The sequence below is a fragment of the Rhizobium hidalgonense genome (assembly GCF_002914525.1).
Lineage (GTDB): Bacteria > Pseudomonadota > Alphaproteobacteria > Rhizobiales > Rhizobiaceae > Rhizobium > Rhizobium hidalgonense.
The window spans coordinates 170,096-225,173 of the sequence record NZ_LODW01000127.1 but is presented as its reverse complement, the minus strand read 5'-3'; the positions used below and the strand labels follow the sequence as shown (position 1 = coordinate 225,173).

The window sequence follows — 55,078 nt, the reverse complement described above, 5'->3', positions numbered from 1 at the left end:
GGCGTATCCCGGGTGGCGGATGACGACATAGGGGCCGGTGTCGATCACCTTATGGTCGCGATCGGTTTGGATGCGCACCGTCGGCTCGAAGTGCCGGTTGACGGACTGCGCCCAAGTCAGGCCGAGATAACCTGATGTCATCAGGAGATAGCCGAGAAGGACGACCCAATCGGGCTGCGGCGCCCAAAGGAACCGCCCGTCATCCAAGGCGCCGACCGGAAGAATGGCCGCAAAGAGAATGATCGTCAGTGTCGCCACCACGGCGTCCCAGGCCTTGGTGCCTTTCTGGTATCGGCTGCGCGCCGCAAACAGTTCCGGGTTCACGCGCCAGATCCAGATCATCGCGACAAATGTCAGCGCAAGAAAGAGGCCGAGAAACATCCAGCCGCGCGGCCAATCGAGCCGGCCGGCTGGCCAGAAGAGCGCGGCAAACATCAGGGCTATGGTTATCGCAAGCGATCCGAGCGATGGCGCTGCGGCTGCGAATATCTGACCGGGACGGATGTCCTGCCGTGTCATGACCGCCGCTCCTTTCTCCTCGGGATATGCGCCCACTTCAAGGTCGGGCGATCAGCTCTCGCCCCGAAGCTGGGCTTCGATCGCCGCCTTGTCGATGACCGACCAGACCTCGACGATCTTTCCACCGCGAAATTCGTAGATGACGTTCTCGGCGAAGGAAAGGCGTCGGCCGTTCACGTCGAGCCCGAGGAACTTTCCCTTCGGCGCGCAGTCGAAGCCGAGCCGGCACGCAACGTAAGGCGGATCGGCAACCAACGTCACCACATTGAAATAGAGATCGGGAATCTCATCGAAATCCCGCTCCAGCATTTCGACGTAACCCGACACCCCGAGTCGCCGGCCGTTATGCACCGCGCCCTCATCGACGAACTGCCCGAGTTTCGGCCAGTCCTGCCTGTTCAGGCAGGCGATGTAGCCGCGATAGAGGTCCGAGAGTTCAGTCTTGGTCACGCGACTGCTCCTGTTTGTCGGCAGTTTCTGTGAGAAAGGTAGGGTCGCGGGTTGATTTGGTTACGGCAGTTCCGCTGTCACCATCCACATCGCCGTATGAGACACGAGCCGCCAGCCCGGTCCTTCGACGGTCATGCGCGGAAAGAGATTTGAGACGGTGCCTCAGTTCTTCCCCTCGTTGATGCAGGGTTGAGGTGCCGGTTGCTCCCTCTTCTCCCCACGCGCAACCCGATGGCAACCCAACGAATGAAAGCTGCGTCGGATTGCAACAACGCCCCTCGTATACCGCGTTCGAGTTACCGGAGACTGCGGTGGCGGTTACCTTACATCGTTGAAAAACCGCCCTACTCGGCCGCTTCGAGAAACTGGCTGTTTCGTGAGGAAGCGGCAAGAGCCTGAACCCTGGCTTCCGTCTTGGCGATCAGCTGATAGAATTCGTCCTGCGCTTCGACATCCAGTTGAATGACGGCATTGACGTCGTCGGGCGTATCGCAAACGCAGGCGACGGCCGAAATGGGACAGATGCCGCCGGGGTAACGCTTGCCGGTTCCGCTATAGGCGCGACGGCCCCAACGCTCGGAATAGACCGTTTCTTCCCGCTCGAGATGCAGGATCGTTCCCTTGCAGGCAGCCACAATGGCCGCCTTGCCGTAGGCGAACCAATGATAGTTCAGCCTTCGGAGAATATATTTGCCGGTGATATCTTCGCCAGCCAGTTCGGCAGGGTTTTCAATCATTCTGATCATGAAGGCTTCCCTCAACGTTTGCAGAATATCCTTCATCTCTCTTGACGCGGCAAGTCAAAAAACGCTGCTTTTGGAGACACTTAGTCACAAAGTGTTTCCGATTCTTACATCAGGCACGCATCAAGCACGGTGTTGAGCACGCAATTCTACGTCGAATTTACCGCTATCTGCACTCGAATTTGGCGTTGTTCGCGTTGGAGTCTGAGCGACGGCCCGCCTCAGGAGAACTCACCTGCGCGGGGACCGGCAAGCGTCACGCGCCAGCCCGTGCGCGATCGAAAATCCTGAGTGGCCAGGAACGTATAGCCCGTGGTGCGCCATGGCTTCACCACACTGGTCAGATTATCGAGCACATAATCGCCGCCATCCGTCCGGGCGACGAGAACGACATGGTTTTGATCATGCGGTCCAATGACCACCGAAAGGGCCAGTCGGTTCGATGGAAAACCAGCCTCGATCAGGTCCTTCATCTTCTGGAGAGCGTAGTCCTCACAGTCGCCACGGCCGGCAACCGGCAGAGACCAAACATCCCTGCTTCCGGATGACGGACGATCTTCTGCAGGAATGATGCGTCCGTTGACGGCACGATTGATCTTTTGAAGAAGCGCTATTCCTGCAGCGTCGTTCCGCTGTTGCGCCGCCATCCTGCCGCACAGCCACTTGTACTTGGCGCAGGCTGCGCCGAACCCCACAGGTGCGCCGATGCTTCTGGTCACAGGCAGAGATGATCCGGCAACGGCCTGAAAAGGCAGAAGAATGGCTAAAATAGCAGCAAGAGAAAAGAGACGCCTCATAGCCGATTCCCTTATTTATCCCGCAACAATAGCAGAGTCGGGATAAAAATTTATTAAAATTTTATACTTGAGAATTTAACCTTATTATATAGCCGATACAGATTAACCATTGTTTATTCTTTCCGTTAATTCATCGTTAGTATAAGAATTCCTCCCATTAACATTCGGTTAACCTTTTGGGAGACGTATGAAATGATCAGCAGAGCATCGAAATTCGGCCTTGCCATTGCTTCCCTCCTGGCAAGCAGCAGCTTGGCAACGGCAGCTCCGGCAGTTGTTAATTGCAACAGCGCAGTTCGCGGCACACTCGAATACAGGCTGTGCATGCCGACAAGAGCAATTCAGACCGATAACAAATTCAGTTCCAACGATAGCGATCACGGCAGCCAAAACGTTGGCGGCGGCAAGAAGACATCCAACACCGGCTCGGTCGCCAGCAATGGGAACGATGGCAATGACGGGAGTGGCAATAGCGACAGCGGGGGCAACGGCGACGGCGGTGTTCAAGGCGACGACACCGGCGGAAAAGATCAAGACCCCGGCAAGGATGGCCACCACGGAAAAGACCACCACGGCGGCAAGGATCACGATCATCACGGCCGCGGCAAGGATGGAAAAGATCGCGACCACGGCAAAGATGGCAAGGGCCACCACGGCAAGGACGATCACGGCGGCAAGGACCGCGACGATCACGGCGGCAAGGATGGAAAAGACCGCGACCACGGCAAGGATGGCAAGGGCAAGGGCGACAAGGGTGGCCCTGGCAAGAACGACAATGACGGTTCCGGCAAGAGCGACAATGGCGGCTCCGGCAAGAGCGACAATGGCGGCTCCGGCAAGAGCGACAATGGCGGCTCCGGCAAGAGCGACAATGGCGGTTCCGGCAAGAGCGACAATGGCGGTTCCGGCAAGAGCGACAATGGCGGTTCCGGCAAGAGCGACAATGGCGGCTCCGGCAAGAGCGACAATGGCGGCTCCGGCAAGAGCGACAATGGCGGCTCAGGCAAGAGCGACAATGGCGGCTCAGGCAAGAGCGACAATGGCGGCTCCGGCAAGAGCGACAATGGCGGTTCCGGCAAGACCGACAATGACGGTTCCGACAAGAACGACAACAGCGGTTCCGGCAAGGGCGACAAAGGCGGCCCCGGCAAGGGCTGACCTAACGCCGGCCCGGACTAAACTCAACCGGCGAAAGAATGCAAAAGATGAGGCCGGTCTTCCCGGCCTCATCTTTTGTCACGTTTGAGTTTCCGTCGGCTCCACCACTTTCAGGAAGATAAGCGAAAGATTCTCGCTTTCATGGGAGCCATTCACCCGCTCGGACGCGCGCTGGTTGGATTCCGGCCCGCGGGCTTTACGCCGCACAAGCCTCGCACAATCCGCGGATCTCGATCGTCGTCTTCTCCGGCTTGAACTTCTGCCCGCGCACCCAGCCCATCAACCGGTGATCGACCTCGTGGTCGTGGAATTCCATCACCTGGCCGCAGCTTTCGCAGATGGCGAAGGCGACGATGCCGTGGCTGTGGCAGTCATCGCCCGGATGGGCGCAGGCGACGAAGGAATTGATACTTTCGAGCCGGTGGACGACGCCATATTCGAGCAGCTTTTCCAGCGCCCGGTAGACCTGCAGCGGGGCGCGAAAACCGTGGTCGCGCAGCTTGTCGAGAATGGTATAGGCGCTAAGCGGCCCTTCGGCCTTTTCGAGCACGTCGAAGACCAGCGACTGGTTCTTGGTAAGTTGCGGTGTCGTCATGAGCCTTGTCCTTGCATGACTGCGCGGTGCCGCCTGAGGGGAAGCAGGCTGAGAATGAAGAGGATCAGCGCCGCGACCACGATCGAGGGACCGGAGGGAGTGTCGTAGGTGAGCGAGCCGAACAGCCCGCCGACGACGGCGGCTGCGCCGATGACCGAGGCGAGGACCGCCATGATCTCCGGCGTCGCCGAAAAGCGCCTGGCCGCAGCCGCCGGAATGATCAGCAGCGAGGTGATCAGCATGATGCCGACGATCTTCATGGCAATGGCAATGACGACGGCCATCAAAAGCATGAAGAACAGTCGCGCCCGCTCCGGCCTCAGACCCTCGGCCTCGGCAAGCTCGGCATTGACGGTGGAAGCCAGCAGCGGCCGCCAGAGCCAGGCCATTGCCGCGAGCACGAACAGCCCACCACCCCAGATCAGCGCGATGTCGGTCGAGGAAACCGCTAGGATGTCGCCGAACAGGAAGGCGATGAGATCGATCCGCACCCAACTCATGAAGGCGACCATGACGAGGCCGATCGCCAGCGTGGCATGCGAAAGGATGCCGAGCAGCGCATCGGCCGACAGCGCCTGACGTTTCTGCAGGAAGAGCAGCAGCACCGATACGAGGGCTGCGACGGCAAAGACGGCAATCGTCAGATTGAGTTCGAAGAGCAGCGAAAGCGCGACGCCGAGCAGCGCCGAATGGGCAATCGTATCGCCGAAATAGGCCATGCGCCGCCAGATGATGAAGCAGCCGAGCGGCCCCGTCGTCAGCGCCAGCCCGACGCCGGCGAGGATGGCGCGCACGAAGAAATCGTCAAGCATGACGGCCCTCCCCACTGTGGGAATGAGCATGCGAGTGCTCATGGCCATGGTGATCGTCATGATCATGAGCGTGCGTATGACCTTCATGCGCGTGCTCATGACCAGCATGAGCGTGCTCATGACCATGAGCGTGATGCCCGTCGTCGGGATGGCAATGATCGGTCACGGTGCCGTCGGCATGCTGCACGCGCCCATCCGGCAGGTGTGTATGGTCATGGTGATGGCTGTAGACGGCGAGCGTCTGCGCCGCCCGGCTGCCGAACAGGCGCACATATTCCGGGCTGCGGCTGACGGCTTCCGGCGTGCCGCGGCAGCAGACATGGCCGTTGAGGCAGATGACCGTGTCGGTCTCGGCCATGACGACGTGGAGATCGTGCGAGATCAGCAGGATGCCGCAGCCGCTGGCGTTGCGGATCGACTTGATCAGATCATAGAGCGCGATCTCGCCGGAGAAATCGACACCCTGTACCGGCTCGTCGAGCACGAGCAGATCAGGTTTGCGGGCAATGGCGCGCGCCATCAGGGCCCGCTGGAATTCGCCGCCGGAGAGATGCTGCACCTCGGCGTCAAGCATATGGTCGATACCGGCGGCTTCGAGTGCCGCACGCATGTCACGTTCCGGCAGGGGGCCGGTCAGCGTCATCAGCCGCCGCACTGAAAGCGGCAGCGTCCAGTCGATCGCAAGCTTCTGCGGGACATAGCCGACCTTCAGGCCGGCGAGACGCTCCACCCTGCCCTCATTCGGCTTCAGTACACCGATCGCCGCCTTGGCGCTGGTCGACTTGCCGGAGCCGTTCGGCCCGATCAGCGTGACGATCTCGCCGCGCGAGACGGAAAATTCCACGCCGCGCACAAGCCAGCGGCCGCTTCTGAGAACGCCGACATTTTCGAGCGAAACCAGCGGTTCGCCCTTCGTATTTGCGGGAGAGAACATCAAATTTTCCGACAGCGCTGTTGCATCCTGCTATTGCACACGTTATAGCATAACGCAATTGATGTAATAACATAACATCTGCAATTCAAGCGGAGCATTCGATGAAACGCACCCTGGGCCCAGCCCTGAAGATCCTGGCCTTTAGAATTCCGGTCGCCCTCACTCTCCCGGCGCTGGCGGTCCCCGCCTTGCTCTTTGCCGGCACCATGCGGGCGGCCGACACGCCGGTCGTCGTCACCTCGATCAAGCCGATCCATTCGCTGGTTGCGGCGATCATGCAGGGTGTGGGTGAACCCGAACTGATCGTCGACGGCGCCGCCTCCCCGCATACCTACAGCCTCAAGCCGTCGAATGCGCGCGCGCTGCAGGAAGCCAAGGTGATCTTCTGGACCGGGCCCGGTCTCGAGGCTTTCCTGCAAAAGCCGCTGCAAGCGCTGGGCTCGAACGCCAGCATCGCCGAACTCGACAATGCCCCCGGCCTCGTCAAACTGCCCTTCCGCGAAGGCGGCGCCTTCGAGCCGCATGAGGATGGTGATGAGCACCATGGCGCTTCCGCCGAAGGTGCGGATCACGACCATGCCGCCGACACCGGGCATGATGATGACCACGGACAGGACGGTGACCATGGCCATGGCGCCTTCGACACGCATCTCTGGCTCGACCCGATGAATGCCAAGGCCATGGCTGCCGTGATCACCACAACGCTGGTCGCCGCCGATCCCGCCAATGCGCTGACCTACCAGGCGAATGCCAAGGCGCTTGATGATAAGCTGACGGCGCTGGACAAGGAAATTGCCGCCACCGTCGCTCCCGTCAAGGACAAGCCCTTCATCGTCTTCCACGACGCCTACCAGTATTTCGAGCACCGCTACGGCATCCGCGTCGCCGGTTCGATCACCGTCAGCCCGGAAACCATTCCCGGTGCCGAGCGCGTTTCGGAAATCCACCGCAAGGTCGGCGAACTCGGCGCCACCTGCGTCTTTGCCGAACCGCAATTCGAGCCGCGCCTCGTCAATGTCGTTATCGAGGGCACGAACGCCAGATCCGGCGTGCTCGACCCCGAAGCGGCAACGCTGAAGGCCGGTCCCGATCTCTATTTCACCCTCATGCGCGGCATCGCCGAGAGCATGAAGGATTGCCTCTCCAACGCATGATTGTCATGCGGCGCTTCGGGGAGAGCTGAGGCGGAAAGAGGCGGATGACCCCGTTCCGCCTTTTTTTCGGCCACAACATTGTAATGATATAACATTAAATGTGCGAGGTTTCATGGACAACAGACTTCCGGTCACGGTGCTCTCCGGCTTTCTCGGTGCCGGCAAGACGACGCTGCTCAATCATGTGCTCGGCAACCGCGAAGGCATGCGCGTCGCCGTCATCGTCAACGATATGAGCGAGGTGAATATCGATGCCGCCCTCGTGCGCGATGGCGGCGCCAATCTCTCTCGCACCGAGGAGCAACTGGTCGAGATGACCAATGGCTGCATCTGCTGCACGCTGCGCGACGACCTCTTGAAGGAGGTGCGCGATCTCGCCACCCAGGGCAGGTTCGACTATCTGCTGATCGAATCCACCGGCATCGCCGAGCCGCTGCCGGTCGCCACCACCTTCGAATTCCGCGACGAGAACGGACAGAGCCTTTCCGACGTTGCAAGGCTCGATACGATGGTGACCGTCGTCGACGCCGCCAATCTGCTCGCCGACTACGCCTCGGCCGATTTCCTCGCCGACCGCGGCGAAACGGCAGGCGAAGGCGATACCAGAACCATCGTCGACCTGCTGGTCGAGCAGATCGAATTCGCCGATGTCGTGGTGCTGAACAAGATCGGCACGGCAAGCAAGACGGAACGCGACGCAGCGCGGAAAATCATCACCGGCCTCAACCCGGGTGCGAGGCTGATCGAGGCGGATTTCGGCAAGGTGGCGCTCAAAGAGGTGCTCGGCACCGGCCGCTTCGATATCGACAGGGCCGAGACACATCCGCTCTGGTACAAGGAATTGCACGGCTTCCGCGACCATGTGCCGGAAACCGAGGAATACGGCATCCGCTCCTTCGTCTATCGCGAGAAACGGCCCTTCCATCCGGCGAAGCTGCAGGCTTTCCTCGATAGGACTTGGCCGGGCGTGGTGCGCGCCAAAGGCTTCTTCTGGCTGGCAACGCGCCCGCACCATGTCGGCGAAGTCAGCCAGGCCGGCGCGATCGTGCGCACCGGCACGATGGGTCTCTGGTGGGCGGCCGTACCCCGTGAACAATGGCCCGACGAACCGGGCTTCATGCGCGCCATCGGCCCTTATCTCGACCCCATCTGGGGCGACCGCCGCCAGGAAATCGTCTTCATCGGCGCCGACCCGATGGACGAGGCCTGGATCAGGAGAGAACTCGACGCCTGCCTCATCGAGACCGAGGTCTTCGCGCCCGAGCGCTGGCGCAACCTGCCCGACCCCTTCGCCAGCTGGAGCCGCCAGGCGGCATGAAGGCGACGGCAATCAAACCCTACCGCTGCGTCTGCACGGAGTGTGACCCGTTGCCGCCGATCGAGGGGCTTCATCCGTCGACGCATGAGACTGCGGATGAGACGGCGCGGAAGATAAGGGGATTGCTCGGCATCATCGCCGAACGGGTGATGCCAGGCAGGCAGGGGTGACGGGAACGGCTGGAGGATGAGCGAAAGGCATGAACGAACTGGCGCAGACGAGAGACGTCTCATCAGCGAGCACGCCTGGTTTTGGGCAAGTCACCGGCCTCTCCTTCCTTCGGCGTCGGCGTGCATGGCACCCCCCTCTGGCCTGCCGGCCATCTCCCCCACAAGGGTGGAGATCGGCTGGGCGTGAGGGCTTCCCCAAACAACTAAAACATGGCGATTGTCGATACCAGTAGAGAGAAGAGCGATGGTCAAGCCTCCTGCCGATCTCCACCCTTGTGGGGGAGATGCCCGGCAGGGCAGAGGGGGGTGTCACACGGCACGCCCTTTCCTCCCTTCGTCTCAAAACCGAAAAGGGCGGCCTCAGCCGCCCTCATCCTTGCACCGATCAGCGCCCGGCACTGATGCTGGAGATCACACCGCTGGTGACGCCGATCAGCAGGTAGTCGTTGTCTGCCCGAACCCAGCGATAGCCGCGCGGCGGCGGTGCCAGACGGTAGCGGCGGTAGTCGTTGACGTCGTGGAACCGGCGGCGCTCGCTGGCGTTGACGCGGTATCCCTTCTTCCAATGCGGCCGGACGACCGTCTTCTGAACGACCACCTTCTTGTGCACGACGACGGGCGGACGGCGATAATCGTCGGCGCTGGCCTGGGAGACAACCATCGGCGAGAGAAGGAAGGAGGCTGAAAGAAGAGCTGCAAAAATCTTTTTCATTTGGGGTTCCTCAGTGTTGGGCACAGGAACAAACTAGGGCTGAAAAGATGAACCGAAACTGAAACTTAAATTAAACTTTCGTAATGGAATCCGCGGCGTTGAGGCCAGACTCTCGTATTTTAGATGCAGCTTACGCATCTTGACGACGGCGGCTTTGGCCAAGTCGGCGCGTCGTCCTGCAGATCGGATTCGATTTTCGGAAGGAATGAGCGCAGATTCAAAATCATCAAGCGTCTTGCCCGCATCCCATCCTGGCTTTAGCGCGTTCGAACGTCGCGAAGGGCCGTTCGAGACAAAGCAAAAGATGATGGAGGAAACCATGCCTGGCATCAGCATGCGCTACATCGTCGACGACGTCGACGCGGCGCTGGAATTTTACACGAGGCATCTCGGCTTCTCGGTCGCGCTTCACCCCGCCCCCACCTTTGCCATCCTGACCAGGGACGGTTTTCGTCTGCTCGTCAGCGGCATGGTGGGGCCGGGCGGCGCGTCCCAGGCAATGCCCGACGGGCGAACGCCGGAGCCCGGCGGATGGAATCGCATCCAGATCGAAGTCGCGGACCTGGAAGCGGAGGTCGCAAAACTGCGTCAGGCCGGCGCGCGTTTTCGCAATGAAATCGTCCAGGGCATCGGCGGCAAGCAGATCCTGCTCGAAGACCCGGCCGGAAACCCGATCGAACTCTTCGAAGCGCCGAAGAGATGATTGCTGAGGCGCGCGCATGATCCTGACCTGGCGGGCCGGCACCCGGCATCCCAAGGGAAGAATGGCCGCCCCGCCTTGCTACCTCTGCCCGAGCGTGTAGTTTCGGACTCGGATCAATTCAGAGGTAGGGAAAACATGTCCGAATCCGCGGGCGGGGTCTTCGACTATGTCGGGATACTCGCCGTGCTTCTTCTTGTCGCCGCCAACGGCTTCTTCGTCGCCGCGGAATTCGCGCTGGTGTCGGTCAGGCGCAGCCGTGTCACCGAACTTGCCGCAGCAGGCCGCATGAATGCCTCCGCCCTCCAGCGCGCCGTCGACAATCTCGACGCCAACCTCGCCGCCACCCAGCTTGGCATCACCATCTCGTCGCTGGCGCTCGGCTGGGTCGGCGAGCCGGCGCTTGCCCACCTGATCGAGCCTCTGCTGTCCTGGCTGCCCGGGCAATGGGCGGCAACAGGCGCGCATACCGTCGCCATCGTCATTGCCTTCGTCATCATCACGGCTCTCCACATCGTGCTTGGCGAACTGGCGCCGAAAAGCCTGGCGCTTCAGCGCAGCGAAGCCACCTCGCTTGCCGTGGTACGTCCGCTGGGGCTCTTTCTGGTGCTGTTCAAGCCGGCAATTTATACCCTGAACGGCATGGGCAATTTCGTGCTGCGCGCCGTCGGTCTCCGCGCCGGAACCGGGGAATCGTCCTTCCATTCGCCGCAGGAGCTCAAGCTGCTGGTTGCCGAAAGCCAGGAAGCCGGGCTTCTCAACCAGGTGCAGCAGCAGCTCGTCGAGCGGGTCTTCAACATCGGCGACAGGCCGATCTCCGACATCATGACCCCGCGTCTCGATATCGAATGGTTCGATGCCGACGACAGCGAGGCCGAGATCCTGAAGACCATCCGTGAATGCAGCCACGAACAATTGCTGGTTGCCCGCGGCTCGATCGACGAACCGATCGGCATGGTATTGAAGAAGGACCTTCTCGACCAGGTTCTCGACGGCGGCAAGGTCCGGCCGATGGAGGTGATCAAGCAGCCGCTGGTGCTGCACGAGGGCACCTCGGTCGTGCGCGTGCTCGACAGTTTCAAGGCCTCGCCCGTGCGGCTTGCCATCGTCATCGATGAATATGGCAGCCTTGAGGGTATCGTCACCCAGACCGACCTGCTCGAAGCCATCGCCGGCGACCTGCCGGGATCCAACGAAGAGCCTGATATCGTCGTGCGGGAAGACGGATCGCTCTTGATCGATGCGATGATGCCGGCCTTCGACGCCTTCGAAAGGCTGGGCCTGCGCGATCGTCCGGATGCCGATTTTCATACGCTTGCGGGCTTCGCGCTGCATCAGCTCCAGCACATCCCCGAAGCCGGCGAAACCTTCGTCTTCGATAGCTGGCGCTTCGAAGTGCTCGATATGGACGGCATGCGCATTGACAAGATGCTGGCGACGCGCATCCCTGCGGACGGGGCGGAAGCCTAAAGCGCGTCGCGATCTTTCAGATTCGGTCTTTGCGCTTTAGCTCTTGTTTTTACGCATGTCGTTACCGCAAAGCGCGACATGCTTTAGCCTACCGCCAGCGTCCAGAGCATTCCCGATATCGCACAGGCAAGCAAGGTGGTGATGACCGACGTCTTGAACCGGAAGATCGCGATTGCCGCGGCGGCAGACAGCGCCATTGCCGCCGGCACGGCCGATTGCAGCACGGGGATATCGAGCCGCAAGCCTCCGAGGCTGACGCTCGCGACCTCGGCAAACAGCGTATGCAGGCCGAACCAGATGGCGAGGTTGAGAATGACCCCGACCACCGCCGCCGTGATCGCCGACATTGCGCCTGCGAGCGCGACATTGCCGCGCAATTTTTCGATGAACGGCGCGCCGAGAAATATCCAGAGGAAACAGGGTACGAAGGTCACCCAAGTCGTCAGCATCGCCGCGAGCGTGGCGGCCAGCATCGGGTTCAGCGCTCCCGGATCGCGATAGGCGCCCATGAAGCCGACGAACTGCACGACCATGATCAGTGGCCCCGGCGTCGTCTCCGCCATGCCGAGGCCGTCGAGCATCTCGCCGGGTTTCAGCCAGCCGAAATGCTGCACGGCCTGCTGCGCGACGTAGGCCAGCACCGCATAGGCCCCACCGAAGGTCACGACCGCCATCTTGCTGAAGAACAGACCGATCTCGGTAAGGACGTTGCCCGGCCCAAAGGCGAGATAGAGCGCCGCGACTGGCACGATCCAGAGGGCGAGCAGCACCGCCGACATGCGCAGTGACCAGGCAAGGTTAGGACGCGCGTGCGCTGGGATGCCCTCGCCGAGCGCCGACTCGGCATCGGAGAGCACCGGGCCGCTTCCGGCCTTGTGGCCGCCGCCCGCCTGGAAGGCGGCAAGCCCGAGCCTGCCGCCGAGGAAACCCGCGATGCCGGCGGCAAGCACGATCAGCGGGAACGGCACGTGCAGAAAGAAAATGGCGATGAAGGCCGCGGCCGCGATGCCGACCATCACCCGATTTTTCAACGCCCGGCCGCCGATGCGGATCACCGCCTGCACGACGACGGCAAGCACCGCTGCCTTCAGCCCGAAGAACAGGCCGGCAACGATGCCGACATTGCCGTAGGCCGCGTAGATATAGCTGAGGCCGAGGATCGACAGAAAGCCCGGCAGCACGAACAGAATGCCGGCCACGAGGCCGCCCAGCGTGCGATGCATCAGCCAGCCGATATAAATCGCCAGCTGCTGCGCCTCCGGCCCAGGAAGCAGCATGCAGTAATTCAGCGCATGCAGGAAACGGTGCTCACCGATCCATCGCTTCTCGTCGACGACGATCCGGTGCATGACGGCGATCTGGCCGGCCGGGCCGCCGAAGCTCAAGGCCGCGACGCGCAGCCACACCCTGAAGGCATCGGCGAACGCGACACCGTGATGCCCCTCGCCCGCGTCCTTCTCCGCCGTCTCGCCGGCAGGCGTACTGCCTGTCATCTCTGCCATCTCACGCCCCTTTCTTCGGCGAGGGCCAGTTGTGGGTTTCCTCGGTCGCATCACGGCACCAGCGGTAAAAGGCGTCGTAGAGAAGCATCCCAGCCTCGAGCTGCTCCAGATCGTCGGAATACATTCTGGACAGGCCGAGCGAAGCGGCAAGCAGGCCTGATGCTTCGGGTGCGAGATCGAGCCTTGCGGTGTCGGCCGCCCGGACGATCCTTGCGAGGTGCAGCAGCGGCGCCGATGCCAGGCCGAACTCCTCGATCATCACGTCGAAGGTGCAAAGCTCGCCGCGATGGCTCCAGAACACGCCTTCTATATCGAAGGGCACGGCCTCGAAGCGGTCGCCGACCGCAAGAACCTCGGAGGTCGGCACGAACAGAAAGACGGCATCCGGATCGACGAAGCGCCGGATCAGCCAGGGACAGGCAATGCGGTCGATCTTCGGCCGCGACCGCGTTACCCAGACGGTGCGTCCTTGTGCGTCTCGGCGCGGCAGCTTTGCTTCGGGCACCGCCAGCCCGCCGGCGATCCATGCTTCGAAGCCGCCTTCGAGGCTTTCCGCGTCGATCCCGGCATGTCTGAGATAAGCGGCGACGCCGTGGCTGAGCTTGGCACCCCTCTGGCAGACCACCACGACGGCATCCGCATCGATGCTATCAGCCCAGGATGTAACGTCGGCATGGGTGCGCCGGATCGAGCCCGGCACAAGGCGCGGATCGAGCGCGAAATCCTCCTCCGTGCGGACGTCGACGATGGCAGGCGCACCGGGCGTTCCGATGAGTCGGTTGAGCTTGTCGGGAGAAATTTCGAGAAATGACGGCATGACGCGTCCTCCGTTGATCGGGTTACTGGACGCGATTCTTCAGCATGGCGCCTCGTGGGGTGATCGCAACCCCATACAGAAGCATTGGCAAACGGACCCCGCCCTGTCAAGCACGCGCTTCAGCTGTGGCCCTGCGATCGCGCGGCACGTCGAGGGGCGGAGCCTCGAAGGGGCAGCGCAGCCTTGCTCATTGCAGCCCTCCCGCCAAAGGCTCCTCGAACTGCCAAAACGCTGCTTGCGCGCACCGCCCTCACGCTAAAATTCCTGCCAATACAGGCGCTTCAGTCCCGACATGGAACAAAAAGCCCACTTCGGCATTCTTCTGTCACCGAAAGAGGAGAAAGTACCATGACGTACGACCCCAATAATGCCAACGACCCCAACCGCCCGCTGAACCCAAATCTGGATCTGCGCACCACGCCGAGCCCGCGCACCAATAATACCTGGGTTGTCTGGGTCGCTGCATTGGCCGTGATCGCTGTCGCTGCATTCGCCTATTCGCAGTGGAGCACCCCCGGCACATCTCCGGATACGACAGCCTCCACGACTCAATCCGAGCCTGCGCCGGTCAAGCCGATCGCCCCGACCGACAACAGCGCAACGCCCGCACCGGCACCGGCACCCGCACCAGCCACTCCGCCGGCCGCCCCTGCCCAGCAGTAACCCTGCTCGGCGCATAGAAGCTGGAAGCATCCCTGGCGTGCCGTATCCGACACGCCAGGGATGGTCCACGCTTTTGATGGCCATGATCCGGAAACGACCCCGCTTTCGGGGCTATGTGCCGGCACGGGGGCATCTTTTGCCAGCAGCCCTTGAACCTCGTCGAACAAGACTTACATTTCAGTTATCGAGCTTGTCTCCGACGGCTGACCACGGATGTACTGGCAGCCGTCGTCGAGATAAATCGAGGAAGGTCGGTGCGAATGTCGCCCGGCCTTTTTTGTTGTCCTTCATCGCCCAACCGACTCGGCCTTCGCAGACTCGACGAATTCGCCAAGATTTGGCTCAGAGACTTATTTGGGAATCCTGTTATAGAAGGATTGCGAATCGTAGACGCACTCATAGTCGAGCAGGCAGAGCTTGCCGTCGCCGTCCTTGATCCTCGCGGTGTCGTATTTATCGCCCAGACTGCATCTCGCCGGCGGATAGCGGAAACTGCGGCCACCGAAACCCATGCGCACGAAGACCTTCTTGTCCTGGCGGATGATCTGCGCAAGCTCCCCGCAGCTATGATCCCTGGCATTAACCTCCACCGCCTCGGCAGCAAGGCCTGTGGAGGGAAGCAACAGCGCGACGGCCCGAACAAGGTTTTTCATGGAAACTCCTGAACATCAGAGGATGGAGATAGAGCACACGCGTCGATGCCGCCAGCGCCAACGCCTTGAATAATAGCCTTTAACCGCCCGGACAAAATTTGTCGCGCAATCGATCGTGCCAGCGCACATCCCGATCCGTCAAGTTGCTTCGCCTATCCTACGGGCCATGAAACCGACCTTTGGACGCAAGCGCCCCGCATTACCCCGAAAGAAAGCGGATCGAGGCCGCTCCGGCGCCTCAGAATGATGCGCCTTATGACTGGCACAGGATTGGCCGATACGCCAGAAACGGCGCCCTTTCCCTTCTGATCGCCACAAGGCTTGCCGTTGCGGCCATACATTTCGCCGCCCTCGACACACTCTTTCTCGGACTACGCATCGCCCATGGCGGCGATGGCGGCCATGGTGATTTTCATCCTTGGAGCCCTCTGGCTCCTCGGCGTGAAGCCGACCGACCGCGACTGAGGCGCCAATCCTGCCGTTCGACTATCAAGGGAAGTTATAGGACGAGGCGGGGTCGAGGACGCAGGCATAGTCGAGAATGCACTGCTTTCCCTCGGCATCGCGAAAACTGGTCGTGGTGCGTTTGTCGCCCAGGCTGCACTGGGCCGGCGGATAACGGAAGCTGCGGCCGCCGAAGCCGACGCGGACAAACACCTTTTTGCTCTGGCGAATGATCTGCGCAATCTCGCCGCAGCTATGATCGCTTGCTTTGACGTTGATCACGCCGGCGGCAAAGGCCGGCACCGGCAGAGACAGGGCGATCGCAAAAATGACGCTTCTCATGGACCCCTCCCGACATGCAAGACGAAGATAGGGCGCGCGTATCGAGGCGGCCACACTTGCGTACAAATCGGACTATCTCGCCCGCTTCCGCGAAAATTTCCGACAGGCCGGAAAACCCGGCCTGAATTCGAAAACATCAATCTTTTCAAGAGATTTGGTGGGTGATGTAGGGCTCGAACCTACGACCCGCTGATTAAGAGTCAGCTGCTCTACCAACTGAGCTAATCACCCGTTCGCGCTTGGCTGCGCGGTGTGACGGGGCGTATAAACAGGATCGGCAGGCTTGTCCAGCGCATCGGCGAAATTTCTTTGGTTAATCGCGAAGATTTTTCGGCATGGCTGAAATGCTGGGCACAATCCGGCAAACCGGAATCGAGTTTCGGAAAGGATTATGCGCAGATTCAAAGCGATAGAGTGCCGCGCGTCCCCTCGGACGGACGGCATCTCTTATAAAATCAAAGATCGAGCGTGCCGCTCGCCAGCCGCACCGCCTGGCCGCCGATCCGCGCATTGGAGATCGTCCCGCCGTCGACATCGATATGCAGATGGATGAAGGATGGCCGGCCCATCTCGACGCCTTGCTCGATCATGATCGGGTGATGCCCGTCCGTCAGCCGGTCGAAATGGTGGATCGCGCCGGAGAGTGCCGCCGCCGCCGAACCGGTGGCCGGATCTTCGACGATACCCATGGCGCTTGCGAACATGCGCGCATGGAACTTGGCGACGTGGTTGACACCGCCGCGGCAATAGACATAGGCCGAAGCAAGCGCACCCTCGACGAAGGGCACGATCTTTTCCCAGAGCTGCGGATCGAATTCCACCCGCTGCGCGGCTCCGACATCGTGCACCGGAATGAGCAGGAAGGGAACGCCGGCGCTCCAGACCGACGGCACGTGATTTTCGAAGCCGATCTCTGTTACCTTCAGCGACAGCGCGTCGGCCATGCCGAGCTTGTCGAGCGGCATGACGGCCGGCTGCGATTTCCGCGGCAGGTCGAATTCGGCAAAGCTCGCCTCGCCCTCCCTCAGCCGCACAGCACAGCGCACCGGCCCGACATTTTCCTCAAGCACCGTCACGAGATCGAGCGTCGCCGCGCCATGCGCCCGTTCAGCCAGCGCCACCGCCGTGCCGACCGTCGGATGGCCGGCAAACGGCAGCTCACGCCCCGGCGTGAAGATCCTGAGCTTTGCCGCATAGGCGGGGTTGCTCGAAGGCTGCACGAACACCGTCTCGGAGAGATTGATCTCCCGGGTGATCGCCTGCATCGCCTCGTCGCTGAGATCGTCTGCGTCGAAGATCACCGCCAGCGGGTTGCCCGCAAGCTTTCGATCGGTGAACACGTCATAGACGCTGTAGCTTCGCGCCACATCGGCCTCCTTGAATCGGTCATCGCGCCGCCAACCTGCCCGACCAAACGGCCGAGTGCAAGGCGGTAAGTCAGATGGATGCAAGGAGCCAAGCTGGAGCGTGTCCTTCGAGGCTCCGCCTTTGGCCTGCGCGCCTCAGGATAGGGGGCGTTGGAGGATGCCGCGCTGACAATAGCGCTTGGTCAAGAATGCCGCGCCCTCTCTCCAGCCGCCTCTTAAGCGCCCGCCTTGCCGAAATACCAGTCGATCACCGGCAGCATGGCGACGTTATAGGGATAGGCTGCATGATCAGCCGAGCGGATCGCCACCGCGCCAGCGATCTCCTTGTCTTCGGCGACCAGCATGTGGGCCTCGATCCGCTTTACCATCTCGACTGCCGTCATGTCGAAGCGGAAGAGGCGCATGAGCGTCACCGTCCGATTGGCGTGGCTGGCATAGAGACCCTGCCCCGCCACGGCATCCGAAAGATCGAGGCCTGTCTCCTCATGGACCTCGCGGCGCATATTCGCTTCGATGTCGCAGCGCCCATCGACGATGTCCTCGGGCTCCAGCGAGCCGGCGGCGAAATAGACCTGACCGGGATTGGCGGTATGGGCGCCCATGCGGATCGCCACCAGCGCGCCGTCGGCGCTTTCCAATATCGGATAGGCGAAGATGTGGATGCCGCCCTGACGCTCTGGCTGGCGGCGCCAGTACATGAAGGCGGAAAAGGGAGTGGCATAACCCTCGCCGGAAATCCCGTCTTCGCCGAACGACAGTCGCTGCTGGAACACCAGGCGCCCATCGAAGAGCGCCGGGTTGGCGGCCGTTTCCTTGGCCCAGTTCTCGCGGATCGCCGCTTGCTCGGCAAGGACGAAGGGATGGCTGCCGGGCAGGACGCGCAGATCCACGCCGGCGATCGGGAAGACGGTGGCTTCCGGCGGCCAGCCGGCGAAATCGTCGGGGAAATCGCTGTTTGCAAAATTCATGTTCAAATTGGTTTTCATGGTCGCTTTCAGGGAAGATCCAGTGTCATGACGACGGGGCAGTGATCGGACGCCTTCGGCCGGTCCCAGCCGGTGCGGGGATAACGCTCCACCTCATGCCCCGGCGGGAAGATGGTGCGATAGGGCTGGCCACTGCGGATGATTTCGGGCCGACGGCCGGCATTATGGGCGGCGAGATCAGGCGAAAGCCAGAGATAATCAAGCTGGCAGAGCCACTGCTCCTGCGGCCCGCGCGTGTGATAGAGCGTCCAGCGGTCGAGAGCCTCGCGCCGGCGCACGACGTTTTCCGCAAAGCCGTCATGGCTGAAAACGTCGAGCGCGCTTTCGGCCTCCACCTGATGCTCGAAACGATAGCTGGTGCCGCGGCGGCCGATGACATCGACGCGCTCCTGATAATCGTTCATGTCGCCGCAGATGGCAAAGCTCTTGGTGCCTGCCTGATCGGCACCAAAGCGATCTTCGATGATCCGGCGCACGGCGCGTGCCTCGGCGCGGCGGATCGGCATCGTCGATTGCCGCCCATCCAGCCCGTCGCGCGGATTGCCCATCGATTTGAAATGCACGACGTAAAGCGAAAACGGCCGGCCGCCGATCAGAAGGTCGAGCTCCAGGCAGTCGCGTTTGAAGATCTTGTCGTCGATGCGGTTGGTCAGCGCCAACTCCTCGTCGAAGAGATCGAGGTCGCGATAAGTCGTCATCGCATGGCTGCGGATGTCCCTGAGTTCGATCTTCTGGCCGTCGCGCGTTTCCTCGCGCATCAAGACGGCGACATCGATGCCGCGGCTGTCATTGCCCTCGACCAGATATTTCTGCCGGTAGCCGTTTCCGACCATGCGGAAGAGATAGCCGTATTCGAAGGCCTGGAGGGCGGCCATATTGTCGATCTCCTGCAGGCAGAGGATATCGGCATCCGCATCGGCGATCGCCAGCGCCGTCATCTGCCGGGTGTCGTCGGTCGCGGCGATCACTCGCGCCTGCTCGAGCTGCTGGTAGACGCCCTCGCTCGACACTTGGAAAAGCTTGATGACCCGGTCCTGGCGCAGCTGGTTGCGGAAGCCGGTAAAATCGAAACGGGTGAGCAGATTTTCAACGTTGAAGGTGGCGAGGCGAAGCGACATGGCAAAGGTCCGGTTGCGTGCGGTACCTTATCCAGCAAAAGCCGCAGGAAAAGATGGCAGGGCCAAGAAAAATGCGGATAACTGCCCCTTTTACAGCCCCAGATGCAATTGCTTGCCTCCATCAAAGCCGCCACCCCGCGCGGATGACGACGCGCACCGCATCGCCGGGCACGACAGCCACACGGCTGAAGACGCGCAGCGTCTGGCCGTTGCCGAGCGTCAGCTTGACCGCGTAACGTTCGCCCTCGAACAGCACGGCTTCGACGGTCGCCGGAGCCCCCTCGCCGCCGATGATCACATCCTCCGGCCGCACCAGAATATCGGCGGCATTCTTGAGCGCCTCTGCGGCCTTGATCGGCAGGACCTTGATGGTGTCGCGCGCCGGAAAACCTTCCGGCAGCTTCATGCCGTTGCGGGCCGGATGTAGCCGAGCTTGAGAAAGCCTTCCTGGCCCTTTTCGGAGAGCACGTAATCGACGAACCTCTTGGCGGCATCGGCATTTTTGGTGCTGGCGAGGATACCGACCGGTTCGGTGACGGCCGATACACCTTCGCTCGGGAAGACGAACTCGACCGGAGCGCCCTTGGCTTTCTCGCGGATCGGCAGGTAATCGACGACCATGCCGTAAGCCTTTTCGCCCGAGGCGACCGACTTCAACACGGCGCCGTTGCCGCCGGCGGCGATTGCGCCGTTTTCGGCAAGCGACTTGTAGAAATCCCAGCCGAGGCCGGGAACGGCGGCCAGCGTCTGAGCGTGAATGAGGGCGGCACCCGAAGCGAGCGGGCTCGGCATGGTGACGAGGCCCTTGGCTTCCGGCTTCGTCAGGTCCTTCCAGCTCGTCGGCCTCATCGCCGCCGAGGTGTTGTACATGATTCCGGTGGTGATTAGCTTGGTGGAGTAATAATAGCCGTCGGCGTCATAGAGGGCGGCGTCGTACTGAGCAGCCTCCGGCGACTTGTAGGCGAGCAGCTTGCCGTCTTCCTTAAGGCGCTCCAGCGTCACGACGTCGGCGATGAGGAGGAGATCGGCAACAGGGTTGCCGGCCTGGATCTCGGCCTGCAGCTTCGCCATGATCTTCGGGGTGCCGTCGCGCACCCAGTCGACCTTGAGATCGGGATGGGCGGCCATGAAACCATCGACCGTCGCCTGCGCGTCTTCGTTCGGCTGGCTGGTGTAGAGAACGAGATTTGCGGCCGAAACCGGAATGGCAAAGAGGCTCGCGGCGAGAAGAGCTGCGGCGGAAACGATCGTCTTCATGGGAGGGGTCCTCGGGAATTGCTTCCCCCTCCCTTATTAGGGGTCGTTGACAGAGATGTGACAGGGCGCAGCGGCTGCGCTGCACCCTATACGCCGCGCTGGCGTTACTTCGCGGCCTCTTCGATGAGTTCCGCCACCTTCTGCGGCTGCGAAACCATCACGACATGGGAAGCACCGTCGACCACGACAGTGTGCTTCGAACCTGCTCGCTCGGCCATGAAGCCGAGGGCCGCGGCCGGGATGTTCTTGTCGCCGGTGCCGTAGACAAACCACGACGGCAGCTTCTTCCAGGCCGGCTCGCCCGACTTTTCGTTGAGGGCCGCGTCAGTAACCGGCCGTTGCGCCGCCGCCATCAGGGCCGCCTGTTCGGCCGGCACGTCGCTGGCGAACTGGTCATGGAATTTGGCCTGGTCGATATAGAGATCGACGCCGCCTGCGCTGAGTTTCACCGGGGCGCCAAGTGCTTGACCCAGCGTGCCGCCGGGAAATTTGCCGGCGAGATCCGCAACCGATTCCCCTGCATCCGGCGCGAAGGCCGCGACATAGACCAGGGACTTGACGTTGTCATGGCCGTTCGCGGCGGTCGAGATTACCTGGCCTCCATAGGAATGGCCAACGAGGACGACGGGGCCGGCGATGCTGCCGACGACATCGGAAACATAGGCGGCGTCGCTCGAGACGCTACGCAGCGGGTTGGCGGCAGCCACGACCGGGAAGCCGTCCTTACGCAGGATTTCGACGACGTCATTCCAGCTGGATGAATCGGCAAAAGCACCGTGAACGAGGACGACGGTCGGCTTGGCCGGCTGAGCGACGGCAGCACCGGAAAGAAGAGCGCCCGCCAGGGCGGCGACAGCAGCAAACTTGAACATGGGTCATTTTTCCTTCATCGGTTGAGCATTGGGAGCCGAACCGGGAGCGACAGGCGTCAACAAGCTCCCTCCGGACATTTAATTTGTAAGCGATTTTCTTGTGCGCTATATAAATAGCCAACCTTGTTTGCGACGTCAATAGCTTGCAAATAGATCGCGCACAAATTATATTGAAGTGAGAGGAGAGCGTGATGAAAAACACCGGAACGAATGATCTCGCCGACGTGCCGATGATCGAAGAAATGCTTTGTTTTTCAATCTATTCGGCAGGCCACGCCTTCAACCAGCTTTACCGCCCCCTGCTCGACGAGCTGGATCTGACCTATCCGCAATTCCTCGTCATGACCGCCCTGTGGACTCGCGACGATCGCACGGTGAAGGATCTCGGCGAGACTCTTTTCCTTGACTCCAGCACCCTCACCCCGCTCTTGAAGCGACTTGAAAATGTCGGCCTCGTCACCCGCAACCGAAATCCCGCCGATGAGCGCCAGGTGCTCTTGCGTCTGACGCAGAAGGGACTGGCCCTCAAGAGCCGTGCCGGCCATGTGTTCGACTGCATCGGCAAAGCCGTCGGTCTCGACGCCGAGACCGTGAGCAAGATTCGCGATACGATCGCGTCGCTCCGCGACAACATTCACAAGAAGGACAAGGACGAGACCTGAGCCAAGGCGGCGTTCACGTCGTCGCCACGCCAGGACGATTTCCATCGACAAGCCGATTCCATATTGTACGATCTGCCGCGTGGCCCAACGGCCCGTGACCGATCGGAGTCTCAGCGCCCGCAATCCTGCCTACCCCTCACGCAGGCGTGAACACGCCACCACTGTCATTCTACCGCGTTGAGAGACGTCAATCCCGTTTCGATGAAGGAGGAGTTTCAATGGAATATCGTCTGCTTGGCCGTTCCGGCCTGAAGGTTTCGACTTTGACCATGGGCACGATGACTTTCGGCGGCGTCGGCTGGGCGAAGATGGTCGGCGATCTTGGCACCTCCGAGGCGAAGAAGATGATCGACATATGCATCGACGCCGGCATCAACCTGATCGACACCGCCAATGCCTATTCCAACGGCGAATGCGAAAACATCATCGGCGAGGCGCTGGCCGGCAAGCGGCCGCAGGGCGTGCTGCTCGCCACCAAGGCAAGATTCGGCATGGGCGACGGCCCGAACGACCGCGGCCTGTCGCGCTACCACCTGATCCGCGAATGCGAGGCGAGCCTTAAGCGCCTGAAGACCGATGTCATCGACCTCTATCAGGTGCATGAATGGGACGGCCAGACGCCGCTCGAAGAGACGATGGAAGCCCTCGACACGCTGATCACGCAGGGCAAGGTGCGTTACGTCGGCTGCTCAAACTATTCCGGCTGGCACATCATGAAGGCGCTTGGCATTGCCAATGAACACCGCTACCAGCGCTTCGTCAGCCAGCAGATCCATTACACGCTGGAGGCCCGCGATGCCGAATACGAGTTGCTGCCGATTTCGATCGACCAGGGCCTCGGCGTGCTGGTCTGGAGCCCGCTCGCCGGCGGCCTGCTTTCCGGCAAACACCGCCGCAACCAGGCTGCCCCCGAGGGCACGCGCCAGTTCGCCGGCTGGACCGAACCGCCGATCCGTGACGAGAACCGCCTCTGGAACATCGTCGAGACGCTGGTGGCGATCGGCGAGGAGCGCGGCGTTTCCGCAGCACAGGTGGCGCTCTCCTGGCTGATCGGCCGCAAGGCGGTCACGTCAGTCATCATCGGCGGGCGCACCGAAGCCCAGTTCCGCGATAATATCGCCGCCGCCGAACTGAAGCTCACGGTAGAGGAGCGCGAACGCCTCGACGCCGTCAGCCTGCCGCCGGTGATCTATCCCTACTGGCATCAGCTGAACACCGCGAGCGACAGGTTTGGTGAAGCCGATCTCGAGCTTTTCGGCCCGCATCTCCAGCAATAGGCAAGCATGGATCACGCATTGCACGGTGAAAGTTAGCGTCATAAAAGATGCACTTTCGCCGTGTTAGCGTAAGAGCCCGCTACTCACGCGAGGTTCGCCATGCTGAAGAATTACAAAGTCCTGAAGGGTACGGCGAGCGCACTCGCTCTTGACGACGACAACGATCCCCACATCGAGATCCGCATCGAGGCGAACGGCATCAGCTATCGCATCGCGCTCAACGTCCGCTCCAAGGAATCGCCGCACGACCTGCTCTATGCCAACATCGTCGATTTCAAGCACCCGGCGCTGACGCAAGCACTCGAAGAGCTGCCGATGGGCCTGACCGACATCGGCAAGGACCGTCGGGCGATCGATTATGTCCGTGGCGGGCTGATCGAGCGAGAGGACATGGATGTCGCGCCCTTCCAGCTCTCCGGCCCGAAGAACGATCTGCGCGAGTTCATCGAGCCGATCGTCGAGGAAGGCATTGCCAATGCCGATATCCATTTCTATGCCTTCGGCGAGGCCTGGGGGCCCGAAAACAACAAGCCCGATCAATATTTCGATTTCGAGCCGGGCTACGGCATTCACGACATCCACATGAACCAGGGTGACGGCGGCAGCTTCAAGGCCACCAATGGGCCGAACCAGGACGGCGCCCTGCTCGTCCATTTCAACGATACCGACGAATGGGCGGCGATCTTCCTCTGCTTCCAGTCGCAGAACTGGAATACCGATGCGCAGACCGGCCATCCCGTCTCCGACAGCCGCGGCGGCCAGGGCCGCGGCGAAGGCACCCGCCGGCCGCAGCCGGTCGTCGCCTCGTCGCTGCGCATCCTCGCCGCGCTGATCAACCCGGTGAACGGCGAAGACGGCGCCGAGGCCGAGACGGTGACGATCATCAACCGCTCAGACATGGCGGCATCGCTCGACGGCTGGACGCTGGAGGGCGAAAACGGCAGGACCCAGACGCTGTCGGGAACGCTTGATGCAGGCGAGCTACGCACCATATCGCTCGATGCCGCCGCCGGCGGCCCGCAGCTCGCCAACCGGGGCGGCGACATCATCCTGCGCAACACCGACGGCGCAGTCGCCGACCGCGTCGGCTACGGCAAGAGCGAGACGGCAAACGAGGGCTGGACGACGATCTTCTGACTGGCGCAAGCGCGCATCCGGCTGAAGGGCAAGAGGCTCGCATCCTTTTCATTGCTGCGTTCGCCATAGGAACGAAGGTGCTGTGGAATACTCCTCTGCCCCGCCGGGCATCTCCCCCTCAACCTGCGGCGATCACCCGCCAATCTCAGCCGAGATCAACGCGCCCAGCCGGCCGATGCCGTCCTCGATCATCTGCTCGTTGGCGCAGGAAAAGCTGACGCGGAATGTGTTGGCGCCGGAGCCGTCGGCGAAGAAGGCCTTGCCCGGCACGAAGGCGACCTTGGCGGTTTCGAGCGATTTCGCCAAGAGCTTGGCGCCGTCCATGCCTTCCGGCAGCGTGATCCAGATGAACATGCCGCCTTCCGGCTTGGTCCAGCTGGTGCCTTCGGGTAAATATTTTTCGAGCGCTGCCAGCATGCAGTCCCGGCGCTTCATGTAGGCTGCCTTGATCTTGGCGACCTGGGCATCGAAGCCACGCTCGGCAACATCAGCGATCGCCATCTGGTTGATCGTCGAGGAATGCAGGTCGGCCGCCTGCTTCATAAGCACCAGCTTGCGGATGACGGGCGCATTGGCGACGATGAAGCCGACACGAAGGCCGGGCGCCAGCGTCTTGGAGAAGCTGCCGCAGTAGATCGTGCGCGTATCGTTGATGTTGCCCTTTTCGGCGATCTCGAGCGCCAGGATCGGCGGGATCGGCTCGCCGTCGTACCGCAGCGACTGATAGGCCGCATCCTCGATGACGGCGATGTCGAGCTCTTCTGCGAGCGCCAGCACCTTCCGGCGGCCCTCGAGATCGACCGTTTCGCCGGTCGGATTGGAAAAGTCGGCGGAGAGATAGGCGAACTTCACCTTGCCGCCGGCAGCACCCGCGGCCGCGCGGTAAGACTCCGGCGTCCGGTTGCCGTTCGGCGCCAGCTGGTCGTATGTCAACTCGTAGGCGTTGAAGGCTTGCAGCGCACCAAGATAGGTCGGCCATGTCACGAGCGCGGTATCATCAGGCGACAGGAACAGCTTGCCGAGATAATCAAGCCCCTGCTGCGAGCCCGAGACGATGAAGACATTGTCGAGTTCGCAGGGGATGCCGAGATCGGCCATCTGCCGGACCAGCCATTCGCGCAGCGGCTTGTAGCCTTCGCTGACCGAATATTGCAGCGCCGAATTGACGGCAGCGCCATCGAAAATATCGGCATAGGCCTGCTTGAATTCCTGATCGGGAAACAGCGCCGGATCGGGAATGCCGCCGGCAAAGGAAATAATATCGGGCCGGTCGAGAAGCTTCAGGAGCTCGCGGATTTCGGACGCGCGCATGCGCGACGAGCGCGACGCAAACATGGTGTCCCAGTTCAGCATGGAGGTTTCCTCGCATTTTCTAATATCCGCAGCTGATCACGCGGGGAAATTTATGTCAACAATACTGACCTATTTTCTTGTCACTACGACAAAGTTTGGAGACTAGGTATTCGAAAGCCTGGGGCAATTGGGCAGACGTGGGAGGTTTCACGCAAACTGGCCCGCCCCCCGTTGCGTGAAAATTTGCCACTCCGAGCGACTATTCCTCTGATCAAAAAGCCGAAACCGGCCGATTCAGACCTTTCCAAAACCGGCCCGGGGGAAGTAGTGTGCCGCCCATTATTCAATGGACTATCAAGGTGCCAGCATGACCGCGACGTCGACCTCTCCTGAAATCACAATCGAATTCCACAAGTCTCCCGTCCCCGACGCCGATCGCATCAAGGCACTGGAAACACCCGGCTTCGGCAAGATCTTCACCGATCATATGGTGCTGGCACGATGGACGGCCGACAAGGGCTGGCACGATGCGAAGGTGACGCCGCGTCGCCCCCTGGAACTCGATCCGGCAAGCGCCGTGCTGCACTACGCCCAGGAAATCTTCGAAGGCATGAAGGCCTACAAGGCAGACGATGGCCGGATTCTGCTGTTTCGGCCTGAAGAGAACGCCCGGCGCTTCGCGCAGTCGGCGGCCCGCATGGCGATGCCTCCTGTGCCCGAAGAACTGTTCCTGAAGGCGGTCGAAGAGCTGGTCCGAGTCGATAAGAACTGGATACCCTCGGGCGACGCCAGCCTGTATCTTCGCCCCTTCATGTTCGCCAACGAGGCGTTTCTCGGCGTTCGTCCGGCGCAGGAATATGTCTTCTGTGTCATCGCCTCTCCGGTCGGCGCCTACTTCAAGGGCGGCGCGAAGGCCGTCTCCCTCTGGGTCGAGACCGAATACACCCGTGCAGCCAGCGGCGGCACCGGCGCTGCAAAATGCGGCGGAAACTACGCAGCCAGCCTCGTGGCGCAAGCCGAGGCGTCGAAGAAGGGTTGCGATCAGGTCGTCTTCCTCGATGCCGCGGAGCATCGCTGGGTCGAGGAACTCGGCGGCATGAACGTCTTCTTCGTGATGAACGATGGATCGATCGTCACCCCACCCCTTGGCGGCACGATCCTGCCGGGCATCACCCGGGCCTCCGTCATCGTGCTCGCCGAAGAACGGGGCTTGCGGGTGGAGCAGCGCCCCTACTCGTTTTCGGAATGGCAGGACGATGCCGCCAGTGGCAGGCTCGTCGAAGCGTTCGCTTGCGGCACTGCCGCGGTCCTCGCAGGCATCGGCCTGGTTCGACATGCCGGCGGCGAGTTTCTCGTCGGAGACGGACAGACCGGCAAGCTGACCAGCGAACTGCGCCAACAACTCGTCAGCCTGCAGAAGGGCGTAACGAACGACGAGCACGGCTGGACGCGCCTCATCCCGGCCTAAACTCCAGACCTTCCACACAAACGGCGGCGCCGACAGCGACATGGTGGGCGCCGCTCTCGGCCTCGCCTGCAAAGCCGTCAGGCCGGCGGCAGCCCTCAAAATCCTCACCGCCGATGCGAACATCTATGCGACTGCGAGCGCCATCATGCGGCTATCCCGCGCGATGCCCGGCTCAAGGGCTCGAGCGCGTCGTCGACATCGATAAAAAGACTGGCTTTGTTGTGACCCAGGTGCTCGACGACGGCGGGCCACGCTTCTATCACAGTGTGGGGAATGGGAATCCGGCCCTTGGGATGGCCGAATACCGGCATGTGCGGGCGGGTACTGAATCAATGGCGAAAATGACGATCTCGCTTCCGGATCATCTGGCGGATTACGTCGCACGCCGTGTTGCAAGCGGCAGATACAGCAGTGCCAGCGCATATCTGGCGGAACTCGTCTTGAAGGACCAGAACCACCGAAAGCTTGATGACGACGAACTGCGTGATATCCTGAGGCAGGCTGAGGGGAGCGGCATCAGCGACCGGCGCATTGCCGATATTCTGCTGGAAACGAAGGCGAAGCTGCGTGACACCCACCTATAGGCTGACCCGAACCGCAGACGCTGTGCTATCAGGCATTGACGAATATGCCAGCCTGCATTTCGGCGAGGCGCAGGCGGATGCCTATCTTCTCGATTGGGACAGGATCTTCGTGCTTCTCTCGCGCGCGCCTTCGATGGGAGACCAGTGCGACGAACTCGGCGCCGGGCTTCGCCGCCTCCTCCACATGCGCCACGTCGCCTTCTACCGCGAAATACCGGACGGCATTCTCGTCATCGACATCATCGGCGCCGACCGGCTTCCCGATAGACACCTTCAATCCAACCGACGATCGGCCGGCCCGCATGCCTCATGACACGACCTCCGCCTTTTACGAGGAAAACGCCGAGACATACGCCAACCGGGCGCGCGGCCTGCCGAAACGGCAGCTCGATGCCTTCCTCGCCGGTATCGCACCGGGTGGCGCAATCCTCGAACTCGGCTGCGGAGGCGGCCAGGACAGCGCCTATATGCTGTCGCAGGGTTTCGACGTGACGCCGACGGATGGCTCGGCCGAGCTTGCAAGGCAGGCGGAAGTGTTGATTGGCAGGCCGGTGCAGGTCATGCTGTTCCAGGAGCTCGACGCCGACAGCGCCTTCGACGGCGTCTGGGCGCATGCGAGCCTTCTCCACGTCCCTAGGCTTGAGCTGCCCGATGTCTTCGCCCGCATCCGCCGCGCACTCAGATCCGGTGGCCGCCTTCACGCAAGTTTCAAGGCGGGAGAAGCGGAAGGCCATGACGGCTTCGGGCGTTACTACAACTACCCCTCCTGCGAATGGCTGTCGGCGCTTTTGACGAAAGACGGCTGGCGAAACCTCGCCGTCGAGGAAAGCGACGGCGGCGGCTATGACGGCAAGCTGACCCGCTGGCTCACCGTGAGTGCAGAACGATAGAGGCCGGAGCTTTCGCCCCGGCCTCTTATATTTATTTCATCGGAACCGCTTAGTTCACGCTCTTGTCGACCAGCTTGTTCTTGCCGATCCAGGGCATCATGCCGCGCAGCTTGGCGCCGACTTCCTCGATCTGGTGGCTGTCGTTATTGCGGCGGATGCCCTTGAAGCGGGCAGCGCCGGACCGGTATTCCTGCATCCACTCGGAGGTGAACTTGCCGGTCTGAATGTCCTTCAGGACGCGCTTCATCTCAGCCTTGGTTTCTTCGGTGATGATGCGCGGACCGGTGACGTATTCGCCCCACTCGGCTGTGTTGGAGATCGAATAATTCATGTTGGCGATGCCGCCTTCATAGATCAGGTCGACGATCAGCTTCACTTCGTGCAGGCATTCGAAATAGGCCATCTCAGGCGCATAACCGGCTTCCGTGAGCGTTTCGAAACCGGCGCGGATGAGCTCGACCAGACCGCCGCAGAGAACGACCTGTTCGCCGAAAAGATCGGTTTCGCATTCTTCGCGGAAGTTGGTTTCGATGATCCCCGAACGGCCGCCGCCGACGCCGCAGGCGTAGGAGAGCGCGAGTTCAAGCGCATTGCCGGACGCGTTCTGGTGAACGGCCACGAGGCAGGGAACGCCGCCGCCCTTCTGGTATTCGCCGCGAACCGTGTGGCCCGGGCCCTTCGGCGCGATCATGACGACGTCAACCGAAGCCTTCGGCTCGATCAAGCCGAAGTGAACGTTGAGGCCGTGAGCAAAGGCGATGGCGGCGCCGTCGCGGATGTTCGCAGCGATATCGGCCTTGTAGATGTCGGCCTGCAGTTCGTCGGGGGTCGCCATCATCATCAGGTCGGCCCAGCCGGCAGCTTCGGCAACCGTCATGACCTTGAAGCCATCGGCTTCGGCCTTCTTGACTGTTGGCGAGCCGGCCTTGAGGGCGATAACGAGGTTCTGGGCGCCGCTGTCCTTGAGGTTCAGCGCATGCGCACGGCCCTGCGAGCCGTAGCCGATGACTGCGACCTTCTTGGCCTTGATGAGGTTGAGATCGGCATCACGATCGTAATAGACGCGCATTTGAGTTCCTTCCCTTTGCTTGTCTTGTTGACTGTCAATAAAAACGAAAATCAGCCGAGAACCGGCATCTCCGCCAGAACCTTGTCCGTGCCATGCAGCCGGAGGAAGGCGGTCACCGCCCTCTCCGCCTGGCGTGCGGTATCCTTGAGGCCGGGTTCGCCGAGCAGCATGCGCACATGCAGGTCGGAAACAACAAGGCCGTAAAGCGTATGATAGGCCTCGTCGGCATCGGAAAAGCGAAGCAGCCCTGCCCTCTTTCCGGCATCGATCAGCGCCATGGCGCGGCGGTCGATCTGGCGGCGGCCGCGCTCGAGCAGCAGTTTGCCGAGCTTCGAGCCGTCGCGGTTCGACTGGCCGATCGCCAGCCGGTTCAGCGCCAGCGAAACGTCGCCGGCGAGCACCTCCAGCAGGTCGCGCGCGAAAATCACGACATGGTCGTGCAGGCTCGCCGCCGTCAGCCGCTCACCATTGCGCTCGAAGGTGCGCACCTTGCTCGCCTGGTAGGCGATCATCGCAGACAGCAGCCCGTCCCGATCGCCGAACCATTTGTAGAGGCTTTCCTTCGAGCAATTGGCGGCACGCGCCACACCCGAGGTCGTCAGCGCCTTCTCGCCGCCATCGACAAGCAGCCGCAGCGCCTGCTCCAGAACGGCGTTCTGGCGCGGCGAAAACTCGCTCGGCTCTGCGGTATCGACGGACACGGTCACGACTCCCATATACGTACCGTACGGTACGGTTCGTGAGCTTTATGCGGCAATCCGACCGAGCCGTCAAGCGGGCCCGGCAGATTTTTATACGGGAAAGCTCAGGGAGATACCAGAATGGGATAGGCGCACATCGGTCAGCATCGCATAATCTCACTCCATGCCATTGCCGGGAGCTTTCCATGTCGCGCTTGCCTGCCGCCCTTCTCCTCGCCGGAGCAGTCGTCCTGGGAGCATCACTTCTCAGCGCCGGCGCCTTCGCGCAGTCGGAAAACGAGGTCTACGACAGGATCGAGGAACTGCACGGCAATGCCGAGGCCTTCGACCGGCCGCTGCGTCAGCTTGTCCGGGCCATGCGCTCAGATGATGCCGAATCCATTGCCGGCCTTGCCGAATATCCGCTGACCGTCAAAGCCAACGGCGAGACCTATGATGTCGAGAACGCCGAGGATTTCGTCGAGAATTTCGACGATCTGGTGACGCCGGAGACGCGCCGCGCCGTCGGGCGCCAGCAATATCAGGATCTCTTCGTCAGCAGCGACGGCGTCATGCTCGCAAACGGCGCCGTCTGGATGGGCGCGGTCTGCGAGGATAATGCCTGCGGGGACAGCCATTGGGCGATCATCGCCATCAACAATTAGACGATGCCGAAGATCGGATAGGCGGTCCTGCTGCGACGATGTCAGCCATCGCTGCGAAGCTTGCGCGCCAGTGCCTGAAGCTCCTTGAAGGCTTCATAACGCTTGCGGTGGAGATCGGAAATCTCACCTTCACAAGGCTGAAAACGTGTTTCCACCCTAGTGAGCTCGCTCATCGCCGCACCGACATCGGCAAATCGCCGGCCGGCGACGGCGCCGAGGATGGCCGCTCCCAGCAACACCGGCTCTTCGGCCTTCGTGGCCACCACTGGCTTGCCGCTCGCATCGGCGAGCACCTGGCGGACGAAATCGTGCTGGCCGGCGCCGCCGCTGATGACAATGTTTTCGACGGTCACACCCGCCTCGGCCTGCGTTTCGGTGATCTGCCTGAGGCCGTAGCCGATGCCGCAAAGCCCGGCGATGTAGAGGGAGACCAGGCTTTCGACATCCCGCTCCATGCCGAAACCGGCGATGATCGCCCGAGCATGCGGATCGGCAAAGGGCGCACGGTTGCCGAGGAATTCGGGAACGACGTGCAGCCCCGCCGCCAGCTTGACGGCATCGGAAGAACGGCCCGCCTTTCCGGCGGCCATGTCGGCAAGCAGGACCGGCAGCGGAACGCCCGCGCTCTTCGCAAGCTCCCTCGCCTCGCCGGCCGCCGGATGGAAGGAGAGGAGATGGTCAATCGCCGCGCCGGCAGCGCTCTGGCCGCCCTCATTCAGCCACAGGCCCGGGACCATTGCCGAATAATAAGGTCCCCAGACACCGGGAACGAAAGACGGTTCTGCCGTCGAGGTCATCGTGCAGGACGAGGTCCCGAAGACATAGGCAAGGTTGGCCTGCGGATCGGCGCCGACAGTTCCGACACCCCCGGCATGGGCATCGATCAACCCGGCAGCGACGGCCGTTCCGGGCGTCAGGCCGAGCTGCTCTGCCGCATTGGCGGTCAGTCCCTCACCGAGCGCCGAACCGGGCTCGACGATAGACTTGCCGATGCGGGCAAAACCTTCCTCCGCCAGCACGCCGAGGCCGATCTGGTGGAAATAGCTGCTGTCCCAACGCTTTTCATGGGCGAGATAAGTCCACTTGCAGGTGACCGTGCAGGTCGAACGCGATAGATCGCCGGTCGCCCGCCAGGTCAGGAAATCCGCAAGATCGAAGAATTGCCAGGCGGCATCGAACACCTGAGGACGGTTTTCCTTGAGCCAGAGAAGCTTGGGCGTTTCCATCTCGGGCGAAATGCGGCCGCCGACGTAACGCAGCACGTCATGCCCGAACGCATTGATGCGCTCCGCCTGCGGGACGGCGCGATGGTCCATCCACACGATGATATCCCGGTCCGGATCGTCCGAAGGCCCGACGGGGAGCGGCTTGCCGCCTTCGCCGAGGACGACGAGCGAGCAGGTGGCGTCGAACCCCAAGCCGACCACCGAAGCCGGATCGACGCCGGCTGCGGCAACCGCCTCCCGCACCGCCGCGCACACGGCGCTCCAGATTTCTCTGCTCGATTGCTCGACGATGGAACCCGGTTCATGAAACAGGCTGATATTCCGCTTGGCAGAGGCAAGCATGCTGCCGGCCATATCGAACAGGCCCGCCCGGGCGCTGCCGGTGCCGACATCGACGCCGATGACATATTTGGCGCCGGCTTGCGGGGTATGAGATGTGTCGCTCATGGTCTCTCGTTTCAGATCGCCAGGGATCGGGTGATTGGCAGCTGCGGCCGGTTTTCAAGGTCGTCCAGGGAGGCTGACATTACGCGGTCGCGATGACATGACAAGGAGGGCGAGGCGTGGGCCAGGCCGAGCCCGGCCTCTTTTCGGGACGATCGCCGTCACAGCCTCTCTCCGACATTTTCCAGAATGGCGGCGAGCTCATCTGCTCCGGTCGCAATGGCGACCGCTCCGGCAGCATCCAGCACCGCCCGGCGGCCAGCTCTCGGATCGGTCGGGTCGACGAATCCAACCGCTATCATGCCTGCGGCTACCGCTGCCGCCACGCCATGAGGGCTGTCGTCGATCATGACGCATTTGGCCGGCCGGGCTCGGAAACGCTCGGCGCAATGCAGCAGCAGATCCGGCGCCGGCTTCGGCCGGGGGACGACTTCGGCGCTAAAGACGCCCTCGCCGAAGGCGTTCCACAGATCGAGTTTGCCCAGGCTGTTGCGCAGCCGCTGCATCGTGCTGTTCGATGCGACACATTTCGGCCGGTTGAGATTGTGGACGATGGCGGAGATACCTGGAATGGGCGTCAGCGAGCGCGCGAATTCGTCGAACAGGTGCAGATGCCAGGTCTGAAACAGCGCGGCTATATCGATGATGCCGTAATCGCGCCGGCACATCTCGGCGATGATGCTCTCCGAATTGCCGGTGAATTTGACATGGGCCTCCGCTGCGCTGATTGCGATGCCAGCGCCTTGCAAGGTTTCCGCCAGAGTGCGGCTGGCGATCGGCTCGCTGTCGATTAGCACGCCATCGCAATCGAAGATCACGAGGTCGATATTATCCATGGCCCCGGGCATGCCGGAATAATCGATGCGGCTATTGAGCATGCTCACCCCGCGCTTGCAAGGCGAGGTCCGGCCGGTCGGTGGTGATCTGCCGGATCGGTTTGGCAAGCCAGTATTCGAGATCGCTCAATTCGTTCGGTACCCAGGCGCCGAGACTGTCGAGCGGCACGAGTTGAGTGATCTCATCCCACTGCGCCAGAAGCAGCGACTTTTCGACGGCGATAATATCCGAGCATTGCTTCATCAGGCTGAGACCGCTCGCCAGGCCGAGACGCGCGGCCGACTTGGCATCGACGGACGACAAGGTGCGAATTCCAGGGGCGGCCTTGCGAATATCGACAAGCACATCAGGATGAAAGCTCGTCAGGATCGAGCGCTCAGGTAGACCAAGCCGCTCGACCGCGGCAAATGCCCTGGCGGCAAGCCCCTCATAAGGCGTTCCATCGGCATGGGTCTTCAGTTCGATATGAAGCTCGAGCATGGTATCCTTGAAGACGGCAAACACCTCTTCCAGCGTCGGGATCGTCTCCCCATCGCTCTCCTTGAGCCTGATTTCACGATGTTTTCCGGGGCCGAGATCGGCGACCGACCCTTGCGCATCCGTGGTACGCTCGAGCGTCGGGTCGTGAATAACCAGCATCTCGCCCGAACGCGTCAGGTGGATGTCGAACTCCACGCCGTCGACTGGCATTTGCGCGAGTTTGCGGAAGCCCGAAAGACTGTTTTCGGGCCAGAGATTGCGGCCACCGCGGTGGCCGATAATATGCACCATCGTCTGAATTTCCTTGAGATTCGGCGTGTTACTTTCCGGAGTCCACCAGCCCCTTGGTGAACCAGCGTTGCATGAAGAGGATGACGGCCGCAGGCGGAAGCATGACGAGCAGCGCAGCGCTCATCGCAATGTTCCAGGCAGGGGCGGAGTCCGAGACGGGGACGAGTTGCTTCAACCCGAGCACCGCGGTTCCCATCTCCTTGTCGGTCGTAAAGAGCAGCGGCCACAAATACTGGTTCCAACCGTAGAGAAACAGGATGATCGACAGGGCGGCGATGTTGGCGCTCGACAGCGGCAGGAGGATATCCTTGAAAAATTTCAGCGGGCCGGCACCGTCGAGTTTGGCCGCCTCGCAGAGTTCGTCGGGAACGGTCAGGAAGAATTGCCGGAACAGGAAGGTTGCCGAGGCAGAGGCGATCAGCGGCAGGATCAGGCCGGCGTAGCTGTTGACCATGTTCCATTTCAACGAGGCTTCGATGCTGTATCCCGTCAGCTGTTCGATGACGCCGGACAGACCGATTATCCCGGCGAGCCAGCGAACCGGCCCGGCGGCATCGGCGACTGCTTCATAGGTCGGAATGATGCGGACCTCGACCGGGAGCATCAGCGACACGAAGATCAGCCAGAACGCCGTCATGCGAAGCGGGAAGCGGAAATAGGTCACGCCGAATGCGGCGATCAGCGAGATCGCCAGCTTCCCGATGACGATGCCGGCGGTGACGATGATCGAGTTCAGGAACAGCTGGGAGAACTCGCCCTGCTGCCAGGCGGCGGCGAGGTTTTCGAAGAAATGCGAACCCGGCATCACCGGGAACGGCGCCTGCTGAACCTCTTGCAAGGTGAGCGAGCCGGCGACGAATGCGAAATAGAGCGGCAGGCAGACGAAGACCGCGCCGATGAGCAAGACCGCATGGCAGAAAATCGAAAGACCGAGATGGCGTTCGGGCATGACTACACCTGATAATTGACCCTGCGCTCGAGGGCGCGGAACTGGACGATGGTGAACAGGATGGCGATCAGCATCAGCAGCACGGACTGAGCGGCCGACGAACCGAGGTCCAGTTGCACGAAGCCATCCTGATAGACTTTGTAGACCAGGCTATTCGTCGCCCCCGCCGGGCCGCCGCGGGTGACCGCGTCGATGATGCCGAAGGTCTCGAACAGCCCGTAGACGAAGTTCATCACCACGAGGAAGAAGATCGTCGGCGAGATCAGGGGAAGCGAAATCGTGAAAAAGCGCCGGACAGGCCTTGCGCCGTCGAGCTTTGCCGCCTCCAGCAGCGAGACTGGCACGGCCAGCAATGCGGCGACGAGGAAGATATAGTCGTAGCAGACGTTCTTCCAGACCGACGCGATGGTGACCAGCAGCTGCGCATCCAACGGACGCCGGTTCGGATCCCATTCGACTCCGAGCCCATGTAGGAACTGCGCAATCGGCCCAACGGCCGGATTGAACAGGAAGGCCCAGATCACCCCTGATATGACGGGGGCGATCGCATAGGGCAGCAGAATGATGCTCTTATAAATCCCCCTGCCCCTGATCACGAAATCGGTCGCGAAGGCAAACAGGCCGGCAAGCAGAAGCGTCGCGGCGTTCTGGGCAATGGTGAACCACAGCGTGAACAGCGCGCTTCCGCGATATTCCGGACTTGCGAACAGATTGGAGAAATTCTTCACACCGACGAAAATCTCGGTGCCGCCGAAGGGATCGACCTGAACGAAGGCCAGCGACAGCGCCTTGTAGGAAGGGATGAAAAAGAAGAACAGGAGGATCAGCAGCTGCGGCGCGACCAGGCCGAAAGCGAGCCAGGGCTTGTTGAAATGAGCCGACTTCAACCCGGCCTCCGAGGGCTGCGCGCTCCTCCGGCCTGTCGACAGAATATCCGGGATGCGAAGGCGCCTGGCGGCGCCCTCCATCTTTCCGAAGGTTCTACTTTGCTGCATGAAGCTGCTCGTACTGGCGAAGGATCTGGTTTCCGCGCGCCGCCGCCGCATCCAGCGCCTGCTGCGGTGTCTTCTGGCCGGTCCACACAGCCTGGATCTCTTCCACCAGAAGCGCCATCGACTGATTATGATTGCCGAAGCGGAAGCCGCGCGAATTGTCCGTCGGCGTTCCCCGCGTGAGCTGAAGAATGGCGATCTCGCGGGTCGGATGATCCTTGAAATAGCCCTCGGACTTGGCTTGTTCATAGGCGGCGTTCGTGACCGGAACATAGCCGGTCTGCTTGCTCCACCAGACCTGCGTCTTCGGCGAAGCGAGGAAATTCAGGAAGGCGGCGGCACCCGCATATTCTTCCTCCGATTTGCCTTTCAGAACCCACAGCGCGCCGCCGCCGATGGTGCTGTTCTTCGGCTCGATGCCCTCCTCATGCGGCAGGAACGTCGCGCTCCAATTGAATTTTGCGCCGCTCTCGACGGCGGCATGGGCCGCGGTGGAAGCGACATAGGTCGAGCAGGTTCCAGAGGTGAACAACTGGTCGGGCGAGAGGCCCTGGCCGGCGATCTGCAGAATGCCGGCGTCGAGCCACGTCTTGAGGCGTGCCACCTGACTGACGACGAGCGGGCTCTTGTTGAAGGTGAACTCGGTATCGAGACCGCCGAAACCATTCGCCTTGGTGCCGTAAGGCTGGTCCTGGATCGCCGCATAGTTTTCGATGAGGCTCCAATAGAAGTCGTTTGCGAGCGCCATCTGGCACTTCGAAACGCCCTTCTCCTTCATGGCGCCGAGCTGCTTGTCGAGCTCCTGCCAGGTCTCGCCCGGCTTGTCGAAGCCGGCCGCCTTGAAGTGATCGGCATTGTACCAGAAAATCGGCGTCGAGCTGTTGAACGGCATCGCCGCCGGCTTGCCGTCGACGAGATAGAAGCCGGCCACCGGGGCGAGGAAATCGTTCCAGTCGATCTTGTAACCTTCCTTCTCCATCAGCTCCGGCACCGGAATGATGGCGCCGGAATTGTACATGGTCAGGAAGCCCCGCTCGGCCGCCTGGATCAGCACCGGCTGCTGGTGCACGCGGTAGGCGGCCACCATCGCCGCCATGGTCTCCTCGTAATTGCCTTTGCCGATGCCGACGACCTCGTATTTGTCCTGCGAGGCGTTGAAGTCGGCAATCAGCTTGTTGGTGATCTCGGCGAGGCGGCCGCCGGCCGCATTCCACCATTCGATCTTGACGCGATTAGCCGCGCTGGCGTCGCCGGAATTGGCCAATCCGAGCGTCACCAGTGCAGCACCTGCCGCGAACGACCGGATCCTCCGCCCCACGCGGACGCCTATTGAAGACTTTGCCGTCATTGTCGTTTTCCTCTCCATTGCCATTGTTCGCCGACCGGCATGTTAAGCGCCGATCAACCCCTCCCAGAGTGGCGATAAAACAAGGTTGGGGTTACTTGTTACAAATGTCAATAGCGTGTTACAAATGTATGACGATGCCAGAGGAGGATGCCATGGCAGCTATTGAACTGATCGATCTCAAGAAGAACTACGGAGCGGTTCCGGCGGTAAAAGGGATCAATCTGACCGTCGCAAACGGCGAGATGATCGTGCTTGTCGGGCCTTCCGGCTGCGGAAAATCGACTTTGCTGCGGATGATTGCCGGCCTCGAAGCCATAAGCTCCGGGCACCTCAGGATATCGGGCAGCGATGTCAGCCATATCGATCCGGCCGACCGCAACATCGCCATGGTGTTCCAGAATTACGCGCTCTATCCACACATGACCGTTCGGCAGAATCTCGAATACGGGCTCAAGAACCGCCGCGTGCCGCGCGACGAGATCGACCGACGGATTGCCAATGCCGCCGGCATCCTGGAAATCGGCGACTTCCTCGAGCGCCGCCCCCGCCAGCTTTCGGGCGGACAGCGCCAACGCGTTGCCATGGGCCGCGCCATCGTCCGCGATCCCGCCGCCTTTCTGTTCGACGAACCCTTATCCAACCTCGATGCGAAGCTGCGCGTGCAAATGCGCGTCGAAATCCGCAGGCTGCAGCGGCAGCTGAAGACCACGAGCCTCTATGTCACGCACGACCAGCTCGAGGCCATGACGCTCGCCGACAGGCTGGTCGTCATGAACGGCGGCCGGATCGAGCAGGTCGGCACACCGATCGAGGTCTATCGTCGCCCCGAGACCGTTTTCGTTGCCGGCTTCATCGGCTCTCCGCCGATGAACCTGATCGATCTCGACGAGTTGGGACCTTGTGACCTCGCGCTACCCAAGAGCACGGATCTTATCGGTATCCGGCCGAGTGCGATCAGCCTCGGCGACGGGTCAACCCAGGATCTCCGGTTCGACGCCAATGTCGAATTGATCGAAACCGTTGGCGACGAGAACAACGTGCATCTGCGCATCGATGGCAGCGACAAGCGCATCGTGGCGAGCGTCCCCACCGATCGGCGTCTGCAGGAAGGCGATCGCATTTCGTGCCATGTAAAAAGGGGCGGTTTGCATCCGTTCAACAGCACGACAGGCCGGCGAACCGATTAAGGAGGAGGAAGCAGAGGACGACTGACCCTTGCGATTGACAAGCGTCAGGGATTTGAGATCCATGGCCATCGAATTGGAGGCGCAGATTATTGCATGTCACAGAACCGAGGTGCTTCTTTCCAGCCCATAGCGCTCCCCGATGAGCAGATGCAGGTGCGCGTGGTCTGGCTCTATTACATGGAGGGACGCACCCAGGGTGAGATTGCAGAAGCGCTTTCGACCAACAGGCTTCGTGTCAACAAGATCATCGCCGAGGCGCGCCGATCGGGCCTGGTGACAATCACCCTCAATTCTCGACTGACCTCCTGCGTCGCCCTGGAGCAGCAGCTGGCGGCGGAGTTCTCGCTCAACCGGGCGATCATCGTGCCGACCCCCGAAGACGAGGAGCTGATCCCCGTTCTGCTCGGCCAGGCGGCGGCCGACTATCTCGTCCAATTGCTGAACGGCGGCGAGATAAGCGGCGTCGGCGTCGGATGGGGAGCGACGCTTCGCGAGATGGTGCGTCACATGCCGTCGCTGAGACGGCCCGATATCTGCGTCAACTCTGTCATGGGCGGGCTGACCCACGGCATTGAAATCAATACCTTCGACATTGCCAGCGATCTTGCCCGCCAGCTCAATGCCGAATGCTCCTATCTTGCTGCGCCGATCTATGCCGGCAGCCCCGAGTCGCGGATGGCGATTATCAGGCAGGATGTCTTCGAGACGGCCTTTCGGCAGATCGAAGCCAATGACGTCATCGTGCTCAGCATCGGTGACATGACCGAACGTTCGCTGCTGATGCGCTACGGCTTGCCGAGCAGCATCAACATAGAGGAACTGATCGCAGCCGGCGCCTGTGGTGACGTGCTCGGCCAGTTCGTCGACAAAACCGGGCGGCCGATCGAACACGCGATAAACAGATGCGCGATCGCTCCCGAGCTCGAAGCTCTGCGCGCCATTCCGAACGTCATCTTCGCATCCGGCGGCCTGAACAAGGCGCAGGCTATTGCCGCCGTATTGCTGTCCGGTCTGGGGAACGTGTTGATCTGCGACGAAGAAACGGCCCGGCAAGCGCGACGGCTTGCGCTCGATCTCCGGGCGCGCAGCGGTTCATAGAGCCGTGGCGCAACCGGCAGGCACCGAGGGAGGCTCTGCCGGCGCCGCCTTGTCGATTGCGTAGAGCTTCGCGAAGCCGGCATCCTCAATCAGCGTCAGCCCCGCCGGCATCAAGGCGCCGACATAGCGGTCGGGAATATCGGCATTGGCAACGAGGATGAAATCGAAACGCCTGCGCCAGTCCAAGAGATAAGGCGCATAGCTTTGATATTCCCGCATCATGGCAGGGCATGAAAGCACGCTGATCGGCACCAGATCGCCCTCGGGAACCGCGATCTCCGACCAGGGCGGCAGAACGGAGAGCGGCTGCTTGCCTTTGGCCGTGAAGAGCGTCGGCACGAAAGCATGCGAGAAGGGTACGGCAAGCGTCGGCAGGTGCCGGAAGCTATCCAGTCCCCAGGCAAAATGCCGGTTGGAGCGGGCAAAATCGCTGACCATCTCGGGTTCGTGCCCCAGAGGCAGAACGGCCGCGCCGGCCGGCACATTTTTCAGCACGGCCTCGACGGCAGCGGCATCCTTCTGTGCCAGCCACCAATTCCAGCCGATCCAGCCGGTCCGGCCAAAAACCGCGAGATTGACGACAAGCGCCAACAAGAGCGCCTGCCGGCGCGTCAGATTGGCGAAGGGGCACGCCATCGCCATGGAGACGAGCGCCGTCATGATCGGAAAACGCCAGCTGATCCAGCCGGTACCGAGCATGTGGAGCGGTGCGACACAAGAGAGCAGCAGCAAACCGCAGGCGGCGACGGCAAGGCCCGCATGCATGCGGATATCGCCTGCGCGAACGGCGCGGGTGCAGATGAGGATCAGCGGCAGAACCAGCAGGACATCCACCACCGGGACGTAGGTGGTAATGGCGGAAAGCAGGTTCATGACGATCGGGACGACGCCGTCGTTCCAGACAAGGCCGAGACCATCGCCGCCGGCGTTCGGCAAGGCGGTCGTGCGCAGATAAAGTGCGAGCGGCGGCAGGGCGCAGGCGCCAATCGCCATCGCCAAACGGCCGGCGAGCCTCAGCAGCCCTGCCTTCGATCGCACTATGTCGAAACGCCAGGAAAATTCGAGGCCGCAGACGATCGCCATATAGAAGCCGAGCGAGAAGATGTGCATCGCCGTCAGCAGCAGCGCGGCGGCAAGCCGCCAGGCAAAGAGCAGAACCGGATTTCGGCGCTGCAGCCGCAGGTCGGCGCAGGCGAAGAACAAGGCCATGCCGAGGCCGATCTGAAAGTTGATGAAGCCGCCGATCATCGTCGCGCACCAGCCAAGCGACAGCATGGCGATCTGCCAATAGTACCGGCCGCCGAAAAGCGCGCGGTGCAGACTGATCGCGCCGAGCGGCGGCAACACGATCGCCAGGAAAAGCAAAGCCCGCGCCAGCCTGTCGGCGCCGACCAGCGGCCCTACCGAAGTCGCCAGAAGATCGATCCCGACATTGGTGAAGGTGCGGTTCCAATCGATCGCGTAGATTTCAGGAAACGGCTGCTCGCCGATCCCGCCCGAAAGAAGCCAGATACGGGCGTAGTGATTTGCATAGTCGAGAACCGGCGGAAAGCGGAACAGCACCACCAGGGCCGTGGCAAGCGCGACGAAAGCAATGATCGCAATCGTGGAATCCTGCCTGGCAACCAGTTCTTCGGGCCCGGCTGCCGCGTGAACAGGCGCAGTAATCCGGTCCATCATCCGATCCGGCTGTTCTTTTGCGAGCGCGGCTCGCCGGATGCAAAGGCCGCATCCAGCGCGGAGCGCTTGTCGCCGGCGCTCATCTCCGAGAAAGCCGTCGGCAGTTCGGCCTGATCGCCGCCCCGCAGGATCGTCTCGATCATGAACATCGGCCGCCGCTTGCTCTCCTGCACGAGACGGCCGAGATATTCGCCGATGATACCGATGCAAATCAGTTGGATGGCGCTGAAGGCGCTGACGGCGGCCATGACCGATGACCAGCCGGTGACCGTCTCGTTCTGGAGCCAGCGAACGAAGGTAAAAACGAGCAACGCCATCGCGACTCCGGCGCTGATCATGCCGAGCCATGTGGCGATGCGCAGCGGCGTCGTGGAAAAACTGGTGATCGCATCGAGCGCGAAATTGATCATCTTGCGCAGCGGATATTTCGTCGTGCCGGCAAAACGGGCGTCCCGCTCGTAAGGCAGAGCCACCTGCCTGCCGCCGATCCAGCTGACCATGCCGCGAATGAAACGATCACGCTCCGGCATCGCCAGCAGAATATCGACGACGCGCCGGCGCATCAGCCGGAAATCGCCGGTATCGCGCGGAATGGTCACGGAAGCGAGCCTGGAGAGAGCGCGATAGAAAAGCGAAGCTGAGGCGAGTTTGAACCAGCTTTCACCCTCGCGGCGCGTGCGTTGGCCGTAGACGACGTCGGCGCCACGTTCCATGATCGGCATCATCATCAAAAGCAGTTCGGGCGGATCCTGAAGATCGGCGTCGATCAGGAGCACACGCTCGCCCCGCGACGCCGAAAGACCCGCCGTTGATGCCAGCTGGTGGCCGTGATTGCGCAGGAGACGGACGCCGAGCACCTGCGGCACTTTTGCCGCCAGATCCGAAATGATCTCCCAGGTGCCGTCGGACGAGCCGTCATCGACGAGGATGAGTTCAAAGGCGTCGCCAGCAACGCTCTGCGCGGCAGCGGCAGCGCGGCGACAAAACTCGCGCAGCCCCTCTTCCTCGTTGTGACAAGGCGCGACGATGGAAAGAGACGGTGCTTGCGTCATGCGGACGGCGGTGCCTGCTTGATTGATAGCGCCAGCCTAGCCGGGAAACGTCAAACATCCTTTAATGGCCGGTTGGTCGCCGCCGAGCGTCCGTGAACTCTATTCCGCCGCCATGATCTCACGCCCGCCGTCGACATCGCGGGCCGGCGACGCGCCGTAGAGGCGGCTGTATTCGCGGCTGAATTGCGACGGGCTCTGATAGCCGACGCGGTGGCCGGCCGTGCCCGCATCAAGGCGCTCGACGAACATCAGCCGGCGCGCCTCGTGCAGACGAAGCTGCTTCTGGTACTGGACCGGCGTCATCGCTGTGACCGACTTGAAATGGTGATGGAAGGACGACACGCTCATGTTTACGCGCTCGGCAAGGTCTTCGATGCGCAGCGGCCGCGCGAAATTCTCCTTCAGCCAGGCGACGGCGCGCGCAATCCTGTTGCTGTGGCTGTCTGCCGTGGCGATATTGATCAGCCGGGCGCCGTGCGGGCCGGTCAGCACCCGGTAAAGGATTTCCTGCTCGATCAGCGGCGCCATAGCGGGAATATCGCCCGGACGATCGAGCAAGCGCAGCAGGCGGACAGCGGCATCCATCAGCTCCGGCGGCGCGACGTTCACCACCATCCCGCGCTGCCCGTCGGTATGCGCGGCCGGGCGTGGAATGTCGATGCGGCTGAGCAACTCCAACAGCTTCTCGGAATCGATTGCCAGCCCGAGACAGAGATGCGGCACTTCGGGGCTTGCCTCGGTGACCCGCCAAGCGACAGGCAGGTCGAGCGAGGTCAAAAGATAGTCGCCGGTGCCGTAGCTGATCTGCTCCGTACCGAGCTGCAGGCTCTTGGCCCCCTGCAGCACGAAGGCGAAACACGGGCGGTAGCTACTGTGCAAGGGATCGCTGGGCTTGGACCGGCGGCTGACATGAAGATTGCCGATGGCAGTCGAGAACTCACCGTCGCCAGGTGCAAAGCGCATCGCGATGTCGACGATTTCCTGATAGGGGCTGAAGGGCAAAGTCATGCGGCAACTCTTTCTTTCAGCTGTCTGACTGTCAGCTGTCTGACGCGGGCGATACGCCCCTATTTAGAGTGTCTTTGCCATTTCGCAAACAGGCGGGCGCCTCACTTTTGGAGGATCGTGCAAGAAGCTGAGAGGATCGCTCTAACGCCCTTGCCAACATCCGGGCAATAGTCCGCCATCCCGCTCAACCCCTCGCAAAACGAAAAGGAAGGTTCCCATGCCTATTGCAAGAGGCTACGCTGCCACCGACGCTTCCAAGCCGCTGACCCCTTTCACCTTCGAGCGCCGCAACCCGAACCCCGATGACGTCGTCATCGACATCAAGTTCGCCGGCATCTGCCATTCGGACATCCACACTGTCCGCAACGAATGGAAGAACGCCGTCTATCCCATCGTTCCCGGACATGAAATCGCCGGCATCGTCTCGGCCGTCGGCTCCTCCGTCACCAAATTCAAGGTCGGCGACCGCGTCGGCGTCGGCTGCTTCGTCGATTCCTGTATCGGCTGCGCCGAGCGCGACCTCGATCGCGAACAGTACATGCCGGGTCTCAGCGGCACCTACAATGACTTCGAAGCTGACGGCAAGACGCGCACCCAAGGCGGCTATTCCGACTCGATCGTCGTCAAGGAGGGCTATGTCATGTCCATCCCTGACAATCTGCCGCTCGACGCCTCCGCGCCGCTGCTTTGCGCCGGCATCACGCTCTATTCGCCGCTGCGCCACTGGAATGCCGGCCCCGGCAAGAAGGTCGCGATCGTTGGCATGGGCGGCCTCGGCCACATGGGCGTCAAGCTGGGTTCGGCCATGGGCGCCGATATCACCGTTCTCTCCCAGAGCCTTTCCAAGAAGGAAGACGGGCTGAAGCTCGGCGCCAAGGAATATTACGCCACCAACGATCCGGAAACCTTCACCAAGCTCGCCGGCACGTTCGATCTCATCATCTGCACCGTCAGCGCCGAAATCGACTGGAACGCCTACCTCGGCCTCCTGAAGGTGGATGGCTCCTTCGTGGTCGTCGGCGTGCCTGAGAACCCGATCCCGGTGCATGCCTTCTCGATCGTTCCTGGCCGCAGGAGCATCTCCGGCTCGATGATCGGCTCGATCAAGGAAACCCAGGAAATGCTGGATTTCTGCGGCAAGCACAACATCGTCTCCGAGATCGAGAAGATCAACATCGATCAGGTCAACGAAGCCTATGAACGCGTCCTGAAGAGCGACGTCCGCTACCGCTTCGTCATCGACATCGCCTCGCTGGCGGCCTGAGGATAGTAAGAAGGTGGCTCGAAAGAGCCGCCTTTTAGGCGGACTCACCACCCTCATGCTGAGGTGCGATCCGAAGGGACTCAAAGCGTCACCCGCAAGCGCCAATCTCGCCCGCCCCCCCCCCGGAACGCCGCAGCCGGATTCGAGCCTGCATGCCGTGGGGTCACCCTTCTGCCCTGCCGACCAGAGGGGGTGACCACACTGCATGCCCTCTCCTCAATTGCGCTCGGCACCGGGATCCGGCACGCCCAGATCAAAATCACGTTTCACACACTCCTCCGCAACCGCAGCAGATATTCCGCCCCGTTAAACGGATTAGGCCCCGAACGCCCACGCAAGCGCGGCGGACCCGCCGCCGAAGCGTAATGATCGAAAGCGGTTTCCATCGTTCCCGCCCCGCTCGTCAGGCCTGGCAATTGCTGCTGGACGCCCCGCACCATTTGAGAGGCCAGGGTGCCGTCCAGTCGGGCGACGCCGTCGGCGATCACCGAATCCGTCGTCGTCGCGGCCGCTTTCGCAAGCAATGTGAGAACACGGCTCAAACTTTCCGCCGGCGCCTCGATATGAAAGTGGTCGACCGGCTCACAGAGCCCGGTCTGCGCCGCCGATAGCGCCGTGGCCAGCACCCAGGGCGTCAGCTGGCGGAAATCGGCGGCGGTGCTTGCCGGCGAGCTATGCCGGGCCGCCGTCATCGCTACGTGGCAATCGATGACCTGCCAGCCTGAAATACCCTGTTTCAGCGTTTCGAAGACGGTTTCCTCGACCGCCCGGTAAAAGGCGACCGGCATCTGGCCGACATCCACTTCGAGCGCGAAGCTGTTGCCCGCCCCGGCAGGACGCGGCTCGACACGCAGGCCGATGGTGGCGAAAAACGGATTGGGTTCCTTGAAGAGGATCTGCAGGCCGGTTCCGATCCCCACAGGCCTCTCGGCCAAAATGACGGTGCTCTCCTCGAACCCAGCCTCGAGGCCGAAATCCGTCAGCAACGTCGATTGGATCACCTCCTTCTGCACCTCGCCATAGAGCGAGACGAAGACATCGTCCGTCTCCTCGTTGCGGCGCAGATTGATCAGCGGATCCTGTTCGGCCATCTGGTTCAGCGCCAGCCACAGCGCCGCCTTCTCGGAAGGGCGGCGGGCAAGGACGCGGGTTTCGAGCGTCGGCGGCGCGAAGTGAGCCTGTGGGCCAACGGGATCGCCGCCCACCACGTCGCCGATGCGGGCGCTGGCGAGACCGCTGACGCGTGCGATCTGCCCGGCGCGGAGGCCATCGGCGCCATGGACCCGGCCGTCCTCGAAGACCTGGATCCCGGTTACCCGTTCCGGGCCTTTCGGCAGATCCAGATATTGCCGGAGCCGGACAGTGCCCGAGGCCAGGGAGAGATAACAGAGTTTTTCCCCGCCCCAGCCGTGCTCGATCTTGAAGATTCTGCCGGCAATCGGCCCATCCGGGTCGGGGCAGCGCTCGGGCAGGATCGTCGCAATGGCCGATGCCAGGGCAGGTATGCCGACGCCGGTCATCGCGGCCCCCGCAAAGACGGGATGGACGAGACCGCGCGCCACCTGATCCGCCAGAGAGCGCCTGAGCCTTTCCCCAGTCAGCCGATCGGACGCGAGCACATAATCATCAAGCAGTGCCTCATCATTTTCGCCGAGCACCTCGCAGAGCACCGAAAAAAGCGGCTCGTCTCTCGCAACGAGCGCTTCCACCCGGGCAGATTTGCTGCCGGCATCGACGACGGACGACATGGCAATCGGCCGGACCGAGAGCTGCGCGGCAAGCGCCTCCAGTACCCCCAGATATCGGGCACCGCGGCGATCGATCTTATTGACGAAGAAGACGAAGGGAATCTTCAGCCGCCGCAACGCCCGCACCAGCACGCGAGTCTGCGCCTGCACGCCTTCGACCGCCGAAACGACGACGACCGCGGCATCCAGCAATCCCAGCACCCGCTCGACCTCGGCGATGAAATCGGGGTGGCCGGGTGTATCGATCAGATTGACGATCCTGTCGCCGATCGCAAACGACACCACCGCGGCCCGGATCGTGATGCCGCGCTGCCGTTCGAGTTCGAGATTGTCCGTCTGTGTATTGCCGGTATCGACGCTGCCGAGCTGGTCGATGACGCCGGCGTTGAAAAGCAGTCTTTCGGTAAGGCTAGTCTTGCCTGCATCCACATGGGCGAGGATGCCCAGATTCAATGTGCGCATGAACCACCAACTTCTCAGAAATTCGGATGTGATTTTCGTGAGAAGTGCGTTGGCGCATTGGAACCTCTGTCGGCTAAAAACGACGGCTGCGTCACCCCAGTGGTTTTGGGAAACGCGGGCCAAACCTAAGGGCGTGTATAAAGATAAGTCAAGCAGGGCCATGTTACCCTTCCGTCGTATGGCGAAAACCAGCTCAGGCCTGTGGCAGAAAATCTAGCGTGGAGACGTCACCCCACCCACCTCATCCCTGTGCTCGTCACAGGGATCCAGCCACCGCGCGTCCGCGCGGTGAATAACTCACCGTGTTCGGGAAGAGAGTCTCCCGCGCCCAAGGACTTGGGCGCACTGGATTCCTGTGACAGGCACAGGAATGAGGGAGGAAAGGTGGAGCACTGCAACAAGGATCCGTGGGGATGCCCTGCTGACAGCAAACCTCACCGATCAATGGCAATACTGCTAACGCTATCCATGCCGCTCACCCGCGGCACATCAGACAGCATCGTTCCACGAGCCGATTAGGGGCACAGCCTTTAGTCTCCCGCCTACGCCTCCTCCCGCATCGTCTCCCGCTGAGTGATCAGCCGAGCGCTGTGCTGGCCGCTGAGATAGATCCACAACCAACTCCAGGCGACGGAGAAGCGGGAGCGGGTTCCGATCAGGAAGTAGATGTGGGCAAGGCCCCATATCCACCAGGCGATCCAGCCCTTCAGCTTGATCCGGCCGAAATCGATGATTGCCGCACTCTGGCCGATCGTCGCCAGGCTGCCCTGATGCCGGTAGCGGAAGGGCCCCGGCGCCGGTTTACCCGAGAGACGCGCGCGGATGACCTTGGCGACGTAGCCGCCCTGCTGCTTGGCGGCGGGCGCGATGCCCGGCACCGGCTTGCCGTCCTCGCCCATGACGGAGGCGGTGTCGCCGATGACGAAGACATCGGGCAAGCCAGGCGCGCTCAGACCCTTTTCGACGGCGACGCGCCCCGCCCGGTCGGCCGGCACGTTAAGCCATCGGGCCGCCGGCGAGGCGGTGACGCCCGCAGCCCAGACGATCGTCCGGCTGGCAACGAAGGTCTCGCCGATTTTCACACCGTCGGCGCTGCACTCGGTCACCGCCCTGCCGAGATGAATCTCAACTCCGAGTTTCTCCAGCGCCTTCTCGGCATAGGCCGAAAGCTCCTCGGCGAAGCTGGGCAGCGCCCGCGGGCCGGCCTCGACCAGCACGACGCGGGTCTTGCGCGTATCGATGTTGCGGAATTCCTTCGGCAGGGTGAAATGCGCGAGCTCGGCGATGATGCCGGCAAGCTCGACGCCGGTCGGCCCGGCCCCGACGATGGTGAAGGTCAAAAGCGCGTCGCGCACGGCAGGATCGCTCTCCATCTCCGCCTTCTCGAAGGCGAGCAGCACGCGCCGGCGGATCGTCGTCGCATCCTCCAGCGTCTTCAGGCCCGGCGCCACCGGCTCCCATTCGTCATGGCCGAAATAGGCATGCGTCGCCCCGGTCGCCAGCACCAGCGTGTCGTAACCCAGAGTTATGCCGTTGCGGAGGGATACCGTTTTCGCGCCGCTGTCGACGCCGGTGACTTCGCCGAGCAACACCGTCACATCAGGCCGGTCGGCATACAGGCGGCGGATCGGCCAGGCGATCTCCGAGGTGGAGAGGATGGTCGTCGCCACCTGATAGAGCAGCGGCTGGAAGAGATGATGGTTGCGCCGGTCGACGAGCGTGATCTTCACACCCGCCCCTTTTAACCCGTTGACCAGTTGCAGCCCACCGAAACCGCCGCCGACAACGACGACGTGATGATCGCTCATGACATGCCCCTTTGCGCCATTTTGCTCAAAACCAAATGTGGCCATCGGCCCAATGGTTGCAACCGCCGTTTCGGCATGTCTCCCCTGCGCCGATCGCAGTCGACGGCGCTGAGATTGTGGGCTTATGGAGCGGAAGTCCGGCGGCGTCATAGCTGCCCAGAGCGAGCTTCGGCTTGGGTGCGACGCAGATATGCCCCTGTGAATGGGGTCGCAAGACGGCGCCTGCAGCCCGTTCACAGCGGCATATGCTTAACGTGCCAAATCAATAGGGACCGACGCACTGGCGACGGGGTCCGTGATAGGGCTGGAAGCTATTGTCGTACGCCCTGTACGAACGATAACGGGCATAGCACCAGCTCTCGTGGCTGCCGCCCCCTCCATAATAGGCGGACGACGCATAGGCCCGATAGGGCCTGCCATAGTAGCCGCCGTAATAACCGTAAGGCCGGCGGTAGCCGTAGGGCGAGCCATAATAGCCGTAAGGCGACCCGTAATACGAACCGTAATAGGGCTGCGCCAGTGCGCCACCGATGATGGTGCCGACGGCGAGGCCGCCCAGGGCCCAGCCCCAGCCTGATCCATTGTGATGATGGCCGTAATACCCACCTCCGCGGTAGTAGCCGCCGCCTCCGTGGTAGCCGCCACCCCAGTGCCCACCACGGCCACGCCATTGCACATGTTCTATCTGCTGCTGTGCTTCGATCCTGGGTGGGTTGATAGCCGGAAATGCCTGAGCCGGCGTGATGCCGGGGACACCTATGATCAAGCATAACGCGGCGACGCTTAGCTTTCTCATGACTGTTCTCCTCTGCTCCTCCAAGAGAAGGAAATATCCTCCCCTCCTCCTGAACCAAAGGTGAACATAATATATCGAAAAACGTTCCGTATCGAGACAAATAAATCGCTATCGATAGGGCCGAGTACTATCGGCTTTTCCCGCAATCGAACCTTGTTTTTTCCAGCATGACACCTTCACCTAGCGTAGCCCACCGGTATCGCCATTCCATGTTTCAATTCTTCCATCGAGATCGACGCCGAGACGTCGAAGAGTTCGAGCTTGCGCACGATCTGCTTATAGATCACGTCGTAATGCTCGACGCGCGGCAGCACGATCTTCAGGATGTAGTCGTGATTGCCGGTCAGCCGGTGCGCCTCGACGATCTCGGGAATGTCGGCGATGATCCGGCGGAAGGTTTCCGTCCATTCATCGGAATGGTGCGCCGTCTTTACCAGCGCGAAGACCGTGGTCGGCACACCCATTTTCTCCCGATCGAGCACGACGATGCGTCTGGCGATATGGCCGCTGTCTTCCAACCGCTGGATCCGCCGTGAGCAGGCCGACACCGAAAGCGCCACGCGCTCGGCCAGATCGGTCACGGATATGCCTGCATCTTTCTGCAGCATGTCGAGAATGCGTCTGTCGCGATCGTCAAGCATGCGTAAATCACCTCCCGCCCCAATTTTGCGCGTTCTCTCCAAATCGCGCAAAATAATAGCATGTATTGGACGCGCAGGACAAATAAAGCAAACACACCGCGCGGGCATTGCGGCATTATTTTCGCAACTCGAAGCATGAGGAGCATGAAGAGATGGATACGATCGGCCTGATCGGCGGCATGAGTTTCGAAAGTTCGGCGGTCTACTACCGCCTGGTCAACGAGATGGTGCGCGCCCGCAAGGGCGGCCTCGCCTCGGCCGAGCTCATCCTGCATTCGGTCAATTTCGAAGCGATCGTCGCTCTTCAGAAGGCCGGCGACTGGGATATGGCCGCCCGCCGCCTCGCCGACGTGGCTCTGCGCCTTCAGGTAGGCGGCGCCGGCTGCGTCCTGATCTGCACCAACACCATGCACCTGATCGCCGATGAAGTCGCGGCGAAGATTTCCGTGCCGCTGATCCACATCATCGACGAGACGGCGAAATCGCTGCATGCGGCCGGCCGCAAGCGCCCGCTGCTGCTTGCCACCCGCTACACGATGGAGCACGGCTTCTACGCCGAGCGCATGAAGGGCCTTGGCATCGACATCATGGTGCCCGACGCCGCCGACCGCACCACAGTACACGACATCATCTTCAATGAGCTCTGCGCCGGTAGGGTACACGACAGCTCGCGCGAAAAGCTGATCGACATCATCGACCGCGCTGTCGACAACGGCGCCGACAGCATCATCCTCGGGTGCACCGAGATCTGCCTGATCCTCGACCCCAACCGCCTGCCGCTGCCGGGCTTCGATACGACTGCGATCCATGCCCGGGCAGCGGTGGAATTCGCTCTTGGGGCAGAGGAAGAAGTGGAAGAGGAAGCCGCCTGAGGTGGCTGACAATTTAGTTGACTCAGTCAACTAAATGCATGACAAAGGTCTTCATTCGGAGACTTTTGTCAGTTTGTTGACACCGTCGGCCAACCCTTCTTTCGTCATGCTCGGGCTTGCACCGAGCCTCTGCTTCCGGTTGATCGTGCAGCAGATCCTCGGCACAAGGCGAGGATGACGGCGAGCAAGGAGCGGGGCTTGTCACCAACCTGACAAGATCTCCCTTTGGAGATCACCATGTCCGACATCGCCCTCATCGAAACAGCCCGCGATTTCAACCGCTTCTATACGAATTTCCTTGGCCTCCTGAACAAGGCCTATCTCGACTCGCCCTATACGCTGACGGATGCCCGCATCCTCTTCGAGATCGGCTCGCATGACGGCGTCAGTGCCGCAGCACTTGTCCGCGACCTGCATCTCGACGCCGCCTATCTCAGCCGCATCCTCAAGCGTTTCCGCGCCGAAGGGCTGATCAGGACCGATCCCGATCCGGCCGATCTGCGCAGCCTAATCATCAATGTCACCGACCGGGGACGCGAGGAGTTCGAGGAACTCGGTCGGCGCGCCAATGCCCAGATCGCCGCCCGTTTTGACAATCTCGCGATCGGCGAGCCGCAAGCCGTCGTTTCCGCCATGGACACGATCCGCGCCCTGCTCGACCCGGCGGCCAAGCCCGCACCCGCCATCATCCGCGCCCATCGCGCCGGTGATATCGGCTGGATCGTCCAGAGCCAGAGCCGCTTCTATACCGCGGAATATGGCTGGGATCTGCGCTTCGAGGCGCTGGTCGCCGAGGTCGCCGGAAAATTCCTCGCCAATTTCGATCCTGCGCTCGAATATTGCTGGATCGCCGAACGCGGCGGCGTCAATGTCGGCTCCGTCCTCGTCACCAATGGCGGCGACGGCATCGCCAAGCTGCGACTGCTCTATGTCGACAAATCAGCCCGCGGCCTCGGGCTTGGCAAGCTGCTGGTCGACGAATGCATCCGCTTTTGCAGGCAGAAGGGCTACAGCGAGCTCCAGCTCTGGACCAACGACATGCTGGAAACCGCCCGCGCCATCTACGTCAAAACAGGCTTCCGCCTTGTCTCCGAGGAGAGACATCGAATGTTCGGTCCGGAAGCCAACGGCCAAAACTGGGTTCTGATCTTGTGATTCACCTCCCGCTTGCCGCGGCGCAAAATTTTGCTTGATTTGGAAACGATCGTTTCCTAATTAGGGGCATGAACACAATGACCCTCGACCATCAAGCGAAGTCCCGGGGCCGCGGCCGTCCGCGGGAATTCGATGCGGAGGCCGCCCTCGACGCCGCCCTCCGCGTCTTTTCTGAGCGTGGCTACAACGCCGCATCGATCAGCGAACTTACCGACGCCATGGGGCTTGCATCAGGCAGCGTCTACAAGGCCTTCGGCGACAAGCGCGGCATCTTCCTGGCCGCCTTCGATCGCTACCGCGCCGTACGCCGCGGCCTGCTCGGCGCGAAACTCGCCGGCGTCGAGACCGGCCGCGAAAAGCTCCATGAGCTGATCACCTTCTTTGCCGGCTCTTCGCACGGTGAAATCGGCAGGCAGGGGTGCCTCGTCGTCGGCAGCGCCGGCGATCTCGCGCTCTTCGACGAAGAGGCGGCCGAGCGGGTCGCCACCGCCTTCACGACCGACGAGACGCTTCTCGCCGACCTCATCCGCCTCGGCCAGTCCGACGGCTCGATTTCGGCGGATCTCGATGTCTCGGGGGTAGCACTTGCCCTGCTCTGCCTCACCAAGGGCATGCGCGTTATCGGCAAGGCGGGACGCAGCGGCGAGCAAATGGCGGCGGCTGCCGAAGCCGCGATGAAGCTGGTGACCTGATACTTCCCGGAGAAATGCCCGGCATTCCCCGGCGGGAAATGGGTGGCCGGCGGCAAGACGATTTGCGACTACATTTTTCATTCATACCGGAGTTTCCAATGAGCGTTTCAGCCACCACGCCGGATAAGGCCATTCCACGGGCGCTATCTCCCTGGCTCACCTTTCTTTTCGCCGCCGCCTGCGGGCTGGTGGCCGCCAATCTCTATTACGGCCAGCCGCTTGCCGGCTTAATCAGCGCCGAACTCGGCTTCACGCCGGCCGCCACCGGCCTGATCGTCACGCTGACGCAGATCGGCTACGGCCTCGGCCTGCTGCTGATCGTGCCGCTCGGCGACCTCACGGAAAACCGCCGTCTGGTGCTTATGCTGATCGCCGTCTCTGCCGTTGCATTGATCGGCGCAGCACTGTCGTCGACGCCCACGGCCTTCCTCGTCGCCTCGCTCTGCATCGGCCTGTCATCGGTCGCCGTTCAGGTTTTGGTTCCCTTCGCCGCGAACATGGCGCCGGATGCAACGCGCGGCCAGGTCGTCGGCAATGTCATGAGCGGCCTGCTCTGCGGCATCATGCTCGCCCGCCCCTTCGCCAGCTTCGTTGCCGAGGCCTCCTCCTGGCACATGGTCTATTACATCACCGCGGTGCTGATGCTCGTGCTCGCCATCGTCCTGCGCGCCAACTTGCCGGTCCGGCGGCCGAAGACGAAACTGCGCTACGGCGAGCTGCTCGCCTCTATGGCCCATCTGGCGCTCACCTCGCGTGTGCTGCAGCGCCGCGCCCTCTACCAGGCCGGCATGTTCGGCGCCTTCAGCCTGTTCTGGACGACGACGCCGCTGCTGCTCGCAAGCCCGGCTTTCGGCCTGACGCAGAACGGCATCGCCCTCTTCGCGCTCGCCGGCGCCGCCGGCGCCATCGCCTCACCGATCGCCGGCCGACTTGCCGACCGCGGCATGACGAAGATCGCCTCGACCATCGCCATGCTGCTCGGCATGGCGTCCTTCCTGATCAGTCATTTCGCAAACGACGGCTCGCTCACCGCCCTGATCCTTTTGACCGTGGCCGCGATCACGCTCGATTTCGGGGTCACGACTAATCTCGTCTGCGGCCAGCGCGCCATTTACGGCTTGAACCCGGAACACCGCAGCCGGCTGAACGGCCTCTTCATGGCCACCTTCTTTGCCGGCGGCGCGATCGGCTCGGCGCTCGGCGGCTGGGCCTATGCGACCGGCGGCTGGACGATGACCGCCTGGATCGGCTTCGCCTTCCCGGCCCTCGCCTTCCTGCTGTTCCTGACGGAGGGCCGCGGCAAATCGGCCTAGATGTCGGCAGAATCGAAACGCGAACGGGCGGCGCGAACGGCATCATGATTCGCCTCCGCCCAGTTCAACAGTTGCGACAGCGGTTGGTAGAGCGAACGGCCGAGTTCCGTCATCGAGTATTCGACGCTGGGCGGCTTGGTCGGGAAGACTTCGCGATTGACATAACCATCCCTCTGAAGGTCGCGCAGCGTCTGCGTCAGCATGCGCTGCGAAATATCGGGAAGCATGCGCCGCAGTTCGCCGAAGCGGCGGGGCTCGGCTGCCAGCACTTCGAGCAGCAGCGTCGACCATTTGCCGCCGATGTGCTGCATCATGTCCCTGACCGGGCAGTTAGAAAAATCGAGGCCGGCGAGATCGATCTCGCGCCGCATCCCCGGCATCCTGTTCTTGAGGCTGAAGACCTCGCCGCTCATCTGCTGGTTCCCTTTTGGTAACTTGCAGCCCAAAAACTGCCTCC

General features: G+C 61.9%; 54 protein-coding genes, 1 tRNA gene and 1 pseudogene (1 of these 56 only partly in view). 21 read left to right on the top strand and 35 right to left on the bottom strand.

Annotated features, from left to right (window positions below; genetic code table 11):
* The 4 genes from ATY29_RS34575 to ATY29_RS34560 all read right to left on the bottom strand — a co-directional run.
* A protein-coding gene (locus ATY29_RS34575) for a methyltransferase family protein (protein WP_097534170.1) crosses the window boundary here: on the bottom strand, window positions 1–519 show its 5' portion. It extends 192 nt beyond the left edge of the window; the window shows 519 of its 711 coding nt (coding positions 1–519); the start codon lies at window positions 517–519; its stop codon lies beyond the left edge, outside the window.
* 51 nt (window positions 520–570) lie between these two features.
* The gene (locus ATY29_RS34570) at window positions 571–969 is read right to left on the bottom strand and encodes an ester cyclase (RefSeq protein ID WP_003564673.1); all 399 of its coding nucleotides are present in this window, start codon (window positions 967–969) and stop codon (window positions 571–573) included.
* Window positions 970–1,313: 344 nt separating this feature from the next.
* Window positions 1,314–1,715: a hypothetical protein gene (locus ATY29_RS34565; RefSeq protein ID WP_097534234.1), complete on the bottom strand. Its 402-nt coding sequence runs from the start codon at window positions 1,713–1,715 to the stop codon at window positions 1,314–1,316.
* A gap of 218 nt (window positions 1,716–1,933) precedes the next feature.
* Window positions 1,934–2,509 (bottom strand): transglutaminase-like cysteine peptidase, encoded by a 576-nt coding sequence (locus tag ATY29_RS34560; RefSeq protein ID WP_025416552.1) that lies wholly within the window; start codon window positions 2,507–2,509, stop codon window positions 1,934–1,936.
* Between the two features lie 192 nt (window positions 2,510–2,701).
* Here ATY29_RS34560 and ATY29_RS38130 point away from each other — a divergent pair, with 192 nt between their 5' ends.
* Complete coding sequence (locus ATY29_RS38130) at window positions 2,702–3,667, top strand: putative sodium/potassium/calcium exchanger (RefSeq protein ID WP_244597493.1); 966 nt, start codon at window positions 2,702–2,704, stop codon at window positions 3,665–3,667.
* Between the two features lie 196 nt (window positions 3,668–3,863).
* On the opposite strand, the gene ATY29_RS34550 is transcribed toward ATY29_RS38130, so the two are convergent.
* Genes ATY29_RS34550 through ATY29_RS34540 form a run of 3 tightly spaced genes read right to left on the bottom strand, consistent with a single transcriptional unit; the run spans window position 3,864 to window position 6,008 of the window.
* The gene (locus tag ATY29_RS34550) at window positions 3,864–4,262 is read right to left on the bottom strand and encodes a Fur family transcriptional regulator (RefSeq protein ID WP_003564680.1); all 399 of its coding nucleotides are present in this window, start codon (window positions 4,260–4,262) and stop codon (window positions 3,864–3,866) included.
* Entirely contained in the window at window positions 4,259–5,074 is an 816-nt protein-coding gene (gene znuB / locus ATY29_RS34545) for a zinc ABC transporter permease subunit ZnuB (protein WP_097534168.1), read from the bottom strand. The genes ATY29_RS34550 and znuB overlap by 4 nt, the downstream gene beginning before the upstream one ends.
* Window positions 5,067–6,008: an ATP-binding cassette domain-containing protein gene (locus ATY29_RS34540; protein WP_097534166.1), complete on the bottom strand. Its 942-nt coding sequence runs from the start codon at window positions 6,006–6,008 to the stop codon at window positions 5,067–5,069. The genes znuB and ATY29_RS34540 overlap by 8 nt, the downstream gene beginning before the upstream one ends.
* Window positions 6,009–6,109: 101 nt before the next feature.
* Between ATY29_RS34540 and ATY29_RS34535 the strand changes: the two genes are divergently transcribed.
* Both ATY29_RS34535 and zigA read left to right on the top strand, forming a co-directional pair.
* Entirely contained in the window at window positions 6,110–7,162 is a 1,053-nt protein-coding gene (locus tag ATY29_RS34535; protein WP_097534164.1) for a zinc ABC transporter substrate-binding protein, read from the top strand.
* Window positions 7,163–7,274: 112 nt separating this feature from the next.
* Window positions 7,275–8,480 carry a zinc metallochaperone GTPase ZigA gene (gene zigA / locus ATY29_RS34530; protein WP_097534162.1) on the top strand — a complete coding sequence of 402 codons (1,206 nt, stop codon included), beginning with the start codon at window positions 7,275–7,277 and terminating at the stop codon, window positions 8,478–8,480.
* A gap of 555 nt (window positions 8,481–9,035) precedes the next feature.
* Here the strand turns inward: zigA and ATY29_RS34520 are convergent.
* Window positions 9,036–9,362, bottom strand: a complete 327-nt coding sequence (locus ATY29_RS34520) for an RcnB family protein (protein ID WP_097534160.1) — start codon at window positions 9,360–9,362, stop codon at window positions 9,036–9,038.
* Window positions 9,363–9,681: 319 nt separating this feature from the next.
* Between ATY29_RS34520 and ATY29_RS34515 the strand changes: the two genes are divergently transcribed.
* A complete protein-coding gene (locus ATY29_RS34515; RefSeq protein ID WP_097534230.1) occupies window positions 9,682–10,065 on the top strand; it encodes a VOC family protein in 384 nt (127 codons plus the stop codon).
* 135 nt (window positions 10,066–10,200) lie between these two features.
* On the top strand, window positions 10,201–11,532 hold the full coding sequence (locus ATY29_RS34510) for a hemolysin family protein (RefSeq protein WP_003564698.1): 1,332 nt from the start codon (window positions 10,201–10,203) through the stop codon (window positions 11,530–11,532).
* Between the two features lie 83 nt (window positions 11,533–11,615).
* Here the strand turns inward: ATY29_RS34510 and chrA are convergent, their stop codons facing one another.
* Together chrA and ATY29_RS34500 are read right to left on the bottom strand one after the other, a co-directional pair.
* Window positions 11,616–13,034 carry a chromate efflux transporter gene (gene chrA, locus ATY29_RS34505; RefSeq protein WP_003564699.1) on the bottom strand — a complete coding sequence of 473 codons (1,419 nt, stop codon included), beginning with the start codon at window positions 13,032–13,034 and terminating at the stop codon, window positions 11,616–11,618.
* Between the two features lies 1 nt (window position 13,035).
* Window positions 13,036–13,851, bottom strand: coding sequence for a chromate resistance protein ChrB domain-containing protein (locus ATY29_RS34500; protein ID WP_025416559.1), 816 nt, complete (start codon window positions 13,849–13,851; stop codon window positions 13,036–13,038).
* Window positions 13,852–14,199: 348 nt separating this feature from the next.
* On the opposite strand from ATY29_RS34500, the gene ATY29_RS34495 reads away from it, so the two are divergent.
* On the top strand, window positions 14,200–14,514 hold the full coding sequence (locus ATY29_RS34495; protein ID WP_003564703.1) for a hypothetical protein: 315 nt from the start codon (window positions 14,200–14,202) through the stop codon (window positions 14,512–14,514).
* 350 nt (window positions 14,515–14,864) lie between these two features.
* Here ATY29_RS34495 and ATY29_RS34490 read toward each other — a convergent pair whose 3' ends face one another.
* The 8 genes and pseudogenes from ATY29_RS34490 to ATY29_RS34450 form a co-directional block, all read right to left on the bottom strand.
* Window positions 14,865–15,167 carry a hypothetical protein gene (locus ATY29_RS34490; protein ID WP_003564705.1) on the bottom strand — a complete coding sequence of 101 codons (303 nt, stop codon included), beginning with the start codon at window positions 15,165–15,167 and terminating at the stop codon, window positions 14,865–14,867.
* Between the two features lie 489 nt (window positions 15,168–15,656).
* A complete protein-coding gene (locus ATY29_RS34480; RefSeq protein WP_003564706.1) occupies window positions 15,657–15,953 on the bottom strand; it encodes a hypothetical protein in 297 nt (98 codons plus the stop codon).
* A 155-nt stretch (window positions 15,954–16,108) separates the two neighbouring features.
* Window positions 16,109–16,184: transfer RNA gene (locus tag ATY29_RS34475), tRNA-Lys, on the bottom strand.
* A gap of 224 nt (window positions 16,185–16,408) precedes the next feature.
* On the bottom strand, window positions 16,409–17,320 hold the full coding sequence (locus ATY29_RS34470; RefSeq protein WP_097534159.1) for a PhzF family protein: 912 nt from the start codon (window positions 17,318–17,320) through the stop codon (window positions 16,409–16,411).
* A gap of 215 nt (window positions 17,321–17,535) precedes the next feature.
* A complete protein-coding gene (locus ATY29_RS34465; protein WP_003564710.1) occupies window positions 17,536–18,306 on the bottom strand; it encodes an NUDIX hydrolase in 771 nt (256 codons plus the stop codon).
* Between the two features lie 8 nt (window positions 18,307–18,314).
* Entirely contained in the window at window positions 18,315–19,424 is a 1,110-nt protein-coding gene (locus ATY29_RS34460; protein WP_097534158.1) for an endonuclease/exonuclease/phosphatase family protein, read from the bottom strand.
* Between the two features lie 121 nt (window positions 19,425–19,545).
* A pseudogene (locus ATY29_RS34455) lies at window positions 19,546–20,681 on the bottom strand (ABC transporter substrate-binding protein).
* Between the two features lie 104 nt (window positions 20,682–20,785).
* Window positions 20,786–21,553 carry an alpha/beta fold hydrolase gene (locus tag ATY29_RS34450; protein ID WP_025416562.1) on the bottom strand — a complete coding sequence of 256 codons (768 nt, stop codon included), beginning with the start codon at window positions 21,551–21,553 and terminating at the stop codon, window positions 20,786–20,788.
* Between the two features lie 191 nt (window positions 21,554–21,744).
* Here ATY29_RS34450 and ATY29_RS34445 point away from each other — a divergent pair, with 191 nt between their 5' ends.
* The 3 genes from ATY29_RS34445 to ATY29_RS34435 all read left to right on the top strand — a co-directional run bounded on the left by ATY29_RS34445 (window position 21,745) and on the right by ATY29_RS34435 (window position 24,629).
* On the top strand, window positions 21,745–22,215 hold the full coding sequence (locus ATY29_RS34445; RefSeq protein WP_003564717.1) for a MarR family winged helix-turn-helix transcriptional regulator: 471 nt from the start codon (window positions 21,745–21,747) through the stop codon (window positions 22,213–22,215).
* 218 nt (window positions 22,216–22,433) lie between these two features.
* On the top strand, window positions 22,434–23,492 hold the full coding sequence (locus ATY29_RS34440; RefSeq protein WP_097534157.1) for an aldo/keto reductase: 1,059 nt from the start codon (window positions 22,434–22,436) through the stop codon (window positions 23,490–23,492).
* Window positions 23,493–23,591: 99 nt separating this feature from the next.
* Window positions 23,592–24,629, top strand: a complete 1,038-nt coding sequence (locus tag ATY29_RS34435) for a DUF2278 family protein (RefSeq protein ID WP_097534156.1) — start codon at window positions 23,592–23,594, stop codon at window positions 24,627–24,629.
* A gap of 132 nt (window positions 24,630–24,761) precedes the next feature.
* Here ATY29_RS34435 and ATY29_RS34430 read toward each other — a convergent pair whose 3' ends face one another.
* Entirely contained in the window at window positions 24,762–25,982 is a 1,221-nt protein-coding gene (locus ATY29_RS34430) for an aminotransferase-like domain-containing protein (RefSeq protein WP_097534155.1), read from the bottom strand.
* 307 nt (window positions 25,983–26,289) lie between these two features.
* On the opposite strand from ATY29_RS34430, the gene ATY29_RS34425 reads away from it, so the two are divergent.
* The 4 genes from ATY29_RS34425 (at window position 26,290) to ATY29_RS34410 (ending at window position 28,864) form a co-directional block, all read left to right on the top strand.
* A complete protein-coding gene (locus ATY29_RS34425; RefSeq protein WP_003564727.1) occupies window positions 26,290–27,390 on the top strand; it encodes a branched-chain amino acid aminotransferase in 1,101 nt (366 codons plus the stop codon).
* A 332-nt stretch (window positions 27,391–27,722) separates the two neighbouring features.
* On the top strand, window positions 27,723–27,974 hold the full coding sequence (locus tag ATY29_RS34420) for a ribbon-helix-helix domain-containing protein (protein WP_025416567.1): 252 nt from the start codon (window positions 27,723–27,725) through the stop codon (window positions 27,972–27,974).
* Window positions 27,958–28,287 (top strand): type II toxin-antitoxin system RelE/ParE family toxin, encoded by a 330-nt coding sequence (locus tag ATY29_RS34415; RefSeq protein ID WP_025416568.1) that lies wholly within the window; start codon window positions 27,958–27,960, stop codon window positions 28,285–28,287. Before ATY29_RS34420 ends, ATY29_RS34415 begins: the two co-directional genes overlap by 17 nt.
* On the top strand, window positions 28,277–28,864 hold the full coding sequence (locus tag ATY29_RS34410; RefSeq protein WP_025416569.1) for a class I SAM-dependent methyltransferase: 588 nt from the start codon (window positions 28,277–28,279) through the stop codon (window positions 28,862–28,864). The genes ATY29_RS34415 and ATY29_RS34410 overlap by 11 nt, the downstream gene beginning before the upstream one ends.
* 49 nt (window positions 28,865–28,913) lie before the next feature.
* Here ATY29_RS34410 and ilvC read toward each other — a convergent pair whose 3' ends face one another.
* On the bottom strand, window positions 28,914–29,933 hold the full coding sequence (ilvC, locus tag ATY29_RS34405) for a ketol-acid reductoisomerase (protein WP_025416570.1): 1,020 nt from the start codon (window positions 29,931–29,933) through the stop codon (window positions 28,914–28,916).
* A 50-nt stretch (window positions 29,934–29,983) separates the two neighbouring features.
* Entirely contained in the window at window positions 29,984–30,649 is a 666-nt protein-coding gene (locus ATY29_RS34400; RefSeq protein ID WP_025416571.1) for a TetR/AcrR family transcriptional regulator, read from the bottom strand.
* A 170-nt stretch (window positions 30,650–30,819) separates the two neighbouring features.
* Between ATY29_RS34400 and ATY29_RS34395 the strand changes: the two genes are divergently transcribed.
* Window positions 30,820–31,278: a hypothetical protein gene (locus tag ATY29_RS34395; protein ID WP_025416572.1), complete on the top strand. Its 459-nt coding sequence runs from the start codon at window positions 30,820–30,822 to the stop codon at window positions 31,276–31,278.
* 41 nt (window positions 31,279–31,319) lie between these two features.
* Here ATY29_RS34395 and ATY29_RS34390 read toward each other — a convergent pair whose 3' ends face one another.
* The 6 genes from ATY29_RS34390 to ATY29_RS34365 all read right to left on the bottom strand — a co-directional run bounded on the left by ATY29_RS34390 (window position 31,320) and on the right by ATY29_RS34365 (window position 37,845).
* Entirely contained in the window at window positions 31,320–32,951 is a 1,632-nt protein-coding gene (locus ATY29_RS34390; RefSeq protein ID WP_025416573.1) for an FGGY-family carbohydrate kinase, read from the bottom strand.
* A gap of 158 nt (window positions 32,952–33,109) precedes the next feature.
* A complete protein-coding gene (locus ATY29_RS34385) occupies window positions 33,110–33,826 on the bottom strand; it encodes an HAD family hydrolase (protein WP_025416574.1) in 717 nt (238 codons plus the stop codon).
* Window positions 33,816–34,556: a glycerophosphodiester phosphodiesterase family protein gene (locus tag ATY29_RS34380; RefSeq protein WP_097534154.1), complete on the bottom strand. Its 741-nt coding sequence runs from the start codon at window positions 34,554–34,556 to the stop codon at window positions 33,816–33,818. Before ATY29_RS34380 ends, ATY29_RS34385 begins: the two co-directional genes overlap by 11 nt.
* 28 nt (window positions 34,557–34,584) lie before the next feature.
* A complete protein-coding gene (locus ATY29_RS34375) occupies window positions 34,585–35,505 on the bottom strand; it encodes an ABC transporter permease subunit (RefSeq protein WP_097534153.1) in 921 nt (306 codons plus the stop codon).
* 2 nt (window positions 35,506–35,507) lie between these two features.
* Entirely contained in the window at window positions 35,508–36,473 is a 966-nt protein-coding gene (locus tag ATY29_RS34370) for an ABC transporter permease (RefSeq protein ID WP_025416576.1), read from the bottom strand.
* Window positions 36,474–36,486: 13 nt separating this feature from the next.
* Window positions 36,487–37,845, bottom strand: coding sequence for an extracellular solute-binding protein (locus ATY29_RS34365; protein ID WP_097534152.1), 1,359 nt, complete (start codon window positions 37,843–37,845; stop codon window positions 36,487–36,489).
* 152 nt (window positions 37,846–37,997) lie between these two features.
* Here ATY29_RS34365 and ATY29_RS34360 point away from each other — a divergent pair, with 152 nt between their 5' ends.
* Both ATY29_RS34360 and ATY29_RS34355 read left to right on the top strand, forming a co-directional pair.
* Window positions 37,998–39,032, top strand: coding sequence for a sn-glycerol-3-phosphate import ATP-binding protein UgpC (locus ATY29_RS34360; RefSeq protein WP_025416578.1), 1,035 nt, complete (start codon window positions 37,998–38,000; stop codon window positions 39,030–39,032).
* Between the two features lie 93 nt (window positions 39,033–39,125).
* Window positions 39,126–40,130, top strand: a complete 1,005-nt coding sequence (locus ATY29_RS34355; RefSeq protein ID WP_025416579.1) for a sugar-binding transcriptional regulator — start codon at window positions 39,126–39,128, stop codon at window positions 40,128–40,130.
* Here ATY29_RS34355 and ATY29_RS34350 read toward each other — a convergent pair.
* The 3 genes from ATY29_RS34350 to ATY29_RS34340 form a co-directional block, all read right to left on the bottom strand.
* The gene (locus ATY29_RS34350) at window positions 40,125–41,807 is read right to left on the bottom strand and encodes a hypothetical protein (protein WP_097534151.1); all 1,683 of its coding nucleotides are present in this window, start codon (window positions 41,805–41,807) and stop codon (window positions 40,125–40,127) included. The genes ATY29_RS34355 and ATY29_RS34350 overlap by 6 nt on opposite strands.
* A complete protein-coding gene (locus ATY29_RS34345; protein WP_097534150.1) occupies window positions 41,807–42,862 on the bottom strand; it encodes a glycosyltransferase family 2 protein in 1,056 nt (351 codons plus the stop codon). The genes ATY29_RS34350 and ATY29_RS34345 overlap by 1 nt, the downstream gene beginning before the upstream one ends.
* A 99-nt stretch (window positions 42,863–42,961) precedes the next feature.
* On the bottom strand, window positions 42,962–43,870 hold the full coding sequence (locus ATY29_RS34340) for an AraC family transcriptional regulator (RefSeq protein ID WP_003564757.1): 909 nt from the start codon (window positions 43,868–43,870) through the stop codon (window positions 42,962–42,964).
* A 217-nt stretch (window positions 43,871–44,087) separates the two neighbouring features.
* On the opposite strand from ATY29_RS34340, the gene ATY29_RS34335 reads away from it, so the two are divergent.
* Window positions 44,088–45,134, top strand: a complete 1,047-nt coding sequence (locus tag ATY29_RS34335) for an NAD(P)-dependent alcohol dehydrogenase (RefSeq protein WP_003564759.1) — start codon at window positions 44,088–44,090, stop codon at window positions 45,132–45,134.
* Window positions 45,135–45,400: 266 nt separating this feature from the next.
* Here ATY29_RS34335 and ATY29_RS34330 read toward each other — a convergent pair whose 3' ends face one another.
* The 4 genes from ATY29_RS34330 to ATY29_RS34315 form a co-directional block, all read right to left on the bottom strand.
* Window positions 45,401–47,344 carry an elongation factor G gene (locus ATY29_RS34330; RefSeq protein WP_097534149.1) on the bottom strand — a complete coding sequence of 648 codons (1,944 nt, stop codon included), beginning with the start codon at window positions 47,342–47,344 and terminating at the stop codon, window positions 45,401–45,403.
* Window positions 47,345–47,886: 542 nt separating this feature from the next.
* Window positions 47,887–49,152 carry an NAD(P)/FAD-dependent oxidoreductase gene (locus ATY29_RS34325; RefSeq protein WP_097534228.1) on the bottom strand — a complete coding sequence of 422 codons (1,266 nt, stop codon included), beginning with the start codon at window positions 49,150–49,152 and terminating at the stop codon, window positions 47,887–47,889.
* Between the two features lie 262 nt (window positions 49,153–49,414).
* Window positions 49,415–49,948 (bottom strand): BA14K family protein, encoded by a 534-nt coding sequence (locus tag ATY29_RS34320; RefSeq protein ID WP_003564765.1) that lies wholly within the window; start codon window positions 49,946–49,948, stop codon window positions 49,415–49,417.
* 176 nt (window positions 49,949–50,124) lie between these two features.
* A complete protein-coding gene (locus ATY29_RS34315; protein ID WP_003564767.1) occupies window positions 50,125–50,589 on the bottom strand; it encodes an Lrp/AsnC family transcriptional regulator in 465 nt (154 codons plus the stop codon).
* Between the two features lie 152 nt (window positions 50,590–50,741).
* On the opposite strand from ATY29_RS34315, the gene ATY29_RS34310 reads away from it, so the two are divergent.
* From ATY29_RS34310 to ATY29_RS34295, 4 genes are all read left to right on the top strand, one after another.
* Entirely contained in the window at window positions 50,742–51,461 is a 720-nt protein-coding gene (locus tag ATY29_RS34310) for an aspartate/glutamate racemase family protein (RefSeq protein ID WP_097534148.1), read from the top strand.
* Window positions 51,462–51,698: 237 nt separating this feature from the next.
* Window positions 51,699–52,616 carry a bifunctional helix-turn-helix transcriptional regulator/GNAT family N-acetyltransferase gene (locus tag ATY29_RS34305; protein ID WP_097534147.1) on the top strand — a complete coding sequence of 306 codons (918 nt, stop codon included), beginning with the start codon at window positions 51,699–51,701 and terminating at the stop codon, window positions 52,614–52,616.
* A gap of 68 nt (window positions 52,617–52,684) precedes the next feature.
* Complete coding sequence (locus ATY29_RS34300; protein WP_097534146.1) at window positions 52,685–53,308, top strand: TetR/AcrR family transcriptional regulator; 624 nt, start codon at window positions 52,685–52,687, stop codon at window positions 53,306–53,308.
* A gap of 98 nt (window positions 53,309–53,406) precedes the next feature.
* A complete protein-coding gene (locus ATY29_RS34295) occupies window positions 53,407–54,621 on the top strand; it encodes an MFS transporter (protein WP_097534145.1) in 1,215 nt (404 codons plus the stop codon).
* Here ATY29_RS34295 and ATY29_RS34290 read toward each other — a convergent pair.
* Complete coding sequence (locus ATY29_RS34290) at window positions 54,618–55,034, bottom strand: winged helix-turn-helix transcriptional regulator (RefSeq protein WP_003564776.1); 417 nt, start codon at window positions 55,032–55,034, stop codon at window positions 54,618–54,620. The two genes, ATY29_RS34295 and ATY29_RS34290, sit on opposite strands and share 4 nt — an antisense overlap.
* Between the last annotated feature and the right edge of the window lie 44 nt (window positions 55,035–55,078).

What these genes read in the sequence shown, in the direction of transcription:
- ATY29_RS34565 (WP_097534234.1), bottom strand. Translation starts at nt 1,715, where the DNA reads ATGATCAGAATGATTGAAAACCCTGCCGAACTGGCTGGCGAAGATATC.
- ATY29_RS34560 (WP_025416552.1), bottom strand. Translation starts at nt 2,509, where the DNA reads ATGAGGCGTCTCTTTTCTCTTGCTGCTATTTTAGCCATTCTTCTGCCT.
- ATY29_RS38130 (WP_244597493.1), top strand. Translation starts at nt 2,702, where the DNA reads ATGATCAGCAGAGCATCGAAATTCGGCCTTGCCATTGCTTCCCTCCTG.
- ATY29_RS34550 (WP_003564680.1), bottom strand. Translation starts at nt 4,262, where the DNA reads ATGACGACACCGCAACTTACCAAGAACCAGTCGCTGGTCTTCGACGTG.
- znuB (WP_097534168.1), bottom strand. Translation starts at nt 5,074, where the DNA reads ATGCTTGACGATTTCTTCGTGCGCGCCATCCTCGCCGGCGTCGGGCTG.
- ATY29_RS34540 (WP_097534166.1), bottom strand. Translation starts at nt 6,008, where the DNA reads ATGTTCTCTCCCGCAAATACGAAGGGCGAACCGCTGGTTTCGCTCGAA.
- ATY29_RS34535 (WP_097534164.1), top strand. Translation starts at nt 6,110, where the DNA reads ATGAAACGCACCCTGGGCCCAGCCCTGAAGATCCTGGCCTTTAGAATT.
- zigA (WP_097534162.1), top strand. Translation starts at nt 7,275, where the DNA reads ATGGACAACAGACTTCCGGTCACGGTGCTCTCCGGCTTTCTCGGTGCC.
- ATY29_RS34520 (WP_097534160.1), bottom strand. Translation starts at nt 9,362, where the DNA reads ATGAAAAAGATTTTTGCAGCTCTTCTTTCAGCCTCCTTCCTTCTCTCG.
- ATY29_RS34515 (WP_097534230.1), top strand. Translation starts at nt 9,682, where the DNA reads ATGCCTGGCATCAGCATGCGCTACATCGTCGACGACGTCGACGCGGCG.
- ATY29_RS34510 (WP_003564698.1), top strand. Translation starts at nt 10,201, where the DNA reads ATGTCCGAATCCGCGGGCGGGGTCTTCGACTATGTCGGGATACTCGCC.
- chrA (WP_003564699.1), bottom strand. Translation starts at nt 13,034, where the DNA reads ATGGCAGAGATGACAGGCAGTACGCCTGCCGGCGAGACGGCGGAGAAG.
- ATY29_RS34500 (WP_025416559.1), bottom strand. Translation starts at nt 13,851, where the DNA reads ATGCCGTCATTTCTCGAAATTTCTCCCGACAAGCTCAACCGACTCATC.
- ATY29_RS34495 (WP_003564703.1), top strand. Translation starts at nt 14,200, where the DNA reads ATGACGTACGACCCCAATAATGCCAACGACCCCAACCGCCCGCTGAAC.
- ATY29_RS34490 (WP_003564705.1), bottom strand. Translation starts at nt 15,167, where the DNA reads ATGAAAAACCTTGTTCGGGCCGTCGCGCTGTTGCTTCCCTCCACAGGC.
- ATY29_RS34480 (WP_003564706.1), bottom strand. Translation starts at nt 15,953, where the DNA reads ATGAGAAGCGTCATTTTTGCGATCGCCCTGTCTCTGCCGGTGCCGGCC.
- ATY29_RS34465 (WP_003564710.1), bottom strand. Translation starts at nt 18,306, where the DNA reads ATGAAAACCAATTTGAACATGAATTTTGCAAACAGCGATTTCCCCGAC.
- ATY29_RS34460 (WP_097534158.1), bottom strand. Translation starts at nt 19,424, where the DNA reads ATGTCGCTTCGCCTCGCCACCTTCAACGTTGAAAATCTGCTCACCCGT.
- ATY29_RS34450 (WP_025416562.1), bottom strand. Translation starts at nt 21,553, where the DNA reads ATGTTCAAGTTTGCTGCTGTCGCCGCCCTGGCGGGCGCTCTTCTTTCC.
- ATY29_RS34445 (WP_003564717.1), top strand. Translation starts at nt 21,745, where the DNA reads ATGAAAAACACCGGAACGAATGATCTCGCCGACGTGCCGATGATCGAA.
- ATY29_RS34440 (WP_097534157.1), top strand. Translation starts at nt 22,434, where the DNA reads ATGGAATATCGTCTGCTTGGCCGTTCCGGCCTGAAGGTTTCGACTTTG.
- ATY29_RS34435 (WP_097534156.1), top strand. Translation starts at nt 23,592, where the DNA reads ATGCTGAAGAATTACAAAGTCCTGAAGGGTACGGCGAGCGCACTCGCT.
- ATY29_RS34430 (WP_097534155.1), bottom strand. Translation starts at nt 25,982, where the DNA reads ATGCTGAACTGGGACACCATGTTTGCGTCGCGCTCGTCGCGCATGCGC.
- ATY29_RS34425 (WP_003564727.1), top strand. Translation starts at nt 26,290, where the DNA reads ATGACCGCGACGTCGACCTCTCCTGAAATCACAATCGAATTCCACAAG.
- ATY29_RS34420 (WP_025416567.1), top strand. Translation starts at nt 27,723, where the DNA reads ATGGCGAAAATGACGATCTCGCTTCCGGATCATCTGGCGGATTACGTC.
- ATY29_RS34410 (WP_025416569.1), top strand. Translation starts at nt 28,277, where the DNA reads ATGCCTCATGACACGACCTCCGCCTTTTACGAGGAAAACGCCGAGACA.
- ilvC (WP_025416570.1), bottom strand. Translation starts at nt 29,933, where the DNA reads ATGCGCGTCTATTACGATCGTGATGCCGATCTCAACCTCATCAAGGCC.
- ATY29_RS34400 (WP_025416571.1), bottom strand. Translation starts at nt 30,649, where the DNA reads ATGGGAGTCGTGACCGTGTCCGTCGATACCGCAGAGCCGAGCGAGTTT.
- ATY29_RS34395 (WP_025416572.1), top strand. Translation starts at nt 30,820, where the DNA reads ATGTCGCGCTTGCCTGCCGCCCTTCTCCTCGCCGGAGCAGTCGTCCTG.
- ATY29_RS34390 (WP_025416573.1), bottom strand. Translation starts at nt 32,951, where the DNA reads ATGAGCGACACATCTCATACCCCGCAAGCCGGCGCCAAATATGTCATC.
- ATY29_RS34385 (WP_025416574.1), bottom strand. Translation starts at nt 33,826, where the DNA reads ATGCTCAATAGCCGCATCGATTATTCCGGCATGCCCGGGGCCATGGAT.
- ATY29_RS34380 (WP_097534154.1), bottom strand. Translation starts at nt 34,556, where the DNA reads ATGGTGCATATTATCGGCCACCGCGGTGGCCGCAATCTCTGGCCCGAA.
- ATY29_RS34375 (WP_097534153.1), bottom strand. Translation starts at nt 35,505, where the DNA reads ATGCCCGAACGCCATCTCGGTCTTTCGATTTTCTGCCATGCGGTCTTG.
- ATY29_RS34370 (WP_025416576.1), bottom strand. Translation starts at nt 36,473, where the DNA reads ATGGAGGGCGCCGCCAGGCGCCTTCGCATCCCGGATATTCTGTCGACA.
- ATY29_RS34365 (WP_097534152.1), bottom strand. Translation starts at nt 37,845, where the DNA reads ATGACGGCAAAGTCTTCAATAGGCGTCCGCGTGGGGCGGAGGATCCGG.
- ATY29_RS34360 (WP_025416578.1), top strand. Translation starts at nt 37,998, where the DNA reads ATGGCAGCTATTGAACTGATCGATCTCAAGAAGAACTACGGAGCGGTT.
- ATY29_RS34355 (WP_025416579.1), top strand. Translation starts at nt 39,126, where the DNA reads ATGTCACAGAACCGAGGTGCTTCTTTCCAGCCCATAGCGCTCCCCGAT.
- ATY29_RS34350 (WP_097534151.1), bottom strand. Translation starts at nt 41,807, where the DNA reads ATGGACCGGATTACTGCGCCTGTTCACGCGGCAGCCGGGCCCGAAGAA.
- ATY29_RS34345 (WP_097534150.1), bottom strand. Translation starts at nt 42,862, where the DNA reads ATGACGCAAGCACCGTCTCTTTCCATCGTCGCGCCTTGTCACAACGAG.
- ATY29_RS34340 (WP_003564757.1), bottom strand. Translation starts at nt 43,870, where the DNA reads ATGACTTTGCCCTTCAGCCCCTATCAGGAAATCGTCGACATCGCGATG.
- ATY29_RS34335 (WP_003564759.1), top strand. Translation starts at nt 44,088, where the DNA reads ATGCCTATTGCAAGAGGCTACGCTGCCACCGACGCTTCCAAGCCGCTG.
- ATY29_RS34330 (WP_097534149.1), bottom strand. Translation starts at nt 47,344, where the DNA reads ATGCGCACATTGAATCTGGGCATCCTCGCCCATGTGGATGCAGGCAAG.
- ATY29_RS34325 (WP_097534228.1), bottom strand. Translation starts at nt 49,152, where the DNA reads ATGAGCGATCATCACGTCGTCGTTGTCGGCGGCGGTTTCGGTGGGCTG.
- ATY29_RS34320 (WP_003564765.1), bottom strand. Translation starts at nt 49,948, where the DNA reads ATGAGAAAGCTAAGCGTCGCCGCGTTATGCTTGATCATAGGTGTCCCC.
- ATY29_RS34315 (WP_003564767.1), bottom strand. Translation starts at nt 50,589, where the DNA reads ATGCTTGACGATCGCGACAGACGCATTCTCGACATGCTGCAGAAAGAT.
- ATY29_RS34310 (WP_097534148.1), top strand. Translation starts at nt 50,742, where the DNA reads ATGGATACGATCGGCCTGATCGGCGGCATGAGTTTCGAAAGTTCGGCG.
- ATY29_RS34305 (WP_097534147.1), top strand. Translation starts at nt 51,699, where the DNA reads ATGTCCGACATCGCCCTCATCGAAACAGCCCGCGATTTCAACCGCTTC.
- ATY29_RS34300 (WP_097534146.1), top strand. Translation starts at nt 52,685, where the DNA reads ATGAACACAATGACCCTCGACCATCAAGCGAAGTCCCGGGGCCGCGGC.
- ATY29_RS34295 (WP_097534145.1), top strand. Translation starts at nt 53,407, where the DNA reads ATGAGCGTTTCAGCCACCACGCCGGATAAGGCCATTCCACGGGCGCTA.
- ATY29_RS34290 (WP_003564776.1), bottom strand. Translation starts at nt 55,034, where the DNA reads ATGAGCGGCGAGGTCTTCAGCCTCAAGAACAGGATGCCGGGGATGCGG.